Source organism: Metabacillus sp. RB-C-LZQ-3-1 (genome assembly GCF_058315175.1).
Map to the genome: position 1 here is coordinate 57,672 of NZ_JBZFLI010000010.1, position 57,671 is coordinate 115,342.

General features: G+C 36.2%; 46 protein-coding genes, 1 pseudogene and 1 riboswitch (1 of these 48 only partly in view). Of the genes and pseudogenes, 35 read left to right on the forward strand and 12 right to left on the reverse strand.

Annotated features, from left to right (window positions below; translation table 11 throughout):
• From pnuC to ganA, 8 genes are all read left to right on the forward strand, one after another.
• On the forward strand, positions 1–203 hold the 3' portion of the coding sequence (gene pnuC, locus AC4GZ8_RS16215) for a nicotinamide riboside transporter PnuC (RefSeq protein WP_491082932.1). Its footprint begins 487 nt before the window's first position; the window shows 203 of its 690 coding nt (coding positions 488–690); its start codon lies beyond the left edge, outside the window; the stop codon is at positions 201–203.
• Positions 204–1,226, forward strand: coding sequence for a multifunctional transcriptional regulator/nicotinamide-nucleotide adenylyltransferase/ribosylnicotinamide kinase NadR (gene nadR / locus AC4GZ8_RS16220; protein ID WP_491082933.1), 1,023 nt, complete (start codon positions 204–206; stop codon positions 1,224–1,226).
• A 188-nt stretch (positions 1,227–1,414) separates the two neighbouring features.
• Entirely contained in the window at positions 1,415–3,787 is a 2,373-nt protein-coding gene (locus AC4GZ8_RS16225) for a polyprenyl synthetase family protein (protein ID WP_491082934.1), read from the forward strand.
• Between the two features lie 160 nt (positions 3,788–3,947).
• Complete coding sequence (locus AC4GZ8_RS16230; RefSeq protein ID WP_491082935.1) at positions 3,948–5,420, forward strand: protein adenylyltransferase SelO; 1,473 nt, start codon at positions 3,948–3,950, stop codon at positions 5,418–5,420.
• A gap of 232 nt (positions 5,421–5,652) precedes the next feature.
• Entirely contained in the window at positions 5,653–7,014 is a 1,362-nt protein-coding gene (gene rlmD, locus AC4GZ8_RS16235) for a 23S rRNA (uracil(1939)-C(5))-methyltransferase RlmD (RefSeq protein WP_491083062.1), read from the forward strand.
• A 245-nt stretch (positions 7,015–7,259) separates the two neighbouring features.
• Positions 7,260–8,111, forward strand: a complete 852-nt coding sequence (locus AC4GZ8_RS16240; protein WP_491082936.1) for an HAD family hydrolase — start codon at positions 7,260–7,262, stop codon at positions 8,109–8,111.
• A gap of 365 nt (positions 8,112–8,476) precedes the next feature.
• Entirely contained in the window at positions 8,477–9,469 is a 993-nt protein-coding gene (ganR, locus tag AC4GZ8_RS16245; protein ID WP_491082937.1) for a galactan degradation operon transcriptional regulator GanR, read from the forward strand.
• Positions 9,470–9,881: 412 nt separating this feature from the next.
• On the forward strand, positions 9,882–11,951 hold the full coding sequence (gene ganA / locus AC4GZ8_RS16250) for a beta-galactosidase GanA (RefSeq protein WP_491083063.1): 2,070 nt from the start codon (positions 9,882–9,884) through the stop codon (positions 11,949–11,951).
• A 154-nt stretch (positions 11,952–12,105) separates the two neighbouring features.
• Here the strand turns inward: ganA and AC4GZ8_RS16255 are convergent, their stop codons facing one another.
• On the reverse strand, positions 12,106–16,419 hold the full coding sequence (locus AC4GZ8_RS16255; protein ID WP_491082938.1) for a bifunctional 2',3'-cyclic-nucleotide 2'-phosphodiesterase/3'-nucleotidase: 4,314 nt from the start codon (positions 16,417–16,419) through the stop codon (positions 12,106–12,108).
• A 227-nt stretch (positions 16,420–16,646) separates the two neighbouring features.
• Here AC4GZ8_RS16255 and AC4GZ8_RS16260 point away from each other — a divergent pair, with 227 nt between their 5' ends.
• Complete coding sequence (locus AC4GZ8_RS16260; protein WP_491082939.1) at positions 16,647–17,882, forward strand: ATP-binding protein; 1,236 nt, start codon at positions 16,647–16,649, stop codon at positions 17,880–17,882.
• A gap of 43 nt (positions 17,883–17,925) precedes the next feature.
• Here AC4GZ8_RS16260 and AC4GZ8_RS16265 read toward each other — a convergent pair whose 3' ends face one another.
• Entirely contained in the window at positions 17,926–18,447 is a 522-nt protein-coding gene (locus AC4GZ8_RS16265) for a YpiB family protein (RefSeq protein WP_491082940.1), read from the reverse strand.
• Positions 18,448–18,574: 127 nt separating this feature from the next.
• Between AC4GZ8_RS16265 and AC4GZ8_RS16270 the strand changes: the two genes are divergently transcribed.
• From AC4GZ8_RS16270 to megL, 3 genes are all read left to right on the forward strand, one after another.
• Positions 18,575–19,174: a class I SAM-dependent methyltransferase gene (locus AC4GZ8_RS16270; RefSeq protein ID WP_491082941.1), complete on the forward strand. Its 600-nt coding sequence runs from the start codon at positions 18,575–18,577 to the stop codon at positions 19,172–19,174.
• Between the two features lie 106 nt (positions 19,175–19,280).
• Positions 19,281–20,090 (forward strand): DNA-formamidopyrimidine glycosylase, encoded by an 810-nt coding sequence (gene mutM / locus AC4GZ8_RS16275; RefSeq protein ID WP_491082942.1) that lies wholly within the window; start codon positions 19,281–19,283, stop codon positions 20,088–20,090.
• Between the two features lie 96 nt (positions 20,091–20,186).
• Complete coding sequence (gene megL / locus AC4GZ8_RS16280; protein ID WP_491082943.1) at positions 20,187–21,371, forward strand: methionine gamma-lyase; 1,185 nt, start codon at positions 20,187–20,189, stop codon at positions 21,369–21,371.
• Positions 21,372–21,470: 99 nt separating this feature from the next.
• Here megL and AC4GZ8_RS16285 read toward each other — a convergent pair whose 3' ends face one another.
• Positions 21,471–21,641 (reverse strand): Spo0E family sporulation regulatory protein-aspartic acid phosphatase, encoded by a 171-nt coding sequence (locus tag AC4GZ8_RS16285; RefSeq protein ID WP_491082944.1) that lies wholly within the window; start codon positions 21,639–21,641, stop codon positions 21,471–21,473.
• Between the two features lie 369 nt (positions 21,642–22,010).
• On the opposite strand from AC4GZ8_RS16285, the gene AC4GZ8_RS16290 reads away from it, so the two are divergent.
• The 8 genes and pseudogenes from AC4GZ8_RS16290 to AC4GZ8_RS16325 all read left to right on the forward strand — a co-directional run.
• Positions 22,011–22,244 (forward strand): hypothetical protein, encoded by a 234-nt coding sequence (locus AC4GZ8_RS16290; protein WP_491082945.1) that lies wholly within the window; start codon positions 22,011–22,013, stop codon positions 22,242–22,244.
• A gap of 4 nt (positions 22,245–22,248) precedes the next feature.
• On the forward strand, positions 22,249–23,364 hold the full coding sequence (locus AC4GZ8_RS16295) for a GerAB/ArcD/ProY family transporter (RefSeq protein ID WP_491082946.1): 1,116 nt from the start codon (positions 22,249–22,251) through the stop codon (positions 23,362–23,364).
• Positions 23,361–24,968: a spore germination protein gene (locus tag AC4GZ8_RS16300; RefSeq protein WP_491082947.1), complete on the forward strand. Its 1,608-nt coding sequence runs from the start codon at positions 23,361–23,363 to the stop codon at positions 24,966–24,968. The genes AC4GZ8_RS16295 and AC4GZ8_RS16300 overlap by 4 nt, the downstream gene beginning before the upstream one ends.
• Positions 24,961–26,187, forward strand: a complete 1,227-nt coding sequence (locus tag AC4GZ8_RS16305) for a Ger(x)C family spore germination protein (RefSeq protein ID WP_491082948.1) — start codon at positions 24,961–24,963, stop codon at positions 26,185–26,187. The genes AC4GZ8_RS16300 and AC4GZ8_RS16305 overlap by 8 nt, the downstream gene beginning before the upstream one ends.
• Before the next feature lie 131 nt (positions 26,188–26,318).
• Positions 26,319–27,923 carry a DcuS/MalK family sensor histidine kinase gene (gene dcuS, locus AC4GZ8_RS16310; protein ID WP_491082949.1) on the forward strand — a complete coding sequence of 535 codons (1,605 nt, stop codon included), beginning with the start codon at positions 26,319–26,321 and terminating at the stop codon, positions 27,921–27,923.
• The gene (locus AC4GZ8_RS16315) at positions 27,920–28,639 is read left to right on the forward strand and encodes a response regulator (RefSeq protein ID WP_491082950.1); all 720 of its coding nucleotides are present in this window, start codon (positions 27,920–27,922) and stop codon (positions 28,637–28,639) included. Before dcuS ends, AC4GZ8_RS16315 begins: the two co-directional genes overlap by 4 nt.
• A gap of 558 nt (positions 28,640–29,197) precedes the next feature.
• Positions 29,198–30,517, forward strand: coding sequence for a 2-hydroxycarboxylate transporter family protein (locus AC4GZ8_RS16320; protein WP_491082951.1), 1,320 nt, complete (start codon positions 29,198–29,200; stop codon positions 30,515–30,517).
• A 309-nt stretch (positions 30,518–30,826) separates the two neighbouring features.
• Positions 30,827–30,925, forward strand: a pseudogene (locus tag AC4GZ8_RS16325) (excisionase family DNA-binding protein); the annotation flags it as partial.
• A gap of 119 nt (positions 30,926–31,044) precedes the next feature.
• On the opposite strand, the gene AC4GZ8_RS16330 reads toward AC4GZ8_RS16325, so the two are convergent.
• The 4 genes from AC4GZ8_RS16330 to AC4GZ8_RS16345 all read right to left on the reverse strand — a co-directional run bounded on the left by AC4GZ8_RS16330 (position 31,045) and on the right by AC4GZ8_RS16345 (position 34,493).
• Complete coding sequence (locus AC4GZ8_RS16330) at positions 31,045–31,596, reverse strand: GNAT family N-acetyltransferase (protein WP_491082952.1); 552 nt, start codon at positions 31,594–31,596, stop codon at positions 31,045–31,047.
• Between the two features lie 189 nt (positions 31,597–31,785).
• A complete protein-coding gene (locus tag AC4GZ8_RS16335) occupies positions 31,786–32,235 on the reverse strand; it encodes an SgcJ/EcaC family oxidoreductase (protein WP_491082953.1) in 450 nt (149 codons plus the stop codon).
• Positions 32,236–33,100: 865 nt separating this feature from the next.
• A complete protein-coding gene (locus AC4GZ8_RS16340) occupies positions 33,101–33,613 on the reverse strand; it encodes a ferritin (protein ID WP_491082954.1) in 513 nt (170 codons plus the stop codon).
• 169 nt (positions 33,614–33,782) lie between these two features.
• A complete protein-coding gene (locus AC4GZ8_RS16345) occupies positions 33,783–34,493 on the reverse strand; it encodes a DUF421 domain-containing protein (protein WP_491082955.1) in 711 nt (236 codons plus the stop codon).
• A gap of 169 nt (positions 34,494–34,662) precedes the next feature.
• On the opposite strand from AC4GZ8_RS16345, the gene AC4GZ8_RS16350 reads away from it, so the two are divergent.
• The 5 genes from AC4GZ8_RS16350 to AC4GZ8_RS16370 all read left to right on the forward strand — a co-directional run bounded on the left by AC4GZ8_RS16350 (position 34,663) and on the right by AC4GZ8_RS16370 (position 40,361).
• Positions 34,663–35,145 carry a ferritin-like domain-containing protein gene (locus tag AC4GZ8_RS16350; RefSeq protein ID WP_491082956.1) on the forward strand — a complete coding sequence of 161 codons (483 nt, stop codon included), beginning with the start codon at positions 34,663–34,665 and terminating at the stop codon, positions 35,143–35,145.
• A gap of 159 nt (positions 35,146–35,304) precedes the next feature.
• The gene (locus tag AC4GZ8_RS16355; RefSeq protein WP_491082957.1) at positions 35,305–35,571 is read left to right on the forward strand and encodes a ferritin family protein; all 267 of its coding nucleotides are present in this window, start codon (positions 35,305–35,307) and stop codon (positions 35,569–35,571) included.
• A 756-nt stretch (positions 35,572–36,327) separates the two neighbouring features.
• Entirely contained in the window at positions 36,328–37,290 is a 963-nt protein-coding gene (locus AC4GZ8_RS16360; RefSeq protein WP_491082958.1) for an alpha/beta hydrolase, read from the forward strand.
• 249 nt (positions 37,291–37,539) lie between these two features.
• Entirely contained in the window at positions 37,540–38,553 is a 1,014-nt protein-coding gene (locus AC4GZ8_RS16365; RefSeq protein ID WP_491082959.1) for a BMP family ABC transporter substrate-binding protein, read from the forward strand.
• An 11-nt stretch (positions 38,554–38,564) separates the two neighbouring features.
• On the forward strand, positions 38,565–40,361 hold the full coding sequence (locus tag AC4GZ8_RS16370) for a sensor histidine kinase (RefSeq protein WP_491082960.1): 1,797 nt from the start codon (positions 38,565–38,567) through the stop codon (positions 40,359–40,361).
• Positions 40,362–40,791: 430 nt separating this feature from the next.
• On the opposite strand, the gene AC4GZ8_RS16375 is transcribed toward AC4GZ8_RS16370, so the two are convergent.
• Positions 40,792–42,471, reverse strand: a complete 1,680-nt coding sequence (locus tag AC4GZ8_RS16375; protein ID WP_491082961.1) for a glutamine--tRNA ligase/YqeY domain fusion protein — start codon at positions 42,469–42,471, stop codon at positions 40,792–40,794.
• A 599-nt stretch (positions 42,472–43,070) separates the two neighbouring features.
• On the opposite strand from AC4GZ8_RS16375, the gene AC4GZ8_RS16380 reads away from it, so the two are divergent.
• From AC4GZ8_RS16380 to AC4GZ8_RS16425, 10 genes are all read left to right on the forward strand, one after another.
• Complete coding sequence (locus AC4GZ8_RS16380; RefSeq protein WP_491082962.1) at positions 43,071–43,196, forward strand: hypothetical protein; 126 nt, start codon at positions 43,071–43,073, stop codon at positions 43,194–43,196.
• Positions 43,197–43,359: 163 nt separating this feature from the next.
• A riboswitch (SAM riboswitch) is annotated at positions 43,360–43,471 on the forward strand.
• 134 nt (positions 43,472–43,605) lie between these two features.
• On the forward strand, positions 43,606–44,733 hold the full coding sequence (locus AC4GZ8_RS16385; protein WP_491082963.1) for a sugar ABC transporter substrate-binding protein: 1,128 nt from the start codon (positions 43,606–43,608) through the stop codon (positions 44,731–44,733).
• 137 nt (positions 44,734–44,870) lie between these two features.
• Positions 44,871–46,376, forward strand: a complete 1,506-nt coding sequence (locus AC4GZ8_RS16390) for a sugar ABC transporter ATP-binding protein (protein ID WP_491082964.1) — start codon at positions 44,871–44,873, stop codon at positions 46,374–46,376.
• Position 46,377: 1 nt separating this feature from the next.
• Positions 46,378–47,376: an ABC transporter permease gene (locus AC4GZ8_RS16395; protein ID WP_491082965.1), complete on the forward strand. Its 999-nt coding sequence runs from the start codon at positions 46,378–46,380 to the stop codon at positions 47,374–47,376.
• Between the two features lie 171 nt (positions 47,377–47,547).
• Entirely contained in the window at positions 47,548–48,573 is a 1,026-nt protein-coding gene (locus AC4GZ8_RS16400) for a LytTR family transcriptional regulator DNA-binding domain-containing protein (RefSeq protein WP_491082966.1), read from the forward strand.
• 129 nt (positions 48,574–48,702) lie between these two features.
• Positions 48,703–49,551 carry an ABC transporter ATP-binding protein gene (locus AC4GZ8_RS16405; RefSeq protein ID WP_491082967.1) on the forward strand — a complete coding sequence of 283 codons (849 nt, stop codon included), beginning with the start codon at positions 48,703–48,705 and terminating at the stop codon, positions 49,549–49,551.
• Positions 49,548–50,255 carry an ABC transporter permease gene (locus tag AC4GZ8_RS16410; protein ID WP_491082968.1) on the forward strand — a complete coding sequence of 236 codons (708 nt, stop codon included), beginning with the start codon at positions 49,548–49,550 and terminating at the stop codon, positions 50,253–50,255. Before AC4GZ8_RS16405 ends, AC4GZ8_RS16410 begins: the two co-directional genes overlap by 4 nt.
• 61 nt (positions 50,256–50,316) lie before the next feature.
• Positions 50,317–50,871 carry a thioredoxin family protein gene (locus AC4GZ8_RS16415; protein WP_491082969.1) on the forward strand — a complete coding sequence of 185 codons (555 nt, stop codon included), beginning with the start codon at positions 50,317–50,319 and terminating at the stop codon, positions 50,869–50,871.
• 355 nt (positions 50,872–51,226) lie between these two features.
• Positions 51,227–52,588: an aspartate kinase gene (locus AC4GZ8_RS16420; protein ID WP_491082970.1), complete on the forward strand. Its 1,362-nt coding sequence runs from the start codon at positions 51,227–51,229 to the stop codon at positions 52,586–52,588.
• Positions 52,589–52,764: 176 nt separating this feature from the next.
• The gene (locus AC4GZ8_RS16425) at positions 52,765–53,739 is read left to right on the forward strand and encodes a carbohydrate kinase family protein (RefSeq protein WP_491082971.1); all 975 of its coding nucleotides are present in this window, start codon (positions 52,765–52,767) and stop codon (positions 53,737–53,739) included.
• Positions 53,740–53,783: 44 nt separating this feature from the next.
• On the opposite strand, the gene AC4GZ8_RS16430 is transcribed toward AC4GZ8_RS16425, so the two are convergent.
• From AC4GZ8_RS16430 to AC4GZ8_RS16445, 4 genes are all read right to left on the reverse strand, one after another.
• Positions 53,784–53,921 (reverse strand): hypothetical protein, encoded by a 138-nt coding sequence (locus tag AC4GZ8_RS16430; protein ID WP_491082972.1) that lies wholly within the window; start codon positions 53,919–53,921, stop codon positions 53,784–53,786.
• Positions 53,922–53,935: 14 nt separating this feature from the next.
• Positions 53,936–54,160: a hypothetical protein gene (locus AC4GZ8_RS16435; RefSeq protein ID WP_491082973.1), complete on the reverse strand. Its 225-nt coding sequence runs from the start codon at positions 54,158–54,160 to the stop codon at positions 53,936–53,938.
• A 378-nt stretch (positions 54,161–54,538) separates the two neighbouring features.
• Entirely contained in the window at positions 54,539–55,786 is a 1,248-nt protein-coding gene (locus tag AC4GZ8_RS16440; RefSeq protein WP_491082974.1) for a 3D domain-containing protein, read from the reverse strand.
• Positions 55,787–56,103: 317 nt separating this feature from the next.
• Positions 56,104–57,336 (reverse strand): MFS transporter, encoded by a 1,233-nt coding sequence (locus tag AC4GZ8_RS16445; protein WP_491082975.1) that lies wholly within the window; start codon positions 57,334–57,336, stop codon positions 56,104–56,106.
• Between the last annotated feature and the right edge of the window lie 335 nt (positions 57,337–57,671).

The following is a 57,671-nucleotide window of genomic DNA, read 5'->3' on the forward strand; positions in this document are numbered from 1 at the left end:
TGTTAAAACGATTTGCCGAACAGTGGTTACTTTGGATTTCTGTCAATATTTTATCAATCTATTTATGGATTAGTGCCCTCGTTTCACAAGGTGGAAATGACTTCTCGATGCTAGTTATGTGGACAGCATTTTTAGTAAACAGTATCTATGGCTATATCAACTGGAGAAAGCTATATTCAAAGCAAGCTCAGGAGGTGGTCTAAATGACTGTTGGATTTATAGGCGGAAAATTCTTACCTCTTCATCTAGGGCATGTGTATGCAATCATTCAGGCCTCCACAATGGTTGATGATCTCTATGTTGTTTTATCTCATAGTGAAATACGTGATAAGAAACTAATGGAAGAATCGAAAATGGAGTATATACCATCGCAAATTAGGCTGCGTTGGCTCTCGCAATTAACAAGAGATATGCCGCAGGTCAAGGTCATTTCGGTAGAAGATGACCAGGGAAATGACGATTATAATTGGGCGGAGGGTGCCAAACAAATAAAAGCGAAAATTGGAAAACCAATCGATTATGTCTTTAGTTCTGAGTATGAATATGAAGATGTTTTTCAGCATCTGTACCCGGATTCCAAGCATATATTGCTTGATCCGGAACGTAAGACCGTTAATATTTCTGCTACAAAAATTCGTCAAGAAGGTGTTTTTCCCCATTGGGAGTTTATTCCTGACGTTGTAAGGCCGTATTTCGTTAAGAAGATTGTCATCGTTGGAACAGAAAGCTGTGGAAAATCCACCCTTACAAAAAATCTTGCCAAGGTATATAACACAACTTATGTCTCTGAATATGGCCGAACCGTTTGTGAGGAATTAGGCGGCTGTGACGGGATTATTACAAAAGTAGACTACCATAAAATTGCTTATGGACATAAAATGGAAGAATACAAGGCAATTGAGAAAGCGAATAAGCTTGTTTTTATCGATACAGAGGCGATTGTCACGCAATTTTACTCAAACCTTTATAATCAAGAGCATCAACCTGTTCTTGATGAAATCGCTAAACTGCAAGATTATGATCTTTGGCTATTTTTAGAGCCTGATGTTAAGTGGATTGATGACGGGTTAAGAGTTCACGGTCAGGAAGCAGAGCGAGTTAAAAATAATAACCGGTTAAAAGTGTTGCTGGATAATCATAAAGTTAAATATAAAGTTTTGAATGGAGATTATCAAAACCGTTTTATCTCAGCAGTTGGAATGATAGAAGATCTAATAAAGAGATAGTGAAAAAGGCATATTTCATTTGAAATATGCTTTTTTTGTTAAAAGGAGGAAAAACGAATCCATGTGAACCAATTAGAATAGAATATCTATATGAATTTTCGCTTATACTTCACTATACTTTGGTATAATTTTTTGAAGCATCGAAGTAATCTTGGTTTAGCAAACCAAGAAGTAGAGGAATGTTCACTATGAATAAAGTGTTAACAAAAAATGCAGATGAGAGCTATTTTTTGGCTGAACAGAAAGCGTCAGGTTATTTTTCAACATTAAATGAACAAGTTTTGCAGAAGAAATATAGATCAACTTTAATAAAGGATTTTGAATCATGGAAACTAGATCATCTTGGACACAGCAGGCTATTGTCCTTTTTTTATCGTGGAGAGCAAAGAACGGATTCCCGTGATTATCACAGATATATTCAACGGATGGAGAAGAAAGGAAAGCTTGATCATTACCTGGAGAGAAGTATTTCGTATATTTATATGCGTGACTTAGGTAAGGCGTTGCATGAGCCTGAAACAAAGGCTAGAATCCAACAAGTTGTTCAATCACTAAAAGGTCATCTTTCTCAAAAATCTGATTCTGCAGATGAGATGTTCAACATGGCCTCATTATACAGATGGGCGAAGAAGGAAGGGGTAGAATTAACCTTCATCTGGCTCATGAATAAGCTAAAGGCTGTATCTCTTCATATTCCAGAGGGAATAGATGCGGCACATGCCCAACGGAAATTGATCAAAATCATTGCTGGGGTAGTTATGCACGCAATTGAAGAGATGGAGGAGGGGCTTCTTCCGGAGGAACGTTCAAAAAAGCTAAATGAGGCGATAAGGCTTGGTTATGCCTATGGTCTTACCTACCCCTTTATTGATGATCTTTTAGATTCTGATGTTTTATCAAATCAAGAAAAAAGTCAATATTCGGATTTAATCAGAACAACTCTCACTTCAGGATCAGTACCTGAATTAGGAGAGTGGGCTGGTAACAATAAGGAATTGATGACATTTATCCACTCTGAACTCAAACAGGCCTTTAATTACATAAGAGTCTATCAGAGCTCGGAAAAAATGGCATTGTTTCTAGAGCAATCCTATGTGTTTTTTCATTCTCAGGAAATAGATCGCATGAAGGATCTTGAGAATGGATGCTATACGAATGAGGAACTTTACATCCCAATTATTTTAAAATCCTCTTCATCAAGATTAATTGTTCGTTCGGTATTAAATGCTTCAGAGGATGAAGGATTTGAACGCAGAACCTTCTATTATGGAATTTATAATCAATTGGCGGATGATTTTGCTGATATGTTTGATGATATGAAGGCTGGTGCCGTCACTCCTTACACCTATTATTTAACATACCATGATAAACGAGATGATCTTATTAATCCTTTTGAATTATATTGGACAGTTATCTCTAACTTAATCCATAATGTATATCACTCTGATCCAATGACCTGTGAGGTCGTACTTGATCGAGCGATAAATGGATTGAAACGATTTAAACAGAGAATTGGAGAAAAAAAATACAATGAAATCATGAAGATTCTTGCCGCAGGAAACACTGAATTCTTTCGTATGATTCAACATATGGTCAAAAAAGCTAAGGATGTTGACTTTTTTGATAAGTTGTTAAGGGATCATATCATCACAAACCTGAGGAATTCCCAAGAAGAGCATGAACAATTCATCGAGACCATACGAGAAGTAAGAAATAAAGTAAACCCTATTCTACATCTTCCCTATGAAGATTCCACACTATTTCGGGAGGATTCTCTTGTTGAGGCAGCAAATTACAGCTTAAAGGGTGATGGAAAACGATTAAGGCCTATTATGACGTGGGTAATCGGTGTTGATGTATATGGGCTTGATATGTCAGCAATTGAGCCGCTTCTAAAATCATTGGAATATATGCATACAGCATCTCTTATTTTTGATGATTTACCATCTCAGGACAATGCGCCTATTCGTAGAGGCAGACCTACTCTTCACCAGGTATACACAACTGCTACAGCAGAGCTAACAGGACTTTTTCTTACTCAAAAGGCTGTGAAGGAGCAGGCATCTTTAGATACATTCAATCCTAAGACAGTTCTAAGTTTGATTCAATACTCAGCTCAAATGACAGCAGATATGTGCAAAGGACAGGCGATAGATTTGGAGTCGAAAGGAAAAAAGCTGACGTTAGAGCAATTAAATGAAATGTGCTTTTATAAAACAGGCTTAGCGTTTGAAGCTTGTCTTATTATGCCGGCAATCCTTGCTCATGCAGAAGAATCAGAAATAAAGGCATTAAAAACGTATGCCTACCATGCCGGCATAGCTTTTCAGATTAAAGATGATCTGCTTGATTATGAAGGAGAATCTAATCGTCTTGGAAAGATGGCAGGTACTGATTCCAAAAATAATAGTTCAACCTTTGTATCCATTTTAGGTGTTGAAGGTGCTAAGAAAGAGATGTGGGAGCATTATTGTTTAGGTATGGATGCATTGCAAGTGATGTCTCGTCACATTCCTTTTTTGAAGCAATTATTATCTTATTTTGTAAACAGGGATCGCTAATATGGAAGTCTCGCTTTATCTCATCCGGAGTACTCCAGTGCATATGTTGCTAAATGGACGCTTGCGCTTTTGTTTTTGGGTATAATAGAATGGCCAAAAGAAAGACTAAGTATGAATGAGATCAGACTAGAAAAAACAATGAAAAAGGAGATCCATCCAAATGACAAATGAAAAAGTAGAAAAGGCTGGATGGAATTTTGATAATAGCTATGCCCGTCTTCCTGAAAAACTTTTCACTAATCAACCTCCAAACCCTGTGAAATCACCAGAACTCATTAAGTTTAATGAGTCATTAGCAGAAACTCTGGGGCTGAATGTTCAGGAGCTGAAAAGTGAGGAAAGTCTGGCAGTTTTTGCTGGTAATCGAATTCCTGAAGGGTCAACACCTCTTGCACAGGCTTATGCAGGTCATCAGTTTGGACATTTTAATATGCTTGGGGATGGTCGAGCTGTTTTGCTAGGTGAACAGCTCACACCCGATCATGAACGGTTTGATATTCAACTAAAAGGATCAGGACGAACACCGTATTCTCGTGGGGGAGACGGACGTGCAGCTCTTGGGCCGATGCTTCGGGAATATATCATTAGTGAAGCTATGCATGGTCTCGGTATTCCGACAACTCGAAGTTTAGCGGTTGTAACTACAGGTGAGTACATCATGCGTGAAACAAAACTGCCGGGTGCTATTTTAACTCGGGTAGCTGCTAGTCATATACGGGTTGGAACCTTCCAATTTGTTGCACAATGGGGAACAGAAGAGGAATTAAAGGAGTTAGCGGACTATACAATTGATCGACATTATCCAGAGCTGAAAAATGAGGAAAATCGGTATCTTTTATTTCTTGAGGAAGTAGTGAAGCGTCAAGCATTGCTTATTTCAAAATGGCAAATAGTTGGTTTTATTCATGGAGTCATGAACACTGATAACATGACAATCAGCGGAGAAACCATTGATTATGGTCCGTGTGCTTTCATGGATACGTATAACCCTGCAACTGTGTTTAGTTCAATTGATGTTCAAGGTCGTTATGCATACGGTAATCAGCCAAATATCGCAGGTTGGAATCTCGCCCGCTTTGCTGAAACGTTACTGCCACTTCTTCATGAAGATATAGAAGAATCTGTTAAAATTGCCCAAGAAGTTATCTCAGGGTTTCCAGAGCTTTATGACAAACATTGGCTTAATGGAATGAGAGCAAAATTAGGTCTATTCAACGAAGAGGCAGATGACCTTACTCTTGTTGAAACTTTATTAAAGGTCATGGAAACTCATAGTGCTGATTATACGAACACTTTTAGAGCCTTAACATTTGATACTATTGAGGAGACGGTTCTATCTGATAAAGAAGATTTCAACAAGTGGTATGGTCAGTGGAAAAAAAGACAAGGAAGGCAGAAGGAATCAAATGCTGAATCAGTTGAGCTGATGAAAAAGAATAACCCAGCTGTCATTCCTCGAAATCACCGGGTGGAAGAGGCATTAGAGGCGGCAGTTGATAAAGGTGATTATCACGTAATGGAGCAGCTGCTTGAAGCTTTATCAAATCCTTATGCACATTCACCACATCAGGCTAAATATTGTACTGTTCCTGCTAATTCAGATGGTACGTACCGAACTTATTGTGGAACATGACAAAAATGAGTTGATTTTGATACTATATAGGATGCTACCCTTTTGTCTTAAGGTAGCATTTTTGTGTTGGTGACTGTTAATTCATTCCAGTGATGAATAGATTCCATATTCGTTTACTGTCCTTTATACTAGTTTAGTATGTGTTTTGAAGGTAAAAGACTAGTGTTAGTCGTTTTTTATAGATTGAAAGAAAGAAGGAGGAACACAATTGACCATATCTAAAGGGGAAATTATGGTGGCTGAAATCAGCCATTTAGATGAAAAAGGCTCAGGTCGAGCAGAAGTTTGGCGAAAAAATGAATTAGGAAATCCAAAGAAACTAAAGCTAACAATTCCAATGACTCTTCCAGGAGAGAAAGTACGGGTGACGGTTGACCAGCCTGAAAGAAAAAGAAGAAAGGCTATGCCAGATGAGATTGTGGAAGCTCATCAGGACAGAACAGCACCACCATGTCCACACTTTGATAAATGTGGTGGGTGTGTATGGCAGCATTGGAGCTATTCAGCTCAGTTAAACGAAAAAACCGAACATGTAAGGCATACGATTGAGAGCCAGGGCTTTGATCCAAAGCTAGTTCAAGAGACAATCGGAATGGATGAGCCTTGGAGATATCGAAATAAAATGGAGTTCACATTTTCTCCTGAAGGCGCTCTTGGTTTACATGAACAAGGGAACTTCCGAAAAATTATCTCTCTTGAAACATGCTTAATTGCCGGAGAAGAAATGGTAGAAGCGGCAATGGAAGTGGCAAAATGGGTGAAGGATCATAAATTGAAGGGGTATAATAAAGACCTTCATGAAGGCTTGCTTCGTCATTTAATGGTCAGACAATCCTTTGCTACAGATGAAATCATGTTAGCTATTTTTGCAACTGAATCACCAGAGGAGTATCAAGAAGCTGTTCATGACTTAGTTTTACGTATTGAACAGAAGTTCCCGCAAGTAAAAAGCTTACTATGGCTTGAAAATACGCAATGGGCCGACCGAACTCAAGCGGAGAAAAGTCATATCCTATCTGGACGCGATTTTATTAATGATGAAATGGATGGTTACCGATTCCGTCTTTGGTTTGATACATTTTTCCAAACAAATCCTACTCAAGCTCAAAAATTAGTTGATTTAGCAATTGAGATGGGGAAACCGCAAAAAACAGAAAAAATGATTGATCTATTCTGCGGAGTTGGGACGTTCTCGCTTCCTTTTGCAAATAAAGTAGGAAAGCTTGCTGGAATTGAGATTGTAGAAACATCGATTGAGTCAGCTAAACGTAATGCAGAAGACAATGGCATCTCAAACACGGACTTTTTAGCGAAAGATGCACGAAAAGGCATTGATCAAGTGTTAGAGAGCTTTGGACATCCTGAGCTTCTGCTTCTCGATCCACCTCGTTCAGGTGCGGGAGGTAAAGTAATGAGAAGAATCGGACGCTCAAAACCACAAAGAATTGTATATGTGTCATGTAATCCTGACACGTTTGCTACAGATATAAAAGAACTTGAACCATTTGGTTATCAATTACAAATGGTTCAGCCAGTAGATTTATTTCCACATACTGTTCATGTGGAATGTGTGGCATTATTGGAGCTGCAATAATTTTAACTCCCTTTCTTTTTCTAATAATGTAGGAAAAGAAAGGGAGTTTTTTATGAGCTGCAATCACTTCACTGTGCTATTTTTGTCGAAAATTCCCGAATAGTAAATAAATCTAGAAAATCGAAAATAAATTAAAAGGAACATCAAATAAATTCTAATAATAGAAAATAAATGATAAAAATAGTAAATAAATCTAACTAAACCGCTATACTAGATTAGTAGACTCTTTTATAGGAGGAATTTTTTTGCGAATGAAACCAAAAGCAATTTTTTTAGATATGGATGGAACCATATTAAATCATCAAAATAAGGTAAGTATACGAACAAAAGAAATAATTGATGAATTGAGAGCACAAGGAATATACGTTTTTATTGCAACTGGCCGGGCGTATGATGAAATAGAGGGAGTAGTTCCTGAAGGCTTTCAAGTCGACGGTGTTGTATCCTCGAATGGTATGGCAGGCTATATCGGTGAAAAGGTTGTTTTTGAACATTCTCTTTCACGAGAATTAGTTGATATGATTATTCAAAAAGCCAGAGAAAATAAGGTATACTATGAACTCTTTCCTTATCGGGCAGCACGAATATCATTAAAGCAGGATCAACAATATATGGTAGATGAAATCCGTGATCCAAAGCCTGATGGTGTCGGGATTAATGAATGGCTATCTCGTAAACAAGCAATTAAGGAAGAGATATCCTGGGAAGAACAAATTTCAGGAAATGAGTTTTCGAAGTTTTATTTCTTTGCTAGAACAAAGGAACAGATTAATCATTGGAAAGAAGAACTTGAACGATTAAAACAAGAAATAGATTTTACGATGTCCGTATCATCAGAGTACAATGCAGAAGTAATGGTTGCGAATGTTAATAAAGCAACTGGAATTCAACATATGTTAAAGACATTCCATTTAACGATGGAAGAAGTAATGGCGATTGGAGATAGTGATAATGATATCCAAATGCTTCAGACTGTTGGTTTTTCAGTAGCTATGAAAAATGCACCTGATCGTATTAAAGAGATGGTTGATGATGTAACTGAATTTACCTGTGATGAAGACGGAGTTTATCATTATCTTAAAGGGTATTTTACATAATAAATGGTATAGGGTCAGCAGGTTATTCTTGCTGGCTTTTTTTGTACTATCAGCGAATAAGATTTTATCGTTTTTCTATACATATTTGTGAAATTTGTAAGTCTATTATCATTAATCTGTATAGAATGAAATTGAACTTTGCTATTATAATGATAGATAAAAAATAAAACGCTGTCATTTTTTGTAAATCTAGGTCTTTATCATTATTATCGCTTGTCCATGGCAAATGGAAAAAATAAAATTTTATTTAGTAGACACTTGACTTTTTAAAGAAAATAAGTAAAATTAAGTAAAATATTTTACTAAAACAACGTGAAGAGTGTTTGGTTTATTCTTGTTTTTGGAAACGAAATGGGGTGGGAAGAATGGCTAAAATTAAAGACATTGCAGAAGAAACAGGTTTTTCCATTTCTACAGTTTCTCGTGTATTAAATAATGATCAAAATCTTTCTGTACCGGATGAAACGCGAGAAAAGATTTATGATGCTGCAGAGAGATTGAATTATCGCAAAAAAACGGTAAGGCCATTAGTGAAAAACATTGCGTTTTTATATTGGTTAACAGATAAAGAAGAACTTGAGGATGTTTATTTTAAATCGATGAGATTAGAAATAGAAAAATATGCAAAAAAACATAATATTGAATTAACTACTTACAAAATTACAGACGGAATTAAAGCAATACCCGATCATATAGAAGGCTTTTTAGCGGTTGGGACTTTTTCAGATAAAGAACTTGCGCACTTAAGGAAGCTTACTTCGAATGGAGTGTTTATTGATTCAACCCCAGACCCAAATCACTATGATTCCGTAAGACCTGATCTTGCTCAAATTACAATGAGAACAGTCGATTTCTTAATTGAAAAAGGCCATCATAAAATCGGATTTGTCGGTGGGACATATCATAATCCTAACACAGATCAGGATGAAATGGATATACGTGAAAAAACGTTTCGTCAGTATATGGCGGAAAAAGGAATACTTGATGATCAATTTATTTTTTGCCATCGGGGATTTTCGGTGGATAATGGATACAATTTAATGAGTCAGGCTATTGAGAAGCTTGATGACCAGTTGCCTACAGCCTTTTTTGTTGCTAGTGATCCGATTGCTGTTGGGTGTTTACAGGCATTGAATGAACGGGGTATCGCGATTCCGAATCGGGTAAGTGTTGTGAGCATTAATAATATTAGTGTCGCAAAATATTTATCACCGCCTTTAACTACTTTTCATATCGATATGAAGGAAATATGCAAGAATTCTATTGAATTTCTTTTGGAGAGAGTTTTAGAGAAACGAAAAAATGTGAAAACATTGTATATTGGATCAGAATTGATCGTTCGGAAAAGTACAAATTAATAGCATGATGTCCAAAGGGCAATCCGCGACTAGGGATTAGTTGGGATTGCCCTTTATTTTATAGGCTTTCACTATTAATTTTAACGGAAAGTTTCGTTTGGATATTTTCGTAAAAAAATTTACTCATTTAAAGTAAAATATTTATTTACATAATTTCTTGACGGTGGTATATTGAATTTGCGAAGCGCTTTCAAATAAACTGTTTGTAATTTATTTGAAAGGATGATTTTTAGGTGAAGAGTTATAAAAAATATGCAAGTGTTTTTAGTGAGATAGCATTAAATAACGCAATACACCTTCAACTTTAATAACGACAATATTATTTATCTATTCAATGGCGGTGTTCCTGCAGTTCCTGGACCAACAGCAGGTGGAACGAAAGGGTAAGGAAATTTCTTTTTAGAAGGAGAGAATTATGTCAAAGGTTGAAAAAACATACACAACAAAAGCAAACTTCATGCTTCATGGGGGAGATTATAATCCTGATCAATGGTTAGATCGACCTGATATCCTAGCAGATGATATAGAGCTGATGAAGCTTTCACATACAAATACGTTTTCGGTTGGTATTTTTGCGTGGAGTGCTCTTGAGCCGGAAGAAGGGATTTATAACTTTGATTGGTTAGATCAAATTTTTGAAAACATTTATGGAATAGGAGGTCGAGTGATCTTAGCTACTCCTAGTGGGGCTCGACCAGCTTGGATGTCTCAAAAATATTCCGAAGTTTTACGTGTGAACGGAAGCAGGGTGAAACAGCTTCATGGAGGAAGACATAATCACTGTTTTACTTCTGAAGTTTACCGCGAGAAAACACAGCAGATGAATCGTCTACTAGCGGAAAGATATGGTAACCATCCAGGTTTATTAATGTGGCATATTTCTAATGAATATGGCGGAGAGTGCCATTGTAATAAATGCCAAAATGCTTTTAGAAACTGGCTGAAAGAAAAGTATAATCACGACCTGAAAGCATTAAATGATGCCTGGTGGGGGCCTTTCTGGAGTCATGCGTACAGTGATTGGTCACAAATTGAATCACCGTCACCTATTGGAGAAAATGCAGTACATGGCTTGAATTTAGATTGGCGTAGGTTCGTAACTGATCAAACAATTGATTTCTATAAAAATGAAATTGTGCCATTAAGAGAATTGACGCCAAAAATCCCAATTACAACAAACTTTATGGCAGATACATTTGATCTTATTCCTTTTCAGGCACTTGATTATAGCAAGTTTGCGAAACATTTGGATGTTATCAGCTGGGATGCTTACCCCGCTTGGCATAATGATTGGGAAAGCACGGCAGATTTAGCGATGAAAGTTGGCTTCATTAATGATTTATACAGAAGCTTAAAGCAACAACCATTTTTATTAATGGAATCAACCCCAAGCGGTGTAAACTGGCATGATATCAATAAAGCAAAAAGACCGGGCATGCATTTGCTCTCCTCCATGCAAATGATTTCACATGGCTCTGATAGTGTGTTGTATTTCCAATGGAGAAAATCACGAGGATCATCAGAAAAATTCCATGGTGCTGTTGTTGATCATGATAATAGTTCAGAAAACCGTGTGTTTAAAGAAGTTGCAAAGGTTGGGCAAACATTAGAGAAGCTGTCTGATTTAGTTGGAACAAATCGTCCAGCAGATGTTGCGATCCTTTATGATTGGGAAAATAATTGGGCGATCAATGATGCGCAAGGTTTCGGAATGAAAACAAAGCAGTATCCACAAACATTGCAGCAGCATTATCGTACGTTCTGGGAGAAGGATATCCCTGTGGATGTTATTACAAAGGAGCAGGAATTTTCTACTTATAAATTGTTGATTGTACCGATGCTCTATTTAGCAAGCGAAGAAACGATTTCACGTTTAAAAACTTTCGTGCAAAACGGTGGAACATTAGTGATGACCTATATCAGCGGTATTGTGAATGAACATGATCTAACATACCTAGGTGGGTGGCACAAGGATTTACAAGAGATCTTTGGCATGAAGCCAGTTGAAACCGATACTTTATATCCTAATGATCGAAACTATGTAACATATCGTAATCAATCATATGAGTTGAAGGATTATGCAACAGTTCTTGAGGTGAAATCCGCAACTATAGATGGAATTTATCAGGAGGATTTCTATGCAAATACGCCAGCTGTTACGAGTCACCACTTTGGTGAAGGGAAATCCCATTATATAGGCGGCCGCTTAGATGATCAATTCCATCATGATTTCTATCATGAGTTAATGGAGGAGCTTCAACTAAAACCAGCTTATACAGTAAAACACGGTAAAGGTGTATCTGTTCAAGTAAGACAAGCACCTGAAAGTGATTTCCTATTTGTGATGAACTTTACAGAGGAAAAGCAACCAATTAGCCTTGATTTCATGGTGAAAGATAAGGTAAGTGGAGAAGAAATCAAAGGTGACCTCATGCTTGACATTTATGAAGTAAGAATACTAGAAAAGTCGAAAAAGAACTAACAAATCTACGAAGGAAACGAGAATGACTTCATTAAATTGAGGCATTCTTTTCCTTCTTTATGCCTTGAATTCGTAACTGGAAATGATTTATTAAAGTAAAATTTTATATAGGTAATTAAAAAAGGCTTGTCGCATCTGCGACAAGCCTTTTGGATTATTGACTGATTACCTTTTTACGTTTGATAAAGTAGAAAATTACACCAGCAATTAATACAGCAAGACCTGCTATTAACAGGTTAAAGCTATTTGTCGCTGTAATAGGCAACGGGTTGTTGCTATTGTTATTATTAGATTTATTCGGATCAGTATGATCATCAGAGTGATTGTTAGGTGGTGTATCTGAGTCGTTCGTATCATCACCTTGATCAGGTGTTGACCCATCATTTGAATCATCATCAGGATTTGAGCGTTCTGATTCCATTACTGTATATACACTAAAATGATCGACCCATGCATAGACCTCAGCTAAATCCGAATCGTAGTAGCTTTCTTGCAGCTCCCACTCATTGGTTTCTTCATTTAAATAGAAGATCCCAGGATTTTTTGCTTCTGCAGAATCTATTGTAAAGCCAAGTGTTACTTCATCTTGGAATTCTGTAATAAGTTCATTGTTTTGTAAAATGTTAAAATCGTACATATTCGTAAGTGTGTCTGTATCAGAACCCAGGTTTTCGATACTAATGATAGCAGCACCTTCACCAAAGTTTGACGCAGGAATGTTTAAGTACAAATACTCATTAAATAATTCAATCGCCGCATTTTGGGCTTTTAAAAATGCGATTTGCTCTGCAGTTAAAGATACCTCAATTGTTGTAAGGTCTTGAGTTTCTGTCAAATCAATTGGGAATGTTCCATTAACAGGAACTCTTTTCACTTCATCTAATGGTACTGTAGCTGTTGCTTTATCCCCATCAATTGATATCGTTGGTATGACTGGATCTATTACTTCAGTGATACGACCTTCAAGCTCGGATGTTACTGTCCCGATATTTTCTAAGTGACTAGTAAAGACATCATAGTCAACTAGGAACAATTCTTTCATACGTCCTTCATCTTTTGCTTTTTTCATAGCATCATACCCGTCACCGCCATCCGCCATATAAGCATTGGTTGCAACCGTATATGTTTTATCAGCTTGGATTGGCTCAAAGCCATTTTCAGTTTCAACATAGACGTCAATGATTCTTTCACCAACAGGTAGGCTGCGATTGAAGGAATATTTCAAACCAGAAACTTGAGGGAAGCGCCCGGCACCTTCTTCCACCTGACTAACACCATTTTCAAGTGATGCTATAATTTCATTGCCAGTTAAGTCGAGAGTAACAAGAGTATTTCCGAACGGCATTGTTGTTAAAACATCGCCTAAAGATATATCGCCTTTATCAATGGAGGCGCGAATTCCACCACCGTTTTGAATGGCGATTGTCGTACTTTTAATAAACTCCTGCGCTTTTGCAAGCATACCATCAGTAACCAGGTTACCAAGATTTGTTTCACGAGTTCGAACACTGTCTCGTTCTCCATCAAGGAATACATCTGATTTGCCTACAATTTGTTGCTTTAGCTCATCAATTGGACCTGATAAACTTGTTAACAATTCAGCTGCTTCTTGATCATCCTCAATAACATATTGGCCATGTTCATCTTGCTCATTTAAGTCAATCAGGTTGTCACTCCATGATGCTAAAACACCCTCATCATCAAATGAAAGATCTAATCGACCAAGGTAGTTGCTATACTCATTTGCTTGGACAACTAGAGTAGGTTCACTATCCTCATTAAATACTTCAGCTTCATCTAATTTAGTGTGAGAATGTCCTCCTACAATGACATCAATGCCATCAACTGATTCAGCAAGAACCCTATCATAGGTGTACCCCAGGTGTGTAAGTGCCACGATTTTATTGACTCCAGCTTTTTCAAGCATGTCTACAGTTTCTTCTGCACTTTCAAGATAATCTTCAAATACAATGTTTTTTCCAGGGTTAGCGAGTATGGCTGTTTCTTCGGTTGTTAAACCAAATACACCTACTTTTTCTCCGCCAACTTCTAATATTGTCGCAGGATAGATATTTCCACCTTGTCCCGGTTGTCCAATTTCATTTTTGAACAGGCTATTTAACGCGGCTTCTTTACTGTAGTCAATATTTGAACTTAAGATCGGGAAGCTAGCTTTTTTTATAAATTCCGCAAAAGTGGCAGGTCCTTTATCAAATTCATGGTTACCTGGAACCATTGCATCATACCCGATCATATTCATAAACTGAAGATCTGCAAGACCCTCATACTGATTAAAGAAAAGAGTACCGGAAAACACATCGCCAGCATCAAGTAAAATAGAGTTATCAACTTGTGAACGAATATCTTTGATTGCGGTAACCCTGCGAGCGATATTTTCTAAATGTGCATGTGTGTCGTTTGTATGCATTAATGTCATATTAAAGTTAGTTAAATCAGTTGAATTTAAATCAATTGAATATTTGGCATATCCATCCTCTAAGATACTTATAAAACGAATATCCTCTGTTTGTTCCGCATACTTTTCTGCTCCAGGAGCTGATTTAAAGACTGTTTTCACATTTCCGTTAATTGGAGCAAATGACCAGTTTTGATCTGCGGAAGGGTTAATGGTTCCATTATCACGAATATAATTAACTAGAACTTGTCTGTTTTCGTCTGGCGATTCAATAACGATGTTATCGCCGCCAGGATTTGCAATTGGTGTAAATGTTGCACGATAGTTATTCGTTGCTACGATGAATTCCTGTTCGAGATTAATAGGTTTTCCATTATATTGAAGGTTTACAATTCGCTCTGAATCATTAATCTTTTGATCTCCTGTATTATTATAACGTTGGGGCTTTGTCACATCGATCTGATATGTCACTCCATCGATAATATCGAAGTTATAACCAGGGAATTCAGTATGTGGTTTTACTAATTCCTGTTCTTCGACTTTTGCAGGATCAATTTGATTAAATTGTCCAGCCGTCCATTCTAACCACTCTTTTATTTCAGCGCCTGTTAATTTTAAGGCCATGACTGTATTGGAATACTTATAAAGAGATGAAGAATCCTTGATAGCAATATTACCAGCTGGTATTTCGGTAAAATCTGATGCCCCATCACGTCCTGATTTAAATGGTGCAGCAGCAGATAAAACTGGCAGGCCTTCGTAATCTGTTCCTTTAATGGCTTTTTCTATATAATCCTTTTGTGCATCTGATACAATTTGGACTGAAGGATCATCCTTTACTTGTGAAAAATAACTATAAATATCAGCAGATGTTTTGCCAACAGGTCCAGTTACATATTCAATTGTATCCTGGTGATCCTTGTTAATAGATTGAAGTACTTCTTGATCTGTTTCTGTCAATGATGCCTTGTTTGCACTATCATAGATTGCACGATTAGAAGATTGGGAGTCTTGTACAATCCATTTACCATTGTCATCTTGTTCTAGTGTTAAATCGATGATCCCTAAATGACTCCCCCAGAATCCTGGCTGTACTGCAGCAACTCCGTTAATGGTTCCTTTTTTATTATCGACACCGGTAATTCCTTCATAGTTAGACCCTGGGAAGGTTGTATGCGTATGACCAAAAAGAATAGCATCAATGCCCTCAACCTCGCTGAGTTGGTATACTTGGTTTTCATCCATCTCTTGGTAATTTGTTGATCCCAAACCAGTGTGCGCAAGTGCAACGATAATATCTGCGCCATCTTTTTTCAATTGAGGAATAAACTTTTCAGCGGACTGCTTGATATCATGTGTGACTATTTTTTTATCTAAATGAGCTTTGTCCCATTGGGTGATTTGAGGAGTAACAAAGCCGATAACACCAACTTTGATGGTGTGTTCTTGCCCATTTTCATCTTTCACAACTTTCTCAATAATTTCATAGGGATCAAAATAGTTTACATCATCAGATGGGTCATTGTTCCCGTCCCATTTATAAACATTTGCATTAACATAAGGGAAATCGGCTGTATTTACGCTCTTCTTTAAGAATTCTAAACCATAGTTAAACTCATGGTTTCCATAGGTTGCAAGATCATAATCTAATAAATTCATAGCATGATAAATTGCGTGGGTTTCATTAGCACCCCATTGTTTTACCTTTGCAATGTAATCACCAAAAGGATTACCTTGAAGTACATCTCCATTATCAAACAGTAAGCTGTTGTCTGCTTCTGTTCGGGCTTGCTTAATTAGAGAAGCTGTTTTTGCAAATCCTAGGGTGTTGTCTTCCTTTAGAGAATAATAGTCATAATTGACCATATTCGCATGAAGGTCGGTTGTTTCCATAATACGAAGGTGAACTGAAGCTGGTGTAGGGGTCTCTGCTGCGGACACAGGAAGAATAGCGTTCACAAAAGATGGAGCTAGTATTGCTAAGCTTAAAGACAATGCGACAGAACTTCTGAGAAACGTCTTACTAAGTTTTTCTCGAAACTTTCTCCTCACAATCATTTCCGCCTTTCAATATGAAAATTTTACACACAACTACATAATACTTGAAAAAATATGTAAAAAACATTAACGTTTTGTAAAATAATGCTATCATTTGTAAATTATTGAGTGAAATATGAGTAGTTATTCTTACATGGAATTCATAAAAATGTACCTAAATGAAAAAACATAGTCTGAATGTGCTATGATGAAAGAAAAATCTAGGTGAAGAGGATAACGAGATGAATCGATCAGGACAAATTATTCTGGTGTTAATATCGGTTTTGTTTACAGCCTATCAAACAGTAATGAAGCAAGAACCATTTCTTACGGTGGATTTTTTCATTTTTACTCTTATTGCATTTTTTGTCGGAAGGCAGTACGATCTTGCACGATTCTATGCGAAAAAAGCAAAGTTAAAAGATGAAAGTTACAAAAAGTTAGTGGATTCTTTTCCGGAATTAATTGTTATTCATGAAAAATATAAAATTTGTTATTTGAATGATGCAGCTTTAAAGATGATAGGAGCTAAAAACAAAGAAGAGTTGATTGGTCGTTCCATACTAGACTTTATTGTTCCAAAGTACAAAGGACGTGTGGAAGAAAGAATCAAAATGGCAAAAAAAGAAAACTCTCCATTAAGCAACATACAGTATGAATTAATACGAATAGACGGTACAACATTTTTCTTTGAAGGGTCCTCTATGAACATCTCGTTCGGGAAAAATGATGCCACCCTGACAATAGGTAAGGATATTACAGAAAAAAAGGAACAAACAGAAAAACTTCTACTGAAATCTGAAAAATTAGCATTGTTAGGACAAATGGCGGCTGGAATTGCCCATGAAATCCGAAATCCTCTTACATCAATAAAGGGCTTTGTTCAACTGTTTAAATCAAATCATCTACAAGAAGAATATTATAATATTGTGTTATCAGAACTTGATCGAATAAATGCAATTGTTGGGGAATTTCTTGTTCTTTCTAAACCAAGTGCCTCTATTTACGTTGAAAAGGATCTTAACGAATTGATGAAAGATGTCATGACTTTAATGAATTCTCAGTTGATGTTAAATAATGTGCAGATTTTCTCGGAGTTGGATTCAAACATTTCAAAGATCTGTTGTGAAGAAGCACAGTTAAAGCAAGTGTTTTTAAATCTGTTTAAAAATGCAATTGAAGCTATGCCGAATGGTGGAAATATATATCTGAAGGCAAAAGAGTCTGACGAGGGGAGGATCCTAATTAAAGTGATTGATGAAGGTGTAGGAATTCCACCTGAGCGAATCCCTACCCTAGGAGAGCCATTTTACACAACAAAGGAAAAAGGAACCGGGTTAGGACTTATGACTTGTTATAAAATCATTGAATCACATAAAGGACAATTATCAATACATAGTGAAGTAAATAAGGGAACAACAATTGAAATTGTTTTACCTACAATGACACAACCACTATTAAAAAGGGAATTTGTTTAAAAACTAACGCATAGAGCATCCTCTATGCGTTAGTTTTTTTATATTATTTCTGAATTTCTTTCAGTTTTTTTACCAATTCATGAAAGAGCTCTTCATTGCGGTCATCTAGTGCCTTGTTAATTTGACTTTTTAATAAGGCAATTTCAACGACAAGGTCAGTGGCTTTTGCATCTTTTTCAGATTGCTCATATTGTTTGATAGAATGAATGCGATGTGTTTCAACAAGCTGTGTATAACGATGGTCAGAATGTTTTCCGAAATAGTGAAGAATGATGTATATCTTTTCAGCAGGGTTGTTTATTAATGATCCAAAAGCTCTTGAAACATCTTCAGTTTTGAGACCGTTGGTGTAAAAGTGAAAGCCGGGTTCATCAGAACTGACACTGGAGATAATAATGGTGCGTTCTTTAGGGTGTACTGAATCAGTAAAAGATAGGTTCTTGAGGATGTGATGGTTCTTTTGAATATATTCAATAAGTCTTCGTGCTTCCTTGTTTTTTAATTGATGATGGTCTAAAAACCATTTAAGAAATTCACCTTTTTTAGTGGTTGATATCCAATTCATTATAGCCCACCTTACTATCAATCTTTTTATCTATCATAACACACAGTTGTTTACGTATGTATTGATCTGTTTTGATGTGGTGCGAACAATGTTAGAATGATGGTGGTTGCTGCAAAGGAGAGAAGAAATGACAGAAAAATATGACCGTTTACTTGATATTGATACGGGTGACGAGCAAAAGGGTTTTCATAAATCTTTTCATTATCACCGGTACGAACCAACACCTTATAAGGGCTTAGAACAATTATTTCATCACTATAAGTTGACGGAAAGTGATCGTTTAGTTGATTTTGGATGTGGTAAGGGAAGGTTGCCTTTATTTGTGCATTACTTATTTCGCACATCAGTTGCAGGAGTTGAAATGGATAGAAGATTTTATGATGCAGCTGTAAAGAACCGTGCCCGCTATATTTCAAAAACGAAGAGAAATGGGAATAAGGTTATTTTTCACCATTGTTTGGCTGAGGAATATCCAATTAACTCAGCTGATAATCGATTTTATTTTTTTAACCCGTTTTCGGTTCAAATTTTTATGAAAGTGATCAATAACATCTTACTTTCAGTCGAAAAAACGGAACGAAATATTGAATTAATTTTATATTATGCAGCAGAAGATTACCTCTATTTTTTGGAAAACCAAACCCCATTCATGTTAAAAGAAGAGGTTAAAATAGATGGATTATATGAGCATAATTCTAATGAAAGGTTTTTAATATATCAATTATAAGGCTAAAGCGGCACTTTATGAATGAACGAAAATAGATAGAGGTACATGTTTTTATCCTTAATATCAAATACTAAAAAAACTTTTAGTATTTGAGAGGGTGTTTCCTATGCCTGAGTTACCTGAGATGGAAAATTACAGGCGGATTTTTGAAAATAAGCTTGTAGGAAAAACGATTCAGCTTGTAGAAGTGACGAGAGAGAAGTCAATAAATAAACAAATTCCTGTTTTTATCGATGAAGTAAAAGGTCGAAGGCTAGTTGCTGTAGAGCGCCGTGCAAAGCATTTGGTTTTCAAGCTGGATTCGGGTGGGAATTTATTGTTGCATCTTATGCTCGGAGGGCTGATGTACATTGGAAATGAACATGACAGCCCTGATAGAACAAAGCAGGTTACTCTTACTTTTGAAGACTGCCAGTTGTTTTTTATAGGATTACGTTTAGGATATCTACATCTTCTTACTGACCATGAGGTTAAGCAGGAGCTACTGGATTTGGGGCCTGAGCCTTTGGGTTCAGAATTTCAGTTGCAACCGTTTGATGAACAGCTTAAAAAGAAAAGAGGAGCACTGAAAACCACACTTGTTAATCAAAAATTCATTGCTGGGATTGGGAATTTATATTCAGATGAAATTTGTTTTGAGGCGAGGTTGTTACCAACAAGAAAAGGTAATGAACTATCTTCTCAGGAACGAGCTTCATTATTTCATGCGATTCAAACGATATTAAATAGAGGGATAAAATATGGCGGATATATTGAAATGCCTGTATGTAAAGAAGATGAACTAACTGGAAAGTATAATGATCATCGTCTTATATATAACCGGGAAGGTGAACCATGTCCTAGATGCAAGTCTACAATAGTAAAGGATGAGATCTCCTCTAAAAAATCTTTTTTCTGTTCTCAGTGTCAAACATAACCTATTAGATGTTGAGGGTCTCCCTTTGAAGGGTACTATCTGATTTAGGAACCTATTCGGGCTGTTGAAAATATCCTATATCAAGGGGGGAGTCCTATGGAAGAAAAAGAGTACCGATTTGCCACAAAGGCGATTCATGCAGGCTATGACCCAAATGAGCATCAAAATAGCTTGACCCCGCCAATTTATCAAACATCTACATTTGCCTTTCCTACAGTAGAAAATGGGGCAAATAGATTTGCTGGAATGGAAGAGGGGTATATTTATTCCAGATTAGCTAATCCGACGGTGACAGTGTTAGAAGAACGAATGGCTCAGTTGGAAGGCGGAGAAGCTGCCCTTGCGTTTGCTTCAGGGATGGCAGCTGTCTCAGCAGTTCTCATTGGAATAACGAAAGCGAATGATCATATTCTTTGTTCGAAGGGAGTTTATGGCTGTACATTCGGTTTATTAGAGTTGTTGAAAGAAAAGTATCACATAGACTACACATTTTCAGATTTGTCCTCAGAGGAAGAAATTACTTCAAACATAAAAGAAACTACAACTTGTATTTATATCGAAACCCCGATAAATCCTACGATGAGTTTGATTGATCTAGATAAGGTTGTCACAATTGCAAAGGAAAGAAACATTAAGGTTGTCGTAGATAATACCTTTTGTACTCCATATTTACAAACACCGATTATGATCGGCTGTGATCTTGTTATTCATAGTGGTACAAAATATATTGGAGGTCACGGGGATGTGATTGCGGGAATTGTAGTAGGAGACAAAAATACAATTCATACTTTAAAAAAGACGACTCAAAAGGATATAGGCGGAGTTATCTCCCCATTTGATGCATGGTTACTGCTTAGAGGACTTAAGACTTTAGCAGTTCGTATGGATCGACATTGTGAAAATGCAGAGAAAATTGCCATGAAGCTAAAGGCACATCCAAAAATTAAAGAAATTTATTATCCTAAAGATCCTAATAACTCTCAATATCATATTTTTAAAAAACAGATGAAACATGGTGGAGGATTACTGTCTTTTGAAGTAAATGGAACATTTGATGATGCTGTTAAATTTGTAAATCATTTAAGGCTCGTACCAATTGCAGTTAGCTTAGGTGATGCCGAAACGTTAATTCAGCATCCTGCTTCAATGACACATGCTGTTGTGCCTGCGCAAATAAGGAAGGAAATGGGGGTTTCCGACACCTTGCTTCGTCTCTCAGTAGGTCTTGAAGCCTGGGAGGATATATGGCAAGACATTGAATCTGCTTTAAATATTATATAGCTAGTAGCAAAAGGCTGCTAGTTTTTCATGTGATCATAAACAAGTTGGTAGGACAGTGTTTTCTTGAGTGATCACGCATAGAGGATCTGCCCTAATAAATTAGCTGCATGACTTTAGAAGTAATTGTGTTTCCAGTATAAGTCTGTCTAATTCCTCGCTGTACTTAATTGTTTCGGGATTGCTCAGCCCTTTAGTTTGGGCAGTTGCGATCATTAATTTTCTGACAATATCTATTTTTTGACCTAAATCCTCGTTTATATTATTCATCATTTTTCAAAGCTCCCATACTTAACAGATCGTATATACCTATTATTATTGATTTTTTCCCATTTTGGAATGCCTTCGACAATCAATCTATCGAATAGACAAAATTTTTATTGTTTTAGACAATTTTTTTTACCGCTCCCTTTACTGTAGCTAGTAAAATAAACCTTTTCGGAAATAAAACTTTTGGCTCTTTTATACTAAAAAAACCATTTTTGTCCATAATAAATGATATATCGATGGAGTAGGTTTGATATCAATTAGCACACCTCTTTCTTCAGCCCAAAGATTTTTTGGGCAGAAGGTCAGGTCTATCGTTTCTGAAAGTGCTGCAAAAATTGTCTTAATAAAAAACGGGTTTAAGGTGTGTAGCAAATGAGAGCGCTTATGTTTCTTATAATATTTGTTCTACTAAGTCTATTGATTGCTCAGATTGATGCGTATCTTTTTGAAAGTAATTTATTTAACCAATTAAAAACACTTTTATCAATTGACAATGGGTCAAATAAGTGGATGATTTACACATTTCTATTAATAGGACTTCTTTATTCTGTAGGGAATAGTATGAAAGAAAAACTACAAAAATTAAAAAACATAGGAAGTAAGTAGAATAATGAAGCAGCAGGTAGAGAAAATTTCACTTTGGCAGCTCTATATTCTTATTATTTGTTTTCAAATCGGAAGTGCAGCACTAGTTGGAATTGGAAATGAAGCCAAGCAGGATGCTTGGATTGCCGTTATTATTGGAACTTTATTTGGAATTGCCATTATGCTTTATTATTTATTTCTCCTTTCAAAGGTACCAGGAAAAAATCTATTTGAGCTGTTTGTCTTTTGTTTTGGAAAGTGGGTAGGGAAGTTTCTGACCCTTTTATATGTCATCTATTTCTTTTATATTTCAGCAAGGGTACTGCGGGATTTTTGTGAGCTTTTGGTTTCCACCATCTTTGAGGTGACTCCATTGGAGGTCATCTCAATAACGATGATGCTTGTGATTGTCTACATTTTTCAGCATGGGTTAGAGGTGCTAGGAAGAACAAGCGAGGTTTTCTTTCCGTATGTTGTAGCGTTTATTGTCATGACAGGCTTAGGGATATGGTTTTCAGGTGAGTTTGAAATGAGTAATATACAACCAATATTGGGTGATGGTTTTAAACCTGTTTTAAAGGCCCTTTTTCCAACAATGATAACATTTCCTTTTGGCGAGGCTATCACCTTTATGGTGATTTCTGCCTATATTGGAACAAAGAAAAATATAAAAAAAGTGAGCGCGGTTGGTGTCCTTACCAGTGGAATCTTGCTTACATATGGAGCTGTCATCCAAATAGCTACTTTAGGTGTGGATGTAAAGGATCGTGCAAATTTCCCATTATTAAGTGCATCACGTGAAATTTCACTATTAAATTTTATCGAACGTGTAGATTTAATTATCGTGTTCTTTGTAATGTTTGGAATCATTGTAAAGGTAGGAATCTTTTTTTATGGAGGATTAAAGGGGCTTGAGTTAATAACAAATAAGCCTTATCGAAGTATGACATTACCTATGGGATCACTTATCGCCTTCTTCACAGTTGTGATAAGTCACAATTTTGTTGAACATATAGAGGAGGGGTTAGTGTTTGTTCCATTCTATTTACATATCCCTTTTCAATTTGGCATTCCTTTGCTTCTATTGCCCTTTATTTTATGGAAAACAAGGAAAAAACAAAAAAAGGAGTCTAGCTCATGAGTAGTTTTTCATCTTTGTTTACTAGAAGAAAAAACAAAAATAGAGGAAGAATCTCTCAAAAGGAGATTTATGATAAAGAAGGTATACCAAAGCATTTTGACTTAAATTTAGAGAAAAATTTAAAAAGTATGCAGGAGCTTTTTAATCAAACATCTGATTATGAAGAAATTGAGATTAAAATTGGGGATCTAAAGGGCTGTGTTTGTTACTTAGGTACGACCTTGAATAAAAGTGAGCTAAATACGCATGTATTAGAACCATTAAGAGCAGCATTTAAGCAACCGAAGACAGAATCACATAAAGATATCGATTATGTTAGGGAGGCTTTTTTCCCGGCGGTTTCTTATAAATATGGGGAAACACTTCATCAGCTTGTTTGGCAAATGCTAAACGGTTATGCCATAATCATGCTCGATCAGCATAACAGGGCTTTGGCGTTAAACATTGGCGGAACGGATAAACGGTCAATAGAGGAGCCAAGTACACAAACGATTATTCGTGGTCCGAAGGAGGGGTTTGTAGAGGATATCAACACGAATATAGGTCTTATTAGGAAAAAAATAAAAAATCCACGGCTAGTTTTTGAAGAATTTAATGTTGGAATTGATTCAAATACGCAGCTGAAGATTGGATATATGAAAGGGATTGTTAATGAGGACATACTTAGTGAAGTGAGGCAAAGAATAAGTAAAATTAATGCCTCAGGTATTCTGGATACTGGAAATGTAGAAGAGTTTATTTCAGATGAAACTTTTACTTTTTTTCCGTTAGTTTTTAATAGTGAGCGGCCTGATAGCATAAGCGGAAATATATTAGAGGGGAAAATAGCGATTCTCCTTGATGGATCACCGTTTGTGTTGATTGTCCCATCCGTTTTTACAGATTTCTTTCAGTCGACAGAGGACTATTATCAACCTTTCTTTATGACAAGCTTTATAAGGATTATACGATATATGTCATTTATGATCACACTAACGTTCCCTTCTTTATATGTAGCGATTACTACTTATCATCATGAGTTAATGCCAACTCCTCTTTTGATTAATTTGCAAAGTCAGAGAGAAGGGGTACCGTTTCCTGCAGTAATTGAAATTTTAATGATGGAGCTTACGTTTGAGGTATTAAGGGAAGCGGGAGTTAGAATGCCGCGTGCTGTCGGTCAAACATTATCTATTGTTGGCGCTCTTGTTATCGGACAAGCAGCAGTTGAGGCGGGCTTGGTTTCAAACGTTTTAGTTGTGGTTGTTGCATTTTCAGCAATTGCAAGCTTCGTATCCCCTATTTATAATTTTTCGATTGCTGCAAGGTTGATACGGTTTATTCTCATCATTATGGCGGCATCATTAGGGCTTTACGGAATTCTCCTTTTACTCATCATTATGGTTATTCACCTGGTAAGTTTACGGTCATTTGGAATCCCATATTTGACTCCAGTTGCTCCGTTTAAGATGAAAGACCAATCGGACATCTTTATTCGAGTTCCAATTTGGGGTGATCGTTACCGTCCAACATATTTAATGACAAAAGCACCAGTAAAGACAAAAAAATCACCCCCGCCTTCTGCTCCTAAACAAGACTCTGGAGGGAAAAAGGAAAATGAATAAAAAAATCCTGTATGCAGTTTTTTGCCTCCTTTTTTTTATGACTGGGTGCTGGGATCGTGAAGAGCTTGATGATATCTCGGTTGTAACAGGAATGGCAGTCGACCCTGGAGAAGAAAAGAAGTATCGTATGACAGTAGAGGCTATTAATTCAGCCGAATTTGGCAGACAAAGTGCGCAAGGTGATGCGCCTGTTCTTACTTATACATTAGAAGGGGATTCTCTTTCAGAACTATCACATAAAATGAATGTTGGGCTTACCCGTAAACTGGTCTTTTCCCATACAAGGGTTCTCTATATTAGTGAAGAGGTCGCAAAAGGCGGGGTTTTTGGGTTTTTAGATTTTCTTGAACGAAGTGGACAATTTCGAAATGATTTTAGTATTGTGATCACAAGCGGTTATCCTGCATCAGAATTTACAAAAATCACCTATCCAGTTGAGAAAAGTCCCTCTTTGAAGCTAAGTACTCAAATTAATGCTCTAACTGAAGAATGGGGAGGAAACCCTGATGTTCAATTATATGATTTTATTACATCCATCATTTCAAAAGGAATTAATCCTGTTGCAGGAATGATCTCAATGAGAGGAGATCCAGAAAAGGGACAAACTGTGGAAAATAATAAAGACCTTTCTCCGGATGCATTGGTATATGCTGATGGGATGGCTGTTTTTAAAAATGATAAAATGGTTGGAAGACTATCTTTAGAAGAAACCAGAGGATACCTTTGGACTAAGGATTTGAGACATACAAGTCTGAGTATTAAATGTAATTCAGAAACAGCTGATTCAAGTGAAGAGGAATTTTTTTTAGATGCTCGAATCATTAGATCAAAGGTTAAATTAGGAGCTAAATATCAAAATGACCGACCAAAAATCAATGTAAAAATTAATGGTGAAGCAAAGATCCAGGGGACACAATGTCCAAATGATTTGACCAAAATTAATGTCTTTGCCGAGCATGAAAAGCTTATTGAAAAATTCATAAAAGATGAAATTACCCAACTCATTATAAAGGTTCAGAAGGAATACGGAGTAGACATCTTTGGATTTGGGGAGTCTCTCAATAGGCAGGATCATAAAAAATATAAAGAAGTTGAAAACAAATGGGATAAAGAATTTGCAAAAGCTGAACTGGACGTTAAGGTAGATATCCAGTTATTGAGAGCCGGAATAAAAAATAAGAGCTTTAATGCAGACATAGAAGAAAGAAATCAAGAATAAAAAGCCAATTCACTCACGCTGATGTGAATTGGCTTTTTTATATGATACGATCTTTCTTAAACATGAGAGTAAGGATTTCCGTTTGCTATAATAAACTAAGATTATGCTTTTGAAGGTTTAGAGGTGAGGTTTTGGGAAAACGGAAATTTAAACTTAGCACAATTATAATTATGTTTGTTTGTTTAGTTGTTCTTCTATCATTACTTATAACAGACCTTTTAGTAAGCCGTACAGTTACAGAGACGATTCGCAACAATCAGGAGGAAAAGGCAAAGATTGTGTCAAGAACTGTTGCGAAATCAATTATTGTCATAAATGCTTTAGAGGACGAAAATGCGAAATTAAATGATATACAAGATTACACAATGGATATTCAGAAAGCTGCAGATGTAATGTTTGTTGTTGTAATGGATATGAAAGGAATAAGGAAATCTCACCCTGACCCTAAATTAATTGGGAAAAGATTTAAGGGTGGAGATGAAGCAACTGTTTTGAACGGCAAGGAGCATGTATCGATTTCTGAGGGGACATTGGGGAAATCACTTCGGGCTTTTACTCCAGTTTTTCGTTCAGACGGTGAACAAATTGGAGCGGTTGCTGTTGGAATTTCACTTAATAGCGTGGAAGAGGCCTTAGATAAAGGGCATCGAACAATTATTATTGGAACAATCATCGGTATTTTAGCTGGTACTCTCGGAGCCATTATCCTAGCTAAATATATAAAAAGGATTTTGTTTGGCCTCGAGCCATTCGCAATCGCAAAAATACATCAAGAAAGAAATACGATGCTGCAATCTGTTCGTGAAGGAGTATTGGCAGTAGATAATCAAGGTGTGATTACTCTCATAAATAAATCAGCTCAGGAAATATTTAAACATACTGGCTTACCGAAAGACCCTGTTGGGATGAAAATATCCGAGTATCTGCCTATCTCGAGCTTAGATCGTGTATTGAAAACAGGAAAAGCTGAGCGTGATGTAGAGTTAAATATCAATGGGGTTTCCATCCTTGTTAATAGGGCACCGCTTATCGTAAATGAGCAAATTGTTGGAGCCATTTCTACATTCAGAGATAAAACAGAAGTAAATCAATTAGCTGAGCAGCTGACTGGTGTGAAAATGTATGCAGATGCATTACGAGCACAATCACATGAGTTCATGAATCGACTGCATGTTATTTTAGGGATGGTTAAAATGAATAATCATGAAGAGTTGGAACAATTTATTACACAACTTGTTGACCATCATCATTATGAAGCCCAACAGGTGCTAAAAAATATAAAGGACCCCGCCTTTGCAGGATTCTTAATGGGGAAACTGAGCTTTGCCAGGGAAAATAAAGTAGATATGAAGATTGAAAGTGATACAATCATTCCCGAACCACTAGACTCAAAGACAACTCATGAATTAATTACGATTTTAGGAAATTTAATTGACAATGCCATTGAGGCTATGAGTGATCTTGATGAGAAGAAAGTAAATGTGTTATTAAATTATGAAGAAGATACTCTGCAAATAAGAGTTCGAGATTATGGGATAGGGGTTAACTTACAACAGTTTCCTACATTATTTGAAAAAGGATTTTCCACAAAAGGTGAAAACAGAGGATATGGACTTTATCTTGTGAAAAATAGTATTGAGCAGTTAGGTGGATCTTTACAAATAAATGTAAGAATAGAAAAGGGAACAGAGTTCATCATTTATATTCCATATAAACAAAAGGAGAATAAATCATGATCAAAGTGTTAATTGTAGACGATGATCCAATGGTTGCAGAATTTAATAAGCGGTATTTACATGAAATGGAGGGGTTCACTTTGGTGGACGTGGTTCATTCTGTAAAAGATGCGCTAAACTGCATCCAACATCACAAAGTCGACCTTCTTCTATTAGATATATATATGCCTAATGAAACAGGTTTATCTTTGCTAAGACAAATAAGAGAAAAAGAGCAGAATATAGATGCCATTTTAATTACGGCTGCCTCTGGTGTAGACCAAATACAAGAGGCGCTTAGGTATGGTGCCATTGATTATCTGATTAAGCCATTTGAATTCGAACGCTTTCAGCAAGCATTGCTTAAATACAAAGAGACGTATGATTATTTAAATAAGCGCGAGAAGATTAATCAACAAGATTTAGATCAACTTTTATTACTTAAAGAAGAAAAGAGCAGACAGGAAAAGATGGTCAAGCCATTACCAAAGGGATTGTCTAAAAAAACACTTAAAACAGTAGTTGAAGCTGTAAAAGCTCAAGGCAAAAAACCTTTCTCAACTGAAGATATAGCAGATGTAACGGAAATATCAAGAGTCTCTGTGAGAAAATATTTGAAGTTTCTAAGTGATATATATGTGATTGATGAGACATTAACATATGGAATTGGAAGACCATTGCATTCTTATTTATTAAACTCAAAAAAACAAAATATACTTAAAGACTATATAGATTAAAGCAGCCAACCTAGGTTGCTTTTTTTAATTTCATAAATATTAATAGTTTCTAAAGATATGAAATATCTGAATATTCAAGTAAACTAAAGTGGATATTTGAAAGCGGTTACCATAAAGCTTGATAGCCTAGTCATTTTAATAAAAAGGTCTTTTGTAAAATATTTTTGTTTTATAAAGGTTTTTGTACAAAACTATATAGGTTGATTGGAGCGAAAGGTGCGAGACTCCTGTTAGAAATGCGGAAGCGCCTTGATCAGCTCAGAATAGAAGGCGTTCTTTGCCTTCAATTCTAAATTGGCTTATGACCTCGAGGCAGTCCAAATCGCGACGTCCTGTCGCATTGACTGCACTTGCACGTCCTGTGCTTCGGGGCTAGGCGCTGGAGCAAGACAGTGGGAGCTGTGGGACAGGTGAGACCCCACAGGCGCAAGCGCCGAGGAGGCTCACCGCCCACCCCACGGAAAGCGAGCAACCTGGAGCGGAAATCAACCTAGCAACACTTATTACAAAGCAACAAATTTTGCTAAAACAGCCTGGAAAGTAAAAGGAGGAGAGGGAATGGAATCAACAGCAAAAAACATTCAGTTTGATACGAAGGATCAAGTTAAACAAATTCCTGCAAAATCACAATTGAAAATTTTTAATACACCAGTTTTATGGTTTGCTATATTTGGAATCATTACGCTAGTAAGCATGTATACAGGAAATCTGCCAGGAGGTATGATTGGAAGCTTACTTGTCATGATTGTTTTAGGAGAAGCATTTGGATGGTTGGGTGATCGTACTCCGATTGTTAAAACATTTCTTGGCGGAGGGGCAATTGTTGCTATTTTTGGTTCTGCATATATGGTTTACAGTGGAATCCTTCCTGAAGACATTACAACATCTATAACTGATTTTATGACAACAGGAGGATTTTTAGATTTTTATATTGCAGCATTAATTACAGGTAGTATTTTAGGAATGAATGCAAAAATATTAGTGAAGGTAGGATTACGTTATTTTATTCCTATTTTTGGTGCTGTTATCGGTGCAATTATGATTGCCGGGATTTTTGGCAGTTTAGTAGGTTTCTCTCTTCAAGATGCCATTTTAGTCATTACAATGCCTATTATGGGCGGAGGAATGGGAGCTGGAGCTGTCCCGATGAGCCAAATTTATTCTGAAATGTTAGGGAATGAACCGAGTTATTATATTTCTATGCTTGTCCCTGCTTTAGCTTTAGGAAATGTTTTTGCCATTGTATTAGCAAGTGTACTTGATATGGTCGGTAAAAAGTTCCCATCCTTAACAGGGAATGGCCAATTGATACAAGGGTTTAAGTATGAAAAAAGTGAGCAAAAATATGATATTGGAAAAATGGGTGTTGGATTATTAGCTGCATTAACCTTCTTTACTATTGGCAATTTGCTAGGTGACTTTTTGCCGTTACATCCTTATGCCATCATGATTATCATGGTTGCTATTGCAAAAATAGCCAATGTCATCCCTCAGGTTGTTCTTGAGGGGGCTAGTCAATGGTATCAATTTGTAGCCAGCAACTGGACATTTGCTCTACTATTTGGGATTGGAGTTGCTTATACAGATTTAAACACTGTCCTTCAAGCATTATCATTCCAGTATATTTTAACCGTTTTTGGTGTAGTGTTAGGAGCAATTATCGGAGCGGGGCTGCTAGGGAAGCTAGTAGGATTCTATCCAATCGAGTCAGCTATTACAGCAGGTTTATGTATGGCAAACATGGGTGGAACAGGAGATGTTGCTGTACTCTCTGCATCAAAAAGGATGGAGCTAATGCCATTTGCGCAAATTTCTTCAAGATTAGGAGGAGCATTGATCTTATTACTATCAGGATTAATTATTCCGTTACTTATATAAATAACACTAATAGCATCAGGTGGTCTAAGCGCCCGGTTTTTTTTTATGTAAAGGTAAGAAAGTATAAAATTTGTACTTAGTTTTAGTAGTAGCTCCGAAGCACAGGACGTGCAAGTGCAGTTACTGTGACAGGACATCGCGTTTGTAACTGCCTCGAGGTCTAGCCAATTTGGAATTGAAAGAACGCCTTCTATTCCAATTCTTCTTAATTGCCCAAGGCTAATCAAGGCGCTTGCGCTTTTCTTATTTTATTGTAACAATCGTTTATATTTACTATGATAGTATCGAATAAAGGAAAGGTGGATGTGTATGTATTTAACAGTTCAGGAAACAGCAAAGTACTTATCTTTATCAGAGGAGCAAATTAAAAAATTAATTCTTGAAAAAAAGATTAGGGCTCTTTTTGATGCAATTGCTGAATAACACTTCATAGATGTAAAAAATAAAGTCGTTTAAAAATCTAAGTGATCTTCCACATTCGCGCTCTATTGTGGAAGATCACACCGTTTATAAGTCTTCTCTAGTTTTTATATAGTATGGAGCAATTCTTTAATATCTGCTGAAAGAAAACTGTATGAATAGGTATCATAAAAACTATCTTTTACATGAGCCCAGTTACGCAATATCCCTTCATTTTTAAAGTTAAGTTTCTCCAATAATTTACATGATGCTATATTTTCTAAAAAAACATAAGCAGAAACTCTTTCTAACTTCCATGTTGTAAATATCTCTTTTAGAAATAGAGTTAATATCTTAGTGGCAAAACCTTTTCCCTGATGTTCAGGTAACACAATGTAATCTATTTCTCCACGACAATGTTTTGAATTGTATTTCTTCAAAGTGACGAAACCTATTAGAATATCTGTATCCTTTAGGTAAGCTACATATCTAATTTCTGTCTTTTCCTTCTTCAAATTTATATTTTGATTTATAATCCCCAAAACTTCCTTTTTATCTTTTAAAGGATTTCCACCAAAGGTTTGCATTGCTTCTTCATTAGAATAACAATCAAACATTCCTTTTAAGTCTTTCTCAGCTATTTGTCTCAAAATTAATCGCTTACTAGATATATTTGACAATACCTTCTTCTCTTTTCGCTAAGAGCTTTTCTATATAGCTTTATATTTTAACATAAATATCCAAATTAAGAGGGAGAGTTCGTAAAAGTCTGACCTTATAAATAAAACAAGCACTAATAGAGCTTAAATACAAATAATTGTCTTTGTTATACGGTTATATTCCCAGATCTACTTGGATCATGTTTCAAATTATGAATTAACTGGAGGAGTTTCTTGGATAAATGTATTCTGTCCTGCGGTGACATGCCATGTTCCCTGTTCTTTGACCAAAACATAAATAGCGAGACTGCACTGCCCGTCTTTTATCACTTTCCCTTCAGAGGTCGTAGGATATTGGCGAATATGTGCAATAGCTACATCTGGGCTCACAAATTTAATGCTTTCAACCTTGTATAAAGCATATGAGTTGCTGAGTGGTCCGGCTAAGAGAATTTTGTGCGTTTCATTGATTTGCTCCCAACCTGATAGCTGGGTGCCGACAACATTGACCCAGGTAGCATTTTGAGCGAAGTGACTATCTAATTTATCTGCATCATGTTGATTAAATGCTACCTCCATATTGGTGATTGTTTGGTGGATTGCATCGATTTCTTGTTGCCGTTCCTCACTTGAGTTATGAACATCAAAATTTTTAGTCATATTTATTTATCCTCCTGATTTAAGATTATAAGGATTATTAATTTGATATCTTTAGTTTATTAATTTAATGGAATTGTTACATCCAACAATGGCTGCATCTTCTTTCATTCTAAAGTATGATTATATCCATTGTTCAACGATACAGCTTGATAAGCCTTACTCAATTGAATGGCCTTTTAAATGAAAAAGAGCGACATCCTTATTCAAGAATCCCGCTTGATTGCTGAAAATCGTTAATTCAATGAATTGCGATGTAAGAGAACATCCCTAGTATCACTTGAGCATAATTTATCGTTTAATCACATTATGTGTTTTTTATTGAGTTACGGGAATTTCATTTCATAAAAAGATCCCTATTTTATATATTAGTCCATACGACAATGAAATGATATGCATAGGTTATATAAGATTAAAACAGATCCTATAATTAGGAGCAATTTTTCAGTTACTCATTAATTAATATAATAACTTTAAAGAAGGTGTCATTAATGTATCATAATATCACCACTGGAATACATCCAGGAAGCCCAGGAGCATGTACTGCATTCTATAACGGTCATACTCTTTATAATCACCATAACAATCCCAGTCTTCAAACGAATCATCAGAGTAATTATAACGGTAATTATCTGCCATATTATCCTCAGCACTCAATCCCTACTTGGATACAGCCAGCAGCTATATTTTCTCAATTCTATCCTTATAGGTAAATCGCACGTAAATGTTATCATTTTTTACTTTTATCGTCTAACTATTGATTCTAAAGCTATGCTTATTTCCAAAATACCTTTTGTCCATTAAGATAGGTAACAAAAGGGAGTTGTCGTAATGACAACTCCCTAATTACTTTTGATGTTTTATACCATCATCCTGCAGCTACTGTACCATTTTGCCTTTGGCTAAGTTCTTGATCAATAAGTAGTAATGCAGACGGATTATTATCTGCTAATTTCAAGCGTTCTACAATGGTTAAAGATTGTGCTTCTTCATCAATTTGTTCTCTTAAAAAATCTTGTATGATTACTGTTGTTTGTGGATCAATTTGTTTAACATAATCATACGCTTGACGATATGAGTTTGTAACGTATTGCTCGTGTTCAAGAACTCTTTGAAATGTTTCAAGAGGTGTTCCAAAATTACTAGGCTGAGCAGGTACTTCACTTAGTTTAACTACCCCATCTTTTCCTGATAAGTAATCGACCAAGGTTAACATATGTGTTCGTTCTTCCTCAGATTGTAATCTTAACCATTTTGCCATACCACTGTAGTTTTTCCAGTCCATATATGCTGACATAGCTAAATATAAAGTTGTCGAAATATGTTCAATTTTTATTAAATTATTAATGAGCTGTTGTACTTCTTCTCTTACCACTCCCATTCAATTGATTTTAAGTCCATAATAGGTTATGACCTATTAATAATTATGTTCTCGGAAATTTTCCTATCACTAATAATTTTTATCATAGGAATCACAAAGGGAGAGAAAGAAATTTATAAATAGTGTACTTGCACGTATTCCTTCATAACTTTTAGTAACAACCAGCTGTTTATTCTTGATCAATGGGTGAAGGAATATGGTCCTTATATGTATCAACATACAGATTACCATTAGCAGAAAGGACTGCATATAAAACGTCATTTTCTGTAAGGTCACGCTTCCTTAATTCTGAATGCAACCATAATTCTGTTAGGTTATTCTCTTCTAGGTTATTCTTTATTACTTCTCCATCCATTATAAGTTCAATTGGTAAGTTGGATTCAGGGGTTATTGTTACCATTAAATCTTGCCTGGTAACATTTCTGAACTGAGGTTTTTTTAGGACTGTTAATGTTCCGTTAGTTTCTACTATTGCAAACAGTACTTCCTCAATTTCAAATACATCCCTTTCTCTTAATTGTTGATTTAAATAATCTAATGTATAACGTATCTTATGCATATTTTTTTCTAGTATTTTTCCGTTTTGAATAACAATCGTTGGATCACCTGCTAAAAGTTTTCGTCCTTTTCTACTTTTTAAAGAAATTAGTGCAATCAAAAAAATAACCATGACATAAATACTAAATGCTATGACAGTATGGTGGATTTTTATAGATGTATTAAAGGCTAAGTTTGCAGATATAGCTCCTAATGAAATCGAAGCGACAAAGTCAAACATTGTCATTTGAGAGATTGTTTGTTTACCCAGAATTCGGGTTCCAATTAGTAATAGTCCGAATGACATTATAGATCTCAAGATAACCTCAACATGTTCAGGCATAAAACCCCTCCCTGTTAACCTTTTTCCCTTTTTCATTAATAGAATAACCTTTTAACTCAAATTAAAACATTTAAGAGACTATCCGTTCACATGTGCTTAAATGAACATGCACAAGAACCTATACATAAAGCATAAGATAAGTTGATAGTTAAACAGAAGGAGGACAATCATGGATTCAAATCAATCTTTATATTATTACGTTCCACAGTATACTGATTATTATCGTACATCAAATGACATTCAACTTGTAAATCAAATTCAAAAAGCAATTAATGCGGAGTATAGTGCAGTAGCTTGTTATGAAAAGTTAGCCAAGATGGCACCTACAAATGAAGAAAGGAACAGAATACTTGAAATACAAAAAGATGAAAAACGTCACCTTGAAGAGTTTAGCAAGATTTATTCAAACTTAACAGGAAGACATCCAACTTATAAGATCGTCGAAGGATGTCCAAATCAGTATAAAGCAGGAATAGAATTTGCTCTTAATGATGAACAAGAAGCAGTTGATTTTTATTTAGATATAACTGATAAGGCACAAGCACCTCTTATTAAAGACAGATTTAGGAGAGCAGCAGCAGATGAACAAAATCATGCTGTATGGTTTTTGTTTTTTTTTCAAAAAATCAAAGGTAATATACCGTCAAGCTGAAAATTATGGTGCAAAAGGGGCATTAAGTTCCTCCACATTTACATTATCACAAATGTTGACTTATGCCCTTCAGGATGAATACCTAGCACAAGAAGATATGATAATATCCTAGGAACCTTTGGGTATATTCGTACATTTGCTCAAATAAAAGAAGCTGAAATGAGACATATAAATGCATTATTCTCCCTCTTTGAACGTTATCAAGTGCCGATTCCAGAAGATAAATCACAGTCATTCGTTACAACCCCTGAAAGTGTTAAAGGAGCATATGCTGCTGGTGTTCAAGGTGAAATAGAAAATATATCTATGTATGAAAAATTCCTATCATTTAATATCCCTAACGATGTTAGAACAGTTTTTTCACAACTTCGTAACGCATCTTTAAATCATCTTGCAGCATTTGAAAGAGGTCTTGCCAGGCTTTAAGTCATTGATATCAATTTTTATGAGGTCTATAAAAATAAGAAGGGGGTTCTCTCCTTCTTTTTCTTAAATCTATCACCCTGTTAGTTTATATATTAGATGGAATTGTATGCTGAAATTATTTTTAACGTAGGAGATAATTTAACAAGACACATTGAATAAGATCCTTAACAGGTCTTGTAATTTTTCTGTTTTTCTATACACAAGTATAATGATATAAACAGAGTTTTTAATACACTAAATATTGTTAAATTAATTTTCAATAAAAGAATTAGATCTTATCGATGTTACACTAGTATAAAATTTGTTGAATATATTATGAAAAACTCTCAGTATCAATTTATTTTTTAAATATTAATATAAATCTAAGGGTTAATATGGTAAATTCTATTATTACTTTTATTTTTGTCCCTAATGAAGTTTTATCCCTTTAATAATGGTTATTAAAACAGTGGTTTGGGGTTTTATCCCATAATTAATTCTAATATACATAGAATATTTGATTAATAAGGAACAATTTAATACACATCTTGAACAAATGGAAAAATATAAAAAGTTAGTTGAAGAGTATATGAAAGAGCCGATTCCAGAGGATATTGATGTGAAAGATGAAGACTAATTTTTTGTCTGATAAGGAAGTTTTAAAGAAAAGCTGAACTTGGCAACAAGCCAAGTTTTTCTAATTTTTAAAAGGAATGACATTAGTTCAGATAAATGTTATTATTATTAATAATGATAACATTAAAAGGGGATAAATAAATGTTCGAAATTAGAGAAGAGTCAGTCTCCATTATTCATGATATTACATTAAAGGGAACGATGGCTATTCCGTCAAATGATTCTGATAAATACCCTGCTATATTATTAATTAATGGGTCTGGTGGAGCAGATCGCGATGGGAATATGAAGAAACCTGCAATACAATCAAATTTGTATAAAGAATTAGCTCATTTTTTAACTGGGTTAGGCTTTATTACACTTAGATATGATAAAAGAGCCGTTGGGGAAAGTGAAGGAGATCCAATCAAATCCGGCATGTTGGATTTAGTTCGTGATGTGAAAGAAATGATTCTTTTTTTGAAAAAACATCCAAAGGTAGATCGTGATAAGATTTTACTCTTAGGACACAGTGAAGGATGTATTATCGGTACGATTGCACATGAACAACTGCCAGTTGCCGGTTTAATACTGCTTGCTGGAGCAGCAAGTAATTTAGAAGAGCCAATGGCTTATCAAAACCAGCAAATTATTGAAGAAATAAAGCATGTAAAAGGTATAAAAGGAATGATTTTGAGAGGACTTGTTACGGAAGCAAAAATAAAAAAACAGTCTAATGATCTTAAGAGAAAGATAGAGCAGTCTCAGAGTGATACAATGAGGTATCAATTAAAAAAGCTGCCAGTAAAGTGGTTTAGAGAACATTATTCTTTTTCAATAGAAAGGATTATGGATATCCTTAAACAATCTCAATGTCCTATTTTGGCCATCACAGGTGATAAGGATGTACAGGCAAATTCAGAGGACTTAAACAGAATCAAGCAACTTGAAAAGCCGAACGCAACAGCTATTGTCATCCCAGACATGGATCATATGCTGAAGGAATTTAAAGGGAAAAAGACAGTCTTAAATCTTTTAAAACAATACAAAAAAGAAGAAAAGGACCCAATTCATCACCAACTAAAGGAAGAATTAAAGAATTGGTTAGTAAAAAACTATCTCTAAAGTGTTAAAGAAGGCTCAGTGTAGAATAACGCACTGTGCCATTTCTTTAAAAAGTTCTTATTTAAGAACATTTTATTGCTGAGAGTAATGAAAAGGGAATAATTATTAGCTGAATTTGGAAATTTCCATAAAGAGAAAGAAAATTAAGAATGTCGAATTATGTAGATATTTCGAGTGAATGTATAGCTTAGGAATGAATTGTTCGCTATAATGATACACATAACGTACATTTTTTAGGGAGAGAAAAGGATGCTGCAACAATCGACACAACTTAGATTCATTGGCATAATAGCAGTGATTGTTGGAATTGTCTTTATTAGTATAATTGGATTTAAAATGAAAGAAATCATCTCAGAAGCTGTAACCACCAATTCTGATGGAAAAACAAATGTAGCGATTATAACAACAGATGTGATTGTAGACCAAAGTTGGGGAAGTTTGGCATATAAAGGGAAACTTAAAATGGAGGAGCTTTTCCCAGTCAATGTGACACTTTATAGTGAAATTAACACAAATCAGTTAATAAAAGATACAATAAAAGAAGCTATAAATAATCAATCTAAAGTGATTATCGGACATGGTCGAGAATTTTCAAATATCTTTACAGAAGCAGCAAAAAAGCATCCGGATATTCATTTCATAACCCTGCATGGTACATCAAAGTATCCGAATCAATCAGTTTATACGTTTGACCAAGGAGAGATTGAGTACTTTGCTGCACTTGCTGCATCGAAGGTGACCAAAACGAATAAAGTTGGGTTAATTGATTCTTTTGACTCTAGAGAAAGAAATCCGGAGTTTGAATCTGGATTAGCATATTATAACCCAGAAATTGAATTTTATTATCGATATGTTAATAGTAGAGACGATGGTGACAAAGCTTCAAAAATACTTCAAGAGTTGATAGATGAGGGAGTTGATGTTGTCTATAGTAAGGGAAACTCTTACAATAGAGATATCATAGACTTGGCTAAAAAGTCCGGAATATATGTTATTGGCTACCTTGATGATCAATCGTATATGGGGAAAAATCATGTCATTACTAGCGTGAAAAACGATGTATCACAAGCATATATTGTGATGATGGAAGATTACTTTAGTAAGGATGGAATCCCTCATGGACAAGTTATGCTTAGTGCTGAGCATGGTGTGTATAGTTTAGCTCCATTTGGTCCAATGTTAACAAATAAAGATAAACAGTTTATCGAAAATGAAATAGAAAAATTTAAAAAAGGAGAGATTAGCTTTCCTTCCATTAAGTAAGGAGGATTACTGTGAGAAAACTACTGAAAGATATGTCATTTCGTACAAAAATTCTCTCAATCCTTCTTATCTTAACCTTTCTATTAAGTGGTTTTTCATATATTCTGGTACAATCTATTGAAGCTGTTACAGATGTGAGTAATAAAATAGAGCAGAAGAACATCCCTGAGATCTATTGGCTTACACAATGGGATAAAGAGCTGGCTATTAAAGAGCATCTTGTAAAAGAGTACATGGAGAAAGACTTATGCTGTGATTTCGTTGAAGCCTATCAATCTTATAACCTGGAAGAACAAAACGAAACTGCTGAAGGTCCTATAGCAGTACCTTCCTCGCTGGTTAGTCTAAAAAAAAGAATAGAATTGCTTGATTTTATGGTCTTGAACAATATTCAAGGATTATTAACATTTGAGGAATATGATGATGCACGTACGTATGTAAAGTCAGTGTACCTGCCTAAACTTGAAGATTTAAGGGAAGGTATACAGGAAGAAAAGGATCAAGCGTTTACGAATATTAATACTCATTCAAACGAGTTTTCTAGTATTATTACTAATTCACTTTGGTTATTAATTTTTATCACAATAGGGGCAATTTGTTTATCTATCTTGGCGGCGTATCGAATTAGTGCGAATTTGACGAAGCCTATAGAAACAATAGTTGATAAAGTTGACCGAATTGCGAATGGCCAGTACGGGCTAACGCTAGGATCTGTAAAACAAGTTGAATTTGAAGAATTGGCTAACTCCATTAATCAAATGTCCAAAAGCTTGAAGGAGTCTTTTACAACAATATTAAATGATAAAATGTATCGTGAACAAATTGTAAATTCATTACCTATTGGCATTATTATAATGAATGATGATTTGTCTGATCTTAAAATTAACCGGGTGGCTAAAGACATTTTGCAATATAATGAGGACCAAATAAACAAGCTTGTCACTGAACAGAGTGATGCTGATAATGAACATTTCTGGAGTATCCTTACCGTTCATTCAAACTTTAAACATAGGAAAATAACGTATAAAACAAGTAAAGGAAACAAGGTGCTATTAGTTTCACAAACTGAAATGCACAATCATCAGTGTCAGGTTATTGGGAGAATCCTTAATTTTATTGATATTACAGAGACAGAAGAGTTAGAGAAAAGAATACATCAATCTGAGAAGTTAGCCATTGTTGGTGAAATGGCTGCGGGTGCTGCACATGAAATTCGTAATCCTTTAGCTGTTGTTCAAGGCTTCTTATCATTGATGAATCAATCATTAGATGATAACGAGAAAAGCCAATATCATTTGCCGCTGCTGTTGAAAGAACTTGAACGAATCAACAGTATTATTGAAGAAATGTTGCTTTTATCAAAACCTGGGACACCTATAAAAAAAGATACATGTCTCCAAGACGTTTTAGAAGAGATTTTACCATTAATTAGTGACTCTTCTGATCATGTTAACATCAACATTAATATGGATCGTACGCCGATTTCAATTGACCAAAAACAAATCAAGCAAGTATTTCACAATCTTATTCGTAACAGTATTGAAGCAGTGGGTTGTAAGGGTGAAATACATATTTACTCACAAATAAAGAATGGATATTTTCAGATTTATATAAATGACAATGGTCCTGGGATTCCAGTAAATATACGGGAAAAGATCTTTGAGCCATTCACGAGTTCAAAGGAAGATGGAACAGGATTAGGATTAATGATTGTAAAAAGAATTGTTGAGAACCATAATGGGAGTATTAGGATCCATGAGACGTCTGGAGAAGGGACAACCTTTGTCATAGAGCTGCCATTATCATAAAAAAGATGACCTTGTGGTCATCTTTTTTTATACGTTAAGAAAATATAACGTTTCACAGAGTGTTGGTGTCTAGCTCCGAAGCACATGACGTGCAAGTGCAGTCATGGAGATTGACGACGTGTATTTTTGCTGCCAGCGCCCAGCAACTAGTGAACTTCACACTCCTCCTTACGATAAGTCAACATCGACGCTTGTGCTTACTGCTTAGGAGTTTATAAAAATCTTGTACTATGGATAAGTGCTCGGCATCCAGCTCCAACGCCTAGCCCCGAAGCACAAGGACGTGCGAGTGCAGTTGTTGCGGCAGGACGTCGCGATTCTAAACTGCCTCGAGGTCATAAGCCAATTTGAATTGAAGGCAAAGAACGCCTTCTATTCTAAATCGTCTTATGCTTGTCGGGTCTGATCAAGGCGCTTCCGCTTTTGTACTTTATTTTAACTTAAATGAACTTTTGAGCGATACAATTCGATTAAAAACGGCTTTTTCCTCTGTTGTATGCTTTGGATCAACATTAAAGTAACCGTGGCGGAAAAATTGGAATTTATCCTGTGGTTTAATATCTTTCATGTTCGGCTCTATAAACCCTTGTAAAATTTCAAGTGAGTTTTCGTTTACATAATCTAGGAATGTTTTTTCTTCAGAAGATTCTTCTTCATCCCCAGCTTCTTCATGCTCTTGTTTATCAAGAATGAGTGGCTCGTATAAGCGAAATTCTGCTGGAAGTGCATGTTTTGCATCAACCCAGTGGATGGTCCCTTTTACTTTACGGCCTGTAAAGCCTGTTCCACTTTTTGTTTCAGGGTCGTAGGTACAATGAATCTCAATGATATTGCCATTTTCATCTTTAATCACGTCTTCACATTTAATGAAATAAGCATGCTTTAAACGCACTTCATTTCCAGGGAACAGACGGAAGTATTTCTTAGGTGGATTTTCCATGAAGTCCTCTTGTTCAATATAAATTTCACGTGAGAATGGAATTTGACGTGTCCCCATTTCAGGAACTTCAGGGTTAATCTCTGCATCAAGCATTTCAACTTGATCTTCCGGATAGTTGGTAATGACCACTTTTAAAGGCTTCAAGATTCCCATTGTTCGAGGAGCTTGAAGTTTTAAATCTTCACGTACAAAATGTTCAAGCATCGCTTCATCAACAGTAGCAAAGCCTTTTGAAACACCTGTCTCCTTTACAAACTCACGAATCGCTTTTGGAGTATATCCTTTTCGACGTAGCCCGGAAATCGTAGGCATACGAGGGTCATCCCAGCCATCGACATAGTTTTCTTCAACCAGCTGTTTTAATTTACGCTTACTCATCACCGTGTTTGTGATACCTAAGCGCCCAAATTCAATTTGTTGTGGTTTATGTTCCATTTCACATTCTTCAATGACCCAGTTGTATAATGGACGTTGGTCTTCGAACTCTGTTGTACATAAAGAATGTGTAATTCCTTCGATGGCATCCTCTAATGGATGAGCAAAAGCATACATTGGGTAGATACACCATTTATCTCCGGTATTATGATGAGATGTATGTGAAACTCGGTAGATGACAGGGTCACGTAAATTAATGTTTGGTGATGACATATCAATTTTTGCACGAAGAACTTTTTCACCATTACCGAATTCACCATTGCGCATGCGCTCAAATAGGTCCAGGTTTTCCTCGATAGATCGATTACGGTATGGACTTTCCTTACCAGGCTCAGTCAAGGTACCGCGATATTCTCTCATTTCGTCTGCTGTTAAATCATCCACATAAGCCTTTCCCTTTTTAATAAGGAGAACAGCACGATTGTACATTTCTTCAAAATAATCGGAAGCAAAGAATAATCCGTCCCATTCGTAGCCAAGCCAAGCTACATCTTCTTTAATGGATTCAACGAACTCTGTATCTTCTTTTAATGGATTTGTATCATCAAATCGTAAATTTGTTTTTCCATTAAATTCATCTGCTAGACCAAAGTTAATCACAATGGATTTTGCATGACCAATATGGAGGTACCCATTTGGTTCCGGCGGGAATCGAGTGTACACGTAGTCTCGTTTTCCTGTCTCAAGATCCTCTTTAATAATGCTTTTAATAAAGTTTGAGGAATTGTGTTCCAAATCAGATCAAACCTTTCTTTTGTATGTAAGAATTAACTCTATCTTTCATTATACCAATAGATGATAAAAAGGTTAATTTACTTGGGCTATTTATTTGTAATAGTATATATATTTGCATCATGAAGCAATCTGTATACAAGAATTCTTAATAATTGGCTAGTTGTCACAGACTTTGTTGTTATGTAATAAGTATAGAGGTGGTTGATTCGCGCTACAGGATGCTCGCTTTCCGCGGGGCTGGTGGTGATTCTCCTCGACGCTTAGCGCCTGTGGGGTCTCACCTGTCCCTACTCCCTTGTCTTGCTCCGAAGCACAGGATCTTGCCAGCGCCTAACCCTCTAGTGTCTAGCCAATTTAGAATTGAAGGCAAAGAACGCCTTCTATTCTAAATCATCTTATGCTTGTCGGGGCTGATCAAGGCGCTTCCGCATTTCTAACAGAAGTCTCGCACCTTCCGCTCAAATCAACAAGTAGTTTTTTGTTTTTGAAATAGCTCCTAAACAACAGTATTTAGGAAAGGGGCCAATTAAAATGTAAAAGTTAGTGTATATCACTTTTAGTATAGTACAAAATAACACAGTCTGGCGGGAGGTGAGAGTATGCCAAATAGAAACGATAATAAATTCAGAAAAATTGAATCTGAAAGTCAGAAACAAGGTAAATCTCAAGAAGAATATGCAGCTGAGTTAGAGAACAACAAAATGAAAGCACAAAAGAGAAAATAATGATTAATAGGCAGGCATAGCTGCTTGCCTACATAAGCTTTAAGTGATTTTTTCTAAATATACAATCAATTAAGATAGTATAAATATTCAAAAAATAGTTGACATTCATTCTATACCAGATTAAAGTATATGTATTGTTATTTTACTTAATCGCATAAAACATCTCTTATCAAGAGTGGCAGAGGGACTGGCCCGATGATGCCCGGCAACCGTTCTATTTTCTAATAGAATTGGTGCTAATTCCTGCAAAGCTGTATGGCTTTGAAAGATAAGAGAGGAGACTCCTATTATTGTGGTGAAACCTCTCTGTCTTAAGAGAGGTTTTTTTGTTGTCCAGGCCCCAAAAAACAGAGAAATAGGGTGCTGGCATAAGTAAATCGCATTAAAAAAAGAGGGGAGCAATGAAACGATGAAAAAGAAACTTTTTAACACATTCTTTATTTTGACATTGATATTAACGGTGTTTATCTCAGGATGTTCGTCAAATAATAGTGGAACGAATGAATCTACGAAAGCAAAAGGAAATCCTGAAGTATCACTAGATAATGTACCAGAAAGATTTAAAGATGGTGAAGGTGCAAAAATTAAAGTGATCCGCAAAATTGGTGGAGATGATCATACAGCTCAATTTTTAGCAGGAGCGAAGGAAGAAGGGGAAGCTTTAGGTTTCCAAGTTGATGTGTTCACTGCTAATGGTGACACAGCGAAATTCCATGATGCTATCGCACAAGGACTTGAAGAGGATTATGATGGATTTATTATTTCTCATGGAGATGACGAAGCAACAATTAATGCGGTTCAAAAATTAGTTGATGCAGGGAAAAGTGTTGTAACGTTTGATTCAATTGATGGGTTATCACAAATCAATGGTGTAACACTAACATCTCAAGATGATGAAGCACTTGCAACATTAGCATTAGATCAATTAGTAAAGGATACAAATGGTGAAGCGAATATCGTATACCTTTGGGTTGACGGATTCCCGCCAATGGTAAGAAGAAATGCTGTTTATCAAGATGTTCTAGCAAAAAATCCGAAAATTAAAGAGGTAGAGCGCTTTGGAATTGCATCTGCAGATACATCTGTTCAAACTCAAAACGCTGTCGCTTCTATGCTTAACAAGCATCCAAAAGGTGAGATAGATGCTATTTTTGCAACATGGGATGCCTTTGCAATTGGTGCTGCACGTGCGATCAAAGAAGCTGGAAGAGATGAAATTAAAATTTACGGTATCGATGTTTCAAATGCAGATCTTCAAGAAATGCAAAATGAAGCGAGCTCATGGAAATACACAGCTGCTGTTGATCCGAAGCTGATCGGGGCAGTTGATTTGAGAATTCTAGCGAAAAAGCTTGCAGGTGAAAAAACACCTGATAGTTATAATCTTAAAGCTTCACTTATTTCACAAGACGCCTTACTTCAATCAAATGAGCCAATTAATATGGTGAATTTAGCTGAAACTGTGGAAGGTTGGGGTCAGTCAGATGCATTTGAAGAAGAATGGATGAAAACATTAAAAGAATATTATAAGAAGTAATATCCTTAGGTGGAGAGAATGGATGATGTAAGGGTTAAACCTTTAAAGTCCACCTCTCTCCTTTTTCCTCTATTAAACCTCCAATTTTATAATCCCAATAAAACGAAATATACGATCTATAGGAAGGAGGCATAACAATGAGCAAGTCAGTACTAAAAATGACAGACATTTCAATTGAATTTCCTGGTGTCAAAGCACTGGATTCTGTTAACTTTACGATGAAAAGCGGAACAACTCATGCACTAATCGGAGCAAATGGTGCGGGGAAATCAACCCTAATGAAGGTTTTATCAGGCGCTTACGATCATTACACAGGACAAATCTCGATAGATGAGAAAGAACTGTCTATCAAAAACCCTAAGGATGCACAAGCATATGGTATCCAAATTGTTCATCAGGAAGTGGATACAGCTCTTATCCCTTATCTAACAGTAGGGGAAAATATTATGCTTACCAAAACTGTAAGTGAAATGGGCAAGAGGCAATTGATTCGCTGGAAGCAAATACACCAACAAGCAACTGAGATTTTAACTAGCTTGAATATAAAGGTTTCATCTAAAAAACTAGTAAGTGAACTAACACTTGCCGAAAAGCAAATGGTGTTGATTGCTAGGACTGTTTCATCTAAATGTAAATTCCTTATCTTGGATGAACCAACAGCACCACTAAGTCATACTGAAACAAATGAGTTATTTAGAATTGTTCGGGAACTGAAGGAGAAAAATGTAGGGATTATCTTTATTTCTCACCGCCTTCCAGAAATTTTTGAGATTTGTGATGAGATTACGATTATGAGAAACGGACAAATTATTACACATGAGCTTATTCGTGAAACAACTCCTAATAAGGTAATAGAATCCATGCTTGGCAGAGAGTTAGAGGAGCAGTTTCCTGAAAAAGCATTTCATATTGGCGAATCGATTCTAGAGGTCAACAATCTTTGTGATGATGGAAAGCTAAAAGATGTTTCCTTACAAGTACAAACAGGTGAGATCATCGGAATCGCAGGTTTAGTAGGTGCAGGTAAAACAGAATTATGTAAAACCCTGTTTGGTGAAAAGAAGCTAAAATCAGGTGAAATAAAGCTGCATGGCAAACAATTAAAAATAACAAGTCCCTATCAAGCAGTTAAGCACGGGATTGCCTTAGTTCCTGAGGAAAGACGAAAAGAAGGAATCCTTGTAGAGGAGTCTGTTGTAACGAATTTAACGGCTGCAAATTTAGGAGCTTTCACAAGTCCGCTTAGCTTTGTTAAACGAAAGGCAGAAAAGAAACAAGCGGTTGAACTGATTAAAAGTCTAGGAATAAAAACACCATCTGAACAAACAAATGTAAAAAATTTATCAGGTGGAAATCAACAAAAAATAGCAATAGGAAAATGGCTTATTACAGACGCAGATGTTTATATTTTTGACGAACCTACAAAAGGCGTAGATGTAGGTGCAAAAAAGGACATTTTTGAACTTATTAGTGAGTTGGCTAGAAGAGGAAAGGCGATTATTTATGCTTCTTCAGAATTAGCAGAAATAATCGGAATTACGAATCGTTTATATGTTCTATACGACGGAAAGGTCGTAAAAGAAGTAAATACAGCTGGAACGAACGAAGAAGATCTATTATTTTACTCAACAGGAGGCAACTAAGATGGCAGAAATAAATCCTGTACAAACAAAAGAAGTGAAAAGATCATTTGATCTATTTCAGTTTTTATATAAATATGGAACAATCCTGACAATCTTTATTCTTGTCATTGTGTTTGCAACATCGAATCCATCTTTTATACAAGGCAATAATATCATCAATATTTTACGTTCAATATCAATTGTTACAATTATTGCCATTGGGATTACCATCTCCCTATCTGTCAATGGATTCGATCTATCTGTAGGGTCTGTTGCTTCACTGTCAAATGCAATTGTGATTTCAATGTTTGTATGGTTTTCACAAAACACACTTATTGCTATTTTTGCAGCAATTATTGCTTCTTTATTAGTCGGGGTATTGAATTCATTTATAATTGTTAAATTAAAAGTTCCTGATATGTTAATAACCTTAGCGACAATGTTTATTGTTCAAGGGATTGCCTTAACATATACCAAGGGTGCAACGGTATCACAAAATATGGTAATGCCTGATGGATCGTTTGCAACTGGAATCATTAGTCCTATTTTTGAAAAAATTGGACAAGTACCTTGGATTATTGTCATTATGGTGATTGTCGTCATTGCTGTTCACATCTTTTTAACGTATACAAAGCATGGCCGTTATATGTACGTGATCGGTGGGAATATAGAAGCAGCAAGATTATCAGGGATTCCTGTTAATAAATATAAAGTAGCTGCTTATCTCTTATCAGCTCTTTTTGCATCAATCGGAGGGATTGTTTTAGCATCAAGAGTCATGACAGCGGAAATCAACGCAGGAGCACCTTACCTGATGGATTCTGTTGCTGCTGCATTTATTGGATTTTCCGTGCTTGGTGCAGGAAAGCCAAATGCTTTTGGTACATTTGTAGGAGCTGTTTTAATCGGTATCCTCCAAAATGGACTTGTTATGATGTCAGTGCCATATTACGCAATGGATATTGTGAAAGGGACAGTTTTAGCATTTGCCCTTGCTCTAACTTACTACAAACAAAAATAAATCGAAAAGGCTGCTGAGTTGATCAGCAGCCTTTTTTTCTATAAAGGGAGAATATGACAAACTTCATCGACAAATTATTGGAGTATTTCCCAGGAAAGGAATTTTTCAATCAATTTTAGACAAGCATTTGCGTTATAATTGGAAATAATTGAAATAGTAAGGATGGAAGTTATGAATATATTATCTATTAGTCATTTAGAAAAACACGAAGGTAATGCTGTTGTGTTTCCGCCCTTCAGTTTGACAGTTGGTGCGGGAAATGCTGTTGCCATTCATACGAATATGAGTGTGCAGAAAATATTAATGGGGATGCTGTTGGGAGAACTTCCTATTTTGACAGGAGAAATAAGAGTGAATGATATAAGTATTTCTGCTCCAAAAAAGAAGTACTTACAACATATCGGATTATTATCTTTAAATGATGGCTTATATGAAAGACTGACAGTAAAGGAATATCTGGCATTCTATCAAAAACTGTATGATTCTAAGACAGCGCTAGAACAAATTTTGAATGCTGTTCAGCTGGAAGAAAAAAAGAATACGAGGATCGGCAAGCTTACTTTTTCGGAGAAACGAAGAGTGCATTTTGGGAATATGCTGCTCAATACGGCATCTTTGTATGTATTTGAAGAACCTGACCAAAATACTGATCTGGAAACAAAAAGAGTTCTTATCCGCATCATCCAGCAGCTGCTCAGTAAAGATAAAGCAGTTGTGGTTTTGACCGGAAATTTAGAAAGCGCATTGGCAGTAACCGACATTGTATACCGTTTAGATGATTCCGGACTTTATAAGCTTGATGTAACTGCAGAAGAATCTGAGCAGGATGCTGAGGGTGAGGCAGTTATTCAGCCTGTGAGATTTGAAAAAATTCCGACAAAGGTGAATGAAAAAATTGTCTTATTTGATCCTCCTGAAATTGATTTTATTGAGAGCAGTGATGGTCAATCAAAGCTTTATATCAAAGGGGAAATCTATCAAAGTATGTTCACGCTAAACGAACTGGAGGAGCGTCTGCAGCCATTCGGCTTTTTCCGCTGTCACCGCTCCTATATTGTTAATTTGCAAAAGGTGAGAGAAGTAGTTACATGGACGAGAAACAGCTTTACACTCGTTTTGAATGATACAAGCAAATCCTCTGTTCCGCTTTCTAAAGCAAAGATGGCGGAATTAAAAGGAATGCTTGGATTAAAATAGTACTCCATTCATGGTGTATATGCGCCTCCTGCATATTATTTTGCTCCTTCTGCTGACATTTTACTGCACCATAGCTACTTATTCTGTAAGATGATCTCAAATCACAAAATGCAATGCAGGAGGATGGCAATGGAAAAGATAATCGAAGTGAAATCATTGGCAAAACTGTTCGGTAATCAGCGGGCACTAGAGGATGTTTCGTTTGAAGTGAGTAAAGGTGAGGTGTTTGGTTTTCTCGGTCCAAGCGGATCAGGAAAGACAACGACAATAAAAATTTTAACCGCACAGCTGACACAAACAGATGGAGATGCGCTGGTGTTTGGGCATCCTGCAGCACAATTAAAGCATCCAATGAACCGGAAAAAAATCGGAATTTTAACTGATAATAGCGGATTGTATGAACGCTTATCAATCTTTGATAATTTAAAGCTATATTGCGGGCTTTATGATGTGAGTCTATCTAGAATAGAAGAAGTGTTGGAAATGGTCAATTTAAAGGCGGAAAGTAAAAAGATTGTGTCAAAGCTTTCAAAAGGAATGCTGCAGCGTGTGACGCTTGCGCGAGCCTTTCTTCATAAACCAGAGCTGCTGTTTTTAGATGAGCCTACTTCATCTCTCGACCCCGTCAATTCCCGGCATATATATCGTGGCTTGCAGGAGTTAAAGGATAATGGCACTACAATCTTTCTAACAACTCATGACATGAATGAGGCAGAACTTTTATGTGATCGAGTCGCATTTCTCCATAATGGGACCATTCAGCTGATTGGTCCGCCGAAAGAACTGCGCAAGCGCTATGCTGATAATACACTGACTGTCGAATTAACGGACGGCACAACAGAGGTCATTGCTAAAGGAGAAGCCGGTGCGGAAAAATTATATCGCTTTATGTCGGAAAATAAAGTAGTTTCAGTCAATACAAACGAACCAACCTTAGGTGACATTTTTGTTGAGATTACAGGGAGGAAATTATCATGACATTTTCATTAAAAAGGGCTCTAGCAATTTTCCACAAGGACTATAAAGATCTTTCAAAAAATATGTATGTTTCCTTTACTGCTGTTATCCCGTTATTTATGGCGCTGCTTTACGGATCGCAGGGGGAGTTAACGATTGAGATGCAATATATCGTCATAAATATGACATTGTCCCTTGTTGCTGCGTTTATCCAATGCTCGCTTATTGCTGAGGAGAAGGAAAAGAATACATTGCGCGGCTTAATGCTTTCACCGGCAAGTACAGTAGAAATCTTGGCCGGGAAAGGTATGCTGACGTTCTTAACAACTATTTTCATTATTGTAATTTCCTGTTTTTTAATTGATTACAAGCCGGAGAGTCTCGCAGTCATCGCAGTGGCCATTGCATTGTCTACAGTGTTTTACATTGGTTTAGGAACCTTTCTTGGTCTTATTACAAGATCAGTCATGGAAGCATCGGTTGTGATTATGCCTTTTTTCTTTCTGTTTACTTTCGGGTCATATGGCGCAATGCTTGCTGAAAGGTTTCCTATATTTAAAGCTGCAGAATATATGCCAAACACGCAGCTTGTTGAATTGGCTGGTGCTGTACAATTAGGTGCTGGCTTTGCAGATATATGGAGCCATCTATTTGTCATTATCATTTGGATTGCAGCGGTTTTTGTTCTTGCTTATCGTATATTTAAGAAACGAATGATGGACTAAGTTTGAAAAAAGCATGACAGCCCTCTAAAATGAAAGGTATAAAAAGGGGGGTATCTATCCAATGAATTTACTTGATTGGTATAAAAATGGTTTGACAAAAGAAGTTTATATAAATGAAATGAAAGTCAACAAATCGGCGATGCTGGGGATTTATGATAAATTTTCATTAAATGAAAAGCATAGAAGCCGTTTAGCATCATTTAAAAACACGGGGTTAAAAGCCATCGTACTTACTGAAGACTGGTGTGGCGATGCAATGCTGAATAATCCGATTCTGCTGAGAATTGCCGAAGAAATTAGCATGGAAGTCCGATTTGTCCTTCGTGATTCGAATTTAGAGCTAATGGATCAATACTTAACAAACGGTACATCTCGCGCGATTCCAATCTTTATTTTCCTAAATAGTGAGGGTGAGGAAATCGCAGTATGGGGTCCTCGCGCACCTAAAATGCAGGAACTTGTGATGGAGGAGAGAAGCAAATTGCCATCTCAGGAAGATCCGTCATTCTCTGAAAAACAAGCTGCGATGTACAAAAAATTAACTACTTCATATCAGGAAACCCCTACTTATTGGGATACGGTTGCGGAAAGCATCATCGAAAAATTAAATGCATAAAGATAAAAAGCTGGCGAAATTATTTCTGCCAGCTTTTTACGTGATTGACTATGTATGACCAGGAAATGATAAAAACATCTTACTGAATTAACGCACGCCCCACGGAAAGCGAGTATCCTGTAGCGGAAATCAACCACTTCAATACTTTTTATAAAGCAACAAAAATGACGAAAACAGCCTGTGGAAAGCTGTATGAAATAAACTGGTCTTTCATTAATATTTCACTTCCACATTTGTCTCCTTTAAAAAGACAAATGTTCTTCTGTAAAAGAAAACTCTTGATTATTTAAAGAAAACAGGGGATAATAGTGATTAAAAATTTGACTGAAAATTTTAAATAGTAGGAGATGTAGAAATGAAAGTCGTAAAGTTCGGTGGTTCTTCTTTAGCATCAGGTGAGCAACTAAAAAAAGTTTTGAATATTGTCGTGTCAGATCCGGCTAGAAAGGTCGTTGTTGTATCTGCTCCAGGAAAACGATATTCAGACGATATAAAGGTAACAGACCTTCTTATTGAGTGTGCGGAGAAACATTTAGCAAATGAGCAAGCAGATCAAGTCTTTGATTCTATCATGGAAAGGTATGCTAGTATTGTAAAGGAATTAGCAATCCCATTTGATATTATTGATACGATTTCAAATGATTTAAAGGCGTTATTAGCTGGAGATAAGAGTAAGCCTGAAAGCTATCTTGATGCAGTGAAAGCAAGTGGTGAGGATAATAATGCAAAGCTGATTGCCGCTTATTTCCGACATAGCGGTTTAAATGCTGAATATGTAAATCCCAAAGATGCTGGTTTACTTGTGTCAGATGAGCCGGGAAATGCTCAAGTGTTACCTGAATCATATGAGAATTTATATAAGCTGCGTGACAGGGAAGGAATTGTTGTGTTCCCAGGATTTTTTGGTTACAACAAAAAAGGTGAGGTATTAACATTTTCAAGAAGCGGGTCAGATATTACTGGGTCGATTTTAGCTAATGGTATTAAGGCGGACCTGTATGAGAACTTTACAGATGTTGATGCGGTTTATTCTGTAAATCCGACAATTGTTCAAAACCCTAAGGAAATTAGCGAGTTAACGTATCGTGAAATGCGTGAGCTTTCATATGCAGGCTTTTCTGTATTCCATGACGAGGCATTAATTCCTGCATTTAGAGCAGGTATACCTGTAAATGTAAAAAATACAAATAATCCTTCAGCACCAGGAACAAGGATTGTGAATGAAAGATCAAATTCAAATGGACCTGTCATTGGAATTTCAAGTGATAAAGGCTTCTGTAGTATTTACGTAAGCAAATATTTGATGAACCGTGAGATTGGATTTGGTCGCAGACTATTACAAATACTAGAGGATTATGGTTTAACATATGAGCATGTTCCATCAGGAATTGATGATGTAACAGTGATCCTGCGGCAAGATCAAATGGATGAAACACTAGAAGCCAAAATAACAGATCGCATTATGACCGAGCTTCATGCAGATGAAGTGATTATCGAACATAATCTTGTGTTAGTTATGGTCGTTGGTGAAGGTATGCGTCACAATGTTGGAACAACAGCCCGTGCAGCAAAAGCTCTTGCAGATGCCGGAGTAAACATTGAAATGATCAATCAAGGATCCTCAGAGGTTAGCATGATGTTTGGTGTAAAAGAGCCTCAGGAAAAGAGAGCCGTTCAAGCGTTATATAATGAATTTTTTGTTGCTGTACCAGTTTAAAAAATAATTGGAAAGGGACAGTCATTATCACACGTCTTAAAAAATCGTGGTGGCAGGCTGTCCCTGTTTCAATAGAAAAATAAACAATTTCCATCTAGATTAGTTATTATTTAAAACAAAAGATTGTGTATACTTACAATAGCAGTTTTTATACATAAATATGAGGTGAAAGACAAATGGCAAGATTATTTTCAATTGGTGAGGTATTAATTGATTTTATACCCGCGCAAAAGGGAGTTGCACTAAAAGATGTTGTTTCATTTGAACGTGCTCCTGGTGGTGCCCCGGCTAATGTTGCAGCAGCTGTTGCAAAAGCAGGTGGTCATTCATCAATGATTACGAAGCTTGGCGAGGACGCCTTTGGTGATTTTCTAATTGAAACATTAGACAGTGTTGGAGTCAACACTGAGCATATTGCTAGAACGAAAAAAGCTAATACAGCACTTGCTTTTGTTTCACTCAAAGAAGATGGAGAGAGGGATTTCTCATTTTATCGTAACCCTTCTGCAGATCTTTTACTTTCTGATGATGAGATTGATGAAGGCTGGTTTCAAGATGGTGATATTCTTCACTTTTGCTCTGTTGATTTAGTCGAAAGTCCAATGAAGAAGGCTCATTCTAAGGCTATTAGAGTGGCAAAAGAAAAAGGAGCGATCATCAGCTTTGACCCGAATGTACGTTTACCATTATGGGAAGATGCAGAAGAATGCCGTACAACAATTAGAGACTTTCTGCCACATGCACATTTAGTCAAAATTTCTGACGAGGAATTAGAATTTATCACTGGGATTAGTGATGAGAAAGAGGCTATTCGTTCTTTATTTACCGGTGATGTAAAAGCGGTTATCTATACAAAAGGAGCAGAAGGGGCTGTCCTGTATATAAATGGAGAAAGCTTTTCATCAACAGGTTATAAGGTTTCTGTTCAAGATACGACAGGTGCTGGTGATGCCTTTATTGGCGGGTTTCTATATAAAGTATTAGAGAAAAATGCCACCATCTCTAATTTGGATACTATTTTGAGAAATGAACACGATGATATCTTATCCTATGCAAATGCAAGCGGTGCACTTACGACTACTGGTAAAGGGGCAATTTCTGCTTTACCAACAAAACAAGAAATTTATGATTTTATAGAAAAGCAAAAGTAATGAAAAGCAAGGCAGTCCAAGGTGAAAGAGGACTGCCCTGCTTATTATTCACTAGCAATGTTGTTACTTCTGGTAGATCTCCCTCTAAATTTGTTTTGCTTGTTTAATTTTAATTTCTGAGATCGTAACCGGTTTGCCGGTAAATTATTATTTGGTGCAGCTTGTTCATTCCAATCACCCATGTGAATACCTTCCTTTATTCTTCAATTTTCTTACCTCTCATTAACTTTTCAAATTCGGCCATGTCTGGATCTGGCTTAATCTCATGATCGAAAGGGTTCTTTTCTTGGGAAAATTCAGGATCAGCATCTAGTTTGATTCCGATCTGTGAGCCTGTAGTGCTTAAAGTATCGTTAATAATCGATTCTTTCTCACCATCAGGGTGTGGGGTTACTTCAGAATGCAGATTACGACGATCCACCTCTAATTCCTCCTAACAGCAATAATTCATTCTACTGTTAAGATGACTAAATAAAGGAAAAACTATTCAAAAATAGTGAATGGAAAAAAACAAAAGGATAGATAATCCAGAATTTTCCTGGTTTATCTATCCTTTTGTACTATAAGAATTTATAAGTTTTGTACTTAGTTTTAGTGTCTAACTCCGAAGCACAGGACGTGCAAGTGCAGTCATGGAGATTGACGTCGCGTATTTTGACTGCCAGCGCCCAGCGAGACTTCCCTCACTCTCCGTACGATAAGTCAACATCGACTCACTTCATTCGTCGTGTTTCCTTTATCTCCTACAGGCTCAGTCCAGTCCGTACTTCGCTAAACGGGGGCTTACGCTTTTCTAAGTTTAGTCCAGTATGATGATTTTTACTGTTTTACGTCCCCATTGGAGTGCTTTAGCACTTGATGGCATTAAAACATCTATTTTATGTCCGATAATTGCTCCACCTGTATCACCTGCAATGGCAACACCATAACCCTCAACCCAAACCTTTGAGCCGAGAGGAATAACACCAGGGTCAACAGCGATAAGCTTCATATTGGGATTCTCTTTAATATTATAACCCAGGTATGTCAGGTCACTTTTTGTATCTTCATGACTATATGCAGTCGCCGAAACATACAATTCTTTTCCTGATTTTGACGAAGTATCTGTATCATTTTTTGTTGTCTGAGATGTCGATGTTGATGTCGACGTCGATGTTGATTTTGGTTTTGGTTTTGAAGGCGGAGGAGCAACTGTTAGTTGTACGGCAGCTTCTTCCTTTTCTTTTTTAGCTTTAGCTAATTCAATAGCTCTAGCCTTTGCAGCTTCTTCTTCTTTTTTGATCTGACTTTGAATCGTATTTATCTTAGATTGAATCGTATTTATCTTAGATTGAATCGTTGCTTTTTCTTTTTCTGCTAGATTAATCTCAGTTGAGAGTGTTTGATATTTTTCTTGTAAGTCAGCAAGGGCTTGATTTCTTTTTACACGTTTTTGTTCAAGTTCAGCTTTTTTTGTTTCTAGTTCAGCCTGTTGTGTAACTAGTAATTGTTCTTGCTGATCGATTTCTTTTTTATCTTCTTCAATTTGTTTAATGTCTGCTTGTTGTTGTTCTACGATTTTTTGGTCGGCATCTAGTAATGTAGCTACAGCGCCAACACGTTCAAAGAAGTTACCAATGCTTTCTGAATTTATAAGTGTTTCGATAACGATTGATGTACGATCACTATGCTGAAGAGCGACTAAACGCTTCTCCATAATGCCTTCACGCGCATACACTTTGTCCTGTAAAAGAACAATTTCTTCTTTCTTTTGTTCGATTAATTTTTGAATCTCGGATATCTTTGCTTCAACATCAGCTAGGCTTTTTTCACTATTTGCAATTTCTTGATCAAGAGCTTGTACATTTTGTTGAATCGTATTTACTTCTTCGTTTATTGCTTGCTGTTCTTTTTCTTTTTGAAGAATGGTTTGTTGATTCTGCTCTAGCTGTTCATTCGCACGATTTAACGTGTCTTTTGTTGATTCTGCTTTTGCCACATATGTAATAGGTAAGGATAATAATAGAATTCCAATTGTGGTGGCAATCGTTTGTTTAAACGCTCGCATAAAGCAACCCCTTTCTTGTCTATCTATTTATAACATAGAAATAAATTTCGTAGGTTACAATTAGATTAAAATTTTTGGTAGTTTATGTAAGAAAATAGGCTTTTTTTGCCTAAAAAAAGACAGTTCCCGCATTTTGTGGAAAAACTGTCTTTTTAAAAAGATTAAGAAGGTATAAAATTTTGTGCTAGTTTTTGTGTCTAGCTCCAGCGCCTGAACCCTCGGGGTCATAAGCCACACAGGAATTGAAGACAAAGAACGTCTTCTATTCCTAAGCGTCTTATGCCTGCCTTAGTCTGATCAAGGCGCCTGCGCTTTTCTTATTGCCATTCAGTTAATTTCTGATCTGTTGGCAGGAGAAAAGCTAAGGCACCAAGTAATGGTAGTAATGCGACTCCAATCATGGTTGTTGTAAGTCCAACCCAGTCGATTAATGCTCCTAAGGCAACTGAACCAATTGCTCCCATCCCAAAGGCTAACCCAACTGTTAAACCTGACATTGTTCCGATCTTACCTGGAACAAGTTCCTGAGCATATACAACTGTAACAGAAAAACTAGACATCAAGATAATTCCTATTAGAGCTAAAATAATAATAGATAAAGTTGACCCTACAAAAGGAAGTAATAACGAAAGCGGGGCTGTTGCAAGCAAAGAAATAAGGATAACTGTACGTTTTCCAAAACGATCAGCTAACGGACCGCCAAGAAAAGTACCTACAGCCCCCATTAGTAAAAAGGTGAAAATATAAATTTGGGAGCTAGCAATAGTCAGCTCATATTTATTAATAGCAAAAAAGGCATAAAAATTTGAAATGGCACTTACATACCATGAACGAGCAAAAATAAGAAAGATAATAATAATGAGTGCATTCCGGATGGATTTTGAAAGAGCTTTTGTTTCAGAATTCTTTTTGACCTTTGGTTTCTTAGCAGCTTCTAACACTTTTAGTTTACGAGAATACCAATTTGCAATATAAATTAAAAACCCAACGGCTAATGCAGCAACTATGGTAAACCAAATCGCTCCAAATTGACCAAGAGGAACAAGGATTAAAGCTGTGATCAAAGGGGCAAGTGCCTGGCCGCTATTACCGCCGACTTGATAAATTGATTGAGCTAATCCTCTTCGATTTCCGGCAGCCATATATGCAACACGTGAACCCTCTGGATGGAATATGGCTGAACCCAAGCCAATAAAAATAACGGATAAAAGAATGGTTAGAAATGAAGGGGCAAAAGCTAAACCTAACACACCTAACATACTGCTCGTTAAGCCAATTGGTAACGCGTAAGGCATTGGTTTTTTATCTGTATATAGGCCAACAACCGGCTGCATGACAGATGAGACCATATTTAATGCAAAAGCAATAAGTCCAAGTTGTGTAAACGTAAGGCCCATGGACTTCTCCAAAATTGGAAACATCGCGGGAATGACAGACTGAATGCTATCATTTAAAAGATGACAGAGACCGATAATAAATAAAATGTTATACACAGTACCTGATTCTTGTTGATAAGAAGCAGGTTTTTTCGGAATGGAAGCTGTTGACATGAATTTTTTCTCCCTTTATCAAATTATTTCGATGCGCGAAATAGTGCTATTAGTCATATTATTGTCATCACTTGGAAAAAATTCAAGTTAAATATGTGATTGAACGAGGAAAAAATAGAATAATATAGATGATCAGCGTTCTTATGAAATGTTTTAATATATAAAATCAATGATACATTCTGCTCGGCAAGTGATGGAATTATTGATAAACTATTTTTAAATCATTCTTATAAACTGAAAGTGAAGACAACCATCTCGGACTATGAACATATAGGATACATAATCAATTGAATGAAAGCCCTTTCCGTTAAGGGGTGTTAATATAAAAGGTCTGG

What these genes read in the sequence shown, in the direction of transcription:
- rlmD (WP_491083062.1), top strand. Translation starts at nt 5,653, where the DNA reads ATGGTGGCTGAAATCAGCCATTTAGATGAAAAAGGCTCAGGTCGAGCA.
- AC4GZ8_RS16350 (WP_491082956.1), top strand. Translation starts at nt 34,663, where the DNA reads ATGGATTCAAATCAATCTTTATATTATTACGTTCCACAGTATACTGAT.
- AC4GZ8_RS16380 (WP_491082962.1), top strand. Translation starts at nt 43,071, where the DNA reads ATGCCAAATAGAAACGATAATAAATTCAGAAAAATTGAATCTGAAAGT.
- AC4GZ8_RS16315 (WP_491082950.1), top strand. Translation starts at nt 27,920, where the DNA reads ATGATCAAAGTGTTAATTGTAGACGATGATCCAATGGTTGCAGAATTT.
- AC4GZ8_RS16390 (WP_491082964.1), top strand. Translation starts at nt 44,871, where the DNA reads ATGAGCAAGTCAGTACTAAAAATGACAGACATTTCAATTGAATTTCCT.
- AC4GZ8_RS16385 (WP_491082963.1), top strand. Translation starts at nt 43,606, where the DNA reads ATGAAAAAGAAACTTTTTAACACATTCTTTATTTTGACATTGATATTA.
- AC4GZ8_RS16440 (WP_491082974.1), bottom strand. Translation starts at nt 55,786, where the DNA reads ATGCGAGCGTTTAAACAAACGATTGCCACCACAATTGGAATTCTATTA.
- AC4GZ8_RS16290 (WP_491082945.1), top strand. Translation starts at nt 22,011, where the DNA reads ATGAGAGCGCTTATGTTTCTTATAATATTTGTTCTACTAAGTCTATTG.
- AC4GZ8_RS16270 (WP_491082941.1), top strand. Translation starts at nt 18,575, where the DNA reads ATGACAGAAAAATATGACCGTTTACTTGATATTGATACGGGTGACGAG.
- AC4GZ8_RS16430 (WP_491082972.1), bottom strand. Translation starts at nt 53,921, where the DNA reads ATGGGTGATTGGAATGAACAAGCTGCACCAAATAATAATTTACCGGCA.
- AC4GZ8_RS16225 (WP_491082934.1), top strand. Translation starts at nt 1,415, where the DNA reads ATGAATAAAGTGTTAACAAAAAATGCAGATGAGAGCTATTTTTTGGCT.
- nadR (WP_491082933.1), top strand. Translation starts at nt 204, where the DNA reads ATGACTGTTGGATTTATAGGCGGAAAATTCTTACCTCTTCATCTAGGG.
- AC4GZ8_RS16295 (WP_491082946.1), top strand. Translation starts at nt 22,249, where the DNA reads ATGAAGCAGCAGGTAGAGAAAATTTCACTTTGGCAGCTCTATATTCTT.
- AC4GZ8_RS16285 (WP_491082944.1), bottom strand. Translation starts at nt 21,641, where the DNA reads ATGATGAATAATATAAACGAGGATTTAGGTCAAAAAATAGATATTGTC.
- ganR (WP_491082937.1), top strand. Translation starts at nt 8,477, where the DNA reads ATGGCTAAAATTAAAGACATTGCAGAAGAAACAGGTTTTTCCATTTCT.
- AC4GZ8_RS16410 (WP_491082968.1), top strand. Translation starts at nt 49,548, where the DNA reads ATGACATTTTCATTAAAAAGGGCTCTAGCAATTTTCCACAAGGACTAT.
- AC4GZ8_RS16355 (WP_491082957.1), top strand. Translation starts at nt 35,305, where the DNA reads ATGAGACATATAAATGCATTATTCTCCCTCTTTGAACGTTATCAAGTG.
- AC4GZ8_RS16360 (WP_491082958.1), top strand. Translation starts at nt 36,328, where the DNA reads ATGTTCGAAATTAGAGAAGAGTCAGTCTCCATTATTCATGATATTACA.
- AC4GZ8_RS16335 (WP_491082953.1), bottom strand. Translation starts at nt 32,235, where the DNA reads ATGACTAAAAATTTTGATGTTCATAACTCAAGTGAGGAACGGCAACAA.
- megL (WP_491082943.1), top strand. Translation starts at nt 20,187, where the DNA reads ATGGAAGAAAAAGAGTACCGATTTGCCACAAAGGCGATTCATGCAGGC.
- AC4GZ8_RS16260 (WP_491082939.1), top strand. Translation starts at nt 16,647, where the DNA reads ATGAATCGATCAGGACAAATTATTCTGGTGTTAATATCGGTTTTGTTT.
- AC4GZ8_RS16420 (WP_491082970.1), top strand. Translation starts at nt 51,227, where the DNA reads ATGAAAGTCGTAAAGTTCGGTGGTTCTTCTTTAGCATCAGGTGAGCAA.
- AC4GZ8_RS16320 (WP_491082951.1), top strand. Translation starts at nt 29,198, where the DNA reads ATGGAATCAACAGCAAAAAACATTCAGTTTGATACGAAGGATCAAGTT.
- AC4GZ8_RS16395 (WP_491082965.1), top strand. Translation starts at nt 46,378, where the DNA reads ATGGCAGAAATAAATCCTGTACAAACAAAAGAAGTGAAAAGATCATTT.
- AC4GZ8_RS16305 (WP_491082948.1), top strand. Translation starts at nt 24,961, where the DNA reads ATGAATAAAAAAATCCTGTATGCAGTTTTTTGCCTCCTTTTTTTTATG.
- AC4GZ8_RS16300 (WP_491082947.1), top strand. Translation starts at nt 23,361, where the DNA reads ATGAGTAGTTTTTCATCTTTGTTTACTAGAAGAAAAAACAAAAATAGA.
- AC4GZ8_RS16265 (WP_491082940.1), bottom strand. Translation starts at nt 18,447, where the DNA reads ATGAATTGGATATCAACCACTAAAAAAGGTGAATTTCTTAAATGGTTT.
- AC4GZ8_RS16365 (WP_491082959.1), top strand. Translation starts at nt 37,540, where the DNA reads ATGCTGCAACAATCGACACAACTTAGATTCATTGGCATAATAGCAGTG.
- AC4GZ8_RS16405 (WP_491082967.1), top strand. Translation starts at nt 48,703, where the DNA reads ATGGAAAAGATAATCGAAGTGAAATCATTGGCAAAACTGTTCGGTAAT.
- AC4GZ8_RS16400 (WP_491082966.1), top strand. Translation starts at nt 47,548, where the DNA reads ATGAATATATTATCTATTAGTCATTTAGAAAAACACGAAGGTAATGCT.
- AC4GZ8_RS16230 (WP_491082935.1), top strand. Translation starts at nt 3,948, where the DNA reads ATGACAAATGAAAAAGTAGAAAAGGCTGGATGGAATTTTGATAATAGC.
- AC4GZ8_RS16345 (WP_491082955.1), bottom strand. Translation starts at nt 34,493, where the DNA reads ATGCCTGAACATGTTGAGGTTATCTTGAGATCTATAATGTCATTCGGA.
- AC4GZ8_RS16415 (WP_491082969.1), top strand. Translation starts at nt 50,317, where the DNA reads ATGAATTTACTTGATTGGTATAAAAATGGTTTGACAAAAGAAGTTTAT.
- AC4GZ8_RS16425 (WP_491082971.1), top strand. Translation starts at nt 52,765, where the DNA reads ATGGCAAGATTATTTTCAATTGGTGAGGTATTAATTGATTTTATACCC.
- AC4GZ8_RS16340 (WP_491082954.1), bottom strand. Translation starts at nt 33,613, where the DNA reads ATGGGAGTGGTAAGAGAAGAAGTACAACAGCTCATTAATAATTTAATA.
- AC4GZ8_RS16445 (WP_491082975.1), bottom strand. Translation starts at nt 57,336, where the DNA reads ATGTCAACAGCTTCCATTCCGAAAAAACCTGCTTCTTATCAACAAGAA.
- mutM (WP_491082942.1), top strand. Translation starts at nt 19,281, where the DNA reads ATGCCTGAGTTACCTGAGATGGAAAATTACAGGCGGATTTTTGAAAAT.